Raw genomic sequence first — 53,932 nt, 5'->3', positions numbered from 1 at the left:
CATCTCCGCCGTGGAGCCCGGGCCCTGCCGGTCGTCGAAGTCCGGGGTGCGGCGGGTCCGGGGGCTGTCCGGCTCCTCGTGGCCGCGGGGGGCGTCCAGCGGGGCGCGCTCCACGGGCGGCTGCGCGTTCTCGTCGCTCCAGCTGGGCGTGCGGGGCTGCGGGTTGCCACCGGGCAGCTCGGCACGCGGGCCACCGCGCGGCGGCAGCTGCGGACGACGGCCCTGTCCGGCGTCGCCGTTGTTGCCGCGCTTGCCGCGCTGCGGGGGCGCGGCGGGACCGCGGCCACCGCCGAAGACGTCCTGGCCCTGCGGGGCGTTGCCCTGCGGGGCGTTCAGGCCCGCGGCCTGCAGGCCCTGCGGGGCACCGGGCGCCTGACCGCCACCGGCCCCCGCACCGGCCGGGGCCGGGCGGTTCTGCTGGCCGGGACCGGCCGGGGCCTGGGGACCGCGCGGACCGCCGGGCGCGCCCGGGCGACCGTCCGTGTCCCGTCCGGGGAGCGCGGCCCGCGGACCCTGGGCGGCACCGAGCCGGCCGCCCGGGGCGCCGCCACCGCTACCACCGAGCGCGCCACCGCCGCCGAAGGCACCTCCGGCGAGTGCGCCGCCCTGGCCGCCGCGGCGGGCCGCGGCGACACCCGCGGCGGCCTGCGCGGCCGCCGGCCCGCCGTTGCCGGAGGCGGACTGCCCCGGCTTCGGCTGCGGCTTGCGGCCGCCCTGGGCGACGTCCACGGGCAGCATGACCAGCGCGGTCGTGCCACCGGAGTCGGACGGCCGCAGCTGGATGCGGATGCCGTGGCGCTGCGAGAGGCGGCCGACCACGAACAGACCCATGCGGCGGGAGACGGAGACGTCCACGGTGGGCGGCGAGGCGAGCCGCTCGTTGATCGCGGCGAGGTCCTCGGGGGAGAGGCCGATGCCGGTGTCGTGGATCTCGATCAGGACGCGGCCGTCGGGCAGCGCGTGACCGGTGACCTTGACCTTGGTCTGCGGCGAGGAGAACGAGGTCGCGTTCTCCAGCAGCTCGGCGAGCAGGTGCACGAGGTCGTTGACCACGCGGCCGGCGACCTCGGTGGTCGGCACGGAAGCCAGCTCGATGCGCTCGTACTGCTCCACCTCGGAGGCGGCGGCACGGAGCACGTCGACCAGCGGGACCGGCCGGGTCCAGCGGCGGCCGGGCTCCTCACCGGCGAGGACGAGGAGGTTCTCACCGTTACGGCGCATGCGCGTCGCGAGGTGGTCGAGCTTGAACAGCGAGGACAGCTGGTCCGGGTCGGCCTCGCGGGACTCCAGTTCGGAGATGAGCGAGAGCTGACGCTGGATGAGGCCCTGGGAGCGGCGCGAGAGGTTGGTGAACATCGCGTTGACGTTGCCCCGCAGCAGGGCCTGCTCGGCGGCGAGGCGGACCGCCTCGCGGTGCACGTCGTCGAAGGCCGCGGCCACTCGGCCGATCTCGTCCCGGGAGTGCACACCGACCGACTCCACCGAGGTGTCGACGTCCTGCGGGTCGGTCTCGGACAGCTGCTTGACCAGCTCGGGCAGGCGGTCCTGGGCGACCTTGGTCGCGGTGTCCTCCAGGCGGCGCAGCGAGCGGATCATGGACCGCGCCACGACGAAGGCGCCGACCAGCGAGACGCCGAGCACGAGCAGGATGAGGACACCGGAGATGATGGCCTCGCGCTCGGACTCGTTGCGCAGCTCGCGGGCCTGCTGCTCCATGTCCTCCAGCAGCTTCAGCTCGATGTTCTTCATCTGCTGGATCTTGGTGGAGCTGTCGTCCAGCCAGTCCTGGTACGACCGGGGCTTGAGTTCGCCCAGGCCGTTGACACCGCTGAGGGCGCGGCCGGCGTACTGGTCGGACGCCTCGATCACCGGGTTGCCCTCGGAGATCGGCTTGAGGAGTTCCTCGGCGCCGTCGCCGTAGATGCTGCTGAAGCTGCGGATCTCGGACGTCTGGCTCTGCAGTGCCGACTGGGCGTAGAGCCGGTCGTTCTCGGAGAGCTTGCCCTTGCTGGTGTTGTTCGCGGGGAGCGCCGCCGCCAGGACCGCGCGCTGGATGGACGCGTACTCCTTGGCCGAGGAGAAGGCCGACAGGGCGCGCGTGCGCTGAATCATGTCGGGGTTGCTGGTCGCCTCCGCCATGTCCTGCGAGAGGTCGAGCAGGTGGTTGATCAGGCGGTGGTAGGCCTCGACGGTCTGGGTCGAGTTCTGCTTGGCCTGGTAGGCCGTGCCGCGGATCTTGTTCAGGTCGTTCAGGTCGCTCGCGAGGCCGACGAGGCTGTCGCGGACACCGACGAGGTTGCCGTCCTTGCTGGCGGCGTCGATCTCCTCGGAGTTGTCGAGGAAGTTCTTCAGAGCCCGGTCGGTCTGCTCGCGGTCGCCCTTGACGGCGATGGCGCTGGAGGCGGAGCCGTGTGCCAGGGGGCCGGCGGACTGGTCGCGCTCCTCCTGGAGCGCGGCGGCCAGTTCGGTGGCCTGCTTGGTCATCTCGGTCAGCAGCTTCATGTTGTCGAGCTGCTGGATGTCGTCCATCGACTGGCTGATGCGCATCGCGCCCAGCGAGGTGGCCGCGACCACCGGGAGCGCGAGCAGCGAGACCAGACGGGTGGAGATACGCCAGTTGCGCAGGGCTATTCGCGGGCCGGGGCCGCTCGGCGCGCCCTTGGCCGGCTTGGCGGACGGCTGCTGGTCGGGGGCGGCCGAACCGGCCGTCTGACCGGCGCGCTCTCCATTGTCGCCGGACGCGGTCTGGCCCGGGTTCTGGGCGTGCTGGGGCGAGGAGCCGACGGCCTTGGGGCCGGTCCCGCCGTGCGGCTCCGGCTCCGCCGAAGCGCTGCCATCCCTCTTGAAACGTCCCTGCACTAGCGTCGCAACCTCTGGACCAGGCGCCCCTCCGCGTGAACGGCGGGGCACGGTGTCGGCGTCATGGGGGCGCCCTGAATACGCCCCCGTGGTGGTCGTGAGTGACCGGCGCTGGTTCCCCCTTCTCGCCGCCGCCCGGCGCTGCTTTGCGCCCCCTGCGCGCCGGCTCGATCCTGCGGCGGTCCGTGGAATTCCAGCACAGTGCCGGATCTCCAACAAGGCCCGTGGGGTACGCCGTGAGATACGTGACAGCACGTGAGGGCCGAGTCACCAGACGTAGAAGATGATCACCCGCAAAAGGGACGTATACCCGCGAGTCGTCGACGTGCACAGGGTGTCCCAGTCGCCATGATCAGGAGCGGAATGCGGGCTTCAACGGTGAAATGTCTCATTGGTCCCGGTGTCGCTGGAGTCGCAATTGACCGGTTTGACCCTTGATAAGTGAGCAAACTCACACGCAGATCGCGGGCCCTCCCCGAGTTGCCGGGGAATTGCATGTTTAGCCTGACGCTTTACAGAGAAGGCAAAACCGACAACCCGCGCCCTCGCAGGGGTCATCGCAGCCCCTCGGGCGCCCGGACACGACAGGGCCTCCCACAACCGTGAAGACGACGATGATGTTCCACCAGATCGCCAACCCGCGGCGCACGACGCTGGCGCACCTCGACGACGCCGACGACCTGCGCACGCAGGAGCAGCCGGAGCACGCCGTCGAGCTCCCCGCCCAGACCGCCAACCCCCGGCGCACCGTCCTCATGGAGGTCCCGGTCGGGGCCGCCGTCGCAGAGTAGTACGTCACCCCGGCGCCGCCCGTTCAGGCGGCCCCGAGAGCACCAAGCGCCCGTCCGGCGGATCATGCCGGACGGGCGCGCCGCGTTAGCCTGGGGCGTCAGACTCCAGCCAGCTCAGTCAAGGGGCCAAGCAACCCGTGCGCATCGCCAGGTTCTCCATCGACGGGAACGTCGCCTTCGGCGCGGTCGAGGGCGACCAGCCGGACCAGCTCGTCCTCGACATCATCAAGGGCATCCCGTTCGGGGACTACGAGCTCTCCGGCACCAAGGTGCCCCTGAGCAAGGTGCGGCTGCTGCCGCCGGTGCTCCCGAACAAGGTCGTCGCCTTCGGCCGCAACTACGCCGAACACGCCCGCGAACTCGGCAACGAGGTGCCCGACGCCCCGTTCGCCTTCTTCAAGCCGTCCACCTCGGTGATCGGTCCCGGCGACGCCATCCAGTACCCCTCCTTCTCCGAGGAACTGCACCACGAGGCCGAACTCGCCGTCGTCATCGGCCGCATGTGCCGCGAGGTCCCGCGCGACCGCGTGCAGGACGTGATCTTCGGCTACACCTGCGCCAACGACGTCACCGCCCGCGACGTGCAGCGCCGCGAGAAGCAGTGGGCCCGGGCGAAGGGCTTCGACTCCGCCTGCCCGCTGGGACCCTGGGTGGAGACGGACATCGGCCTCGCCGCCGCGGCCGACCTGACCATCCAGCTCACGGTCAACGGCGCCCAGCGGCAGCTCGGCCGCACCAGCGAGATGATCCACTCCATCGAGGACCTGATCGTCAACATCTCCGAGGCCATGACGCTGCTTCCCGGCGACGTGATCCTCACGGGGACCCCGGCCGGCGTCGGCCCCCTCAACGTCGGCGACGAGGTCGCCGTCACCATCGAAGGCATCGGCACTCTCACCAACAAGGTTGTCAAGCGTGGCTAGCGCACCCGGCTCACCCGTACGCGTACGTTTCTGTCCGTCCCCCACCGGCAACCCCCACGTGGGTCTGGTGCGCACCGCCCTGTTCAACTGGGCGTTCGCCCGGCACCACCAGGGCACGCTGGTCTTCCGCATCGAGGACACCGACGCGGCCCGCGACTCCGAGGAGTCGTACACCCAGCTGCTGGACGCGATGCGCTGGCTGGGCTTCGACTGGGACGAGGGCCCCGAGGTCGGCGGCCCGCACGCGCCGTACCGCCAGTCGCAGCGCATGGACATCTACAAGGACGTCGCCGACAAGCTGCTCGCCACCGGCCACGCCTACCGCTGCTACTGCTCCCAGGAGGAGCTGGACAGCCGCCGCGAGGCCGCCCGCGCGGCCGGCCGGCCCTCCGGGTACGACGGCCACTGCCGTGACCTGAGCGACGCCGAGGTCGAGGGGTACAAGGCCGAGGGCCGCGCGCCCATCGTCCGCTTCCGGATGCCCGACGAGGCGATCACCTTCACGGACCTGGTCCGCGGCGAGATCACCTACCTCCCCGAGAACGTCCCGGACTACGGCATCGTCCGCGCCAACGGCGCCCCCCTCTACACGCTGGTCAACCCGGTCGACGACGCCCTGATGGAGATCACCCACGTCCTGCGCGGCGAGGACCTGCTCTCCTCCACCCCGCGACAGATCGCCCTGTACAAGGCGCTGACCGAGCTGGGCATCGCCAAGGAGATCCCGGCCTTCGGCCACCTCCCGTACGTCATGGGCGAGGGCAACAAGAAGCTCTCCAAGCGCGACCCCCAGTCGAGCCTGAACCTCTACCGCGAGCGCGGCTTCCTCCCCGAGGGCCTGCTCAACTACCTCTCCCTGCTCGGCTGGTCGCTCTCCGCCGACCAGGACATCTTCACGATCGACGAGATGGTGGCGGCCTTCGACGTCTCCGACGTGCAGCCCAACCCGGCTCGCTTCGACCTGAAGAAGTGCGAGGCGATCAACGGCGACCACATCCGGCTGCTGCCGGTGAAGGACTTCACCGAGCGCTGCCGCCCGTGGCTGAAGGCCCCGGCCGCCCCCTGGGCGCCCGAGGACTTCGACGAGGCCAAGTGGCAGGCCGTCGCGCCGCACGCGCAGACCCGCCTCAAGGTCCTCTCCGAGATCACGGACAACGTCGACTTCCTGTTCCTGCCGGAGCCGGTCCTCGACGAGGCGAGCTGGGCGAAGGCGATGAAGGAGGGCTCGGACGCCCTGCTCACCACCGCCCGCGAGAAGCTGGACGCGGCCGACTGGACGTCCCCCGAGTCCCTCAAGGAGGCCGTCCTGGCCGCCGGCGAGGCGCACGGCCTCAAGCTCGGCAAGGCCCAGGCCCCGGTCCGCGTCGCCGTCACCGGCCGCACCGTCGGCCTGCCCCTCTTCGAGTCCCTGGAGGTTCTGGGCAAGGAGAAGACGCTGGCCAGGATCGACACGGCGCTGGCCCGGCTCGCGGCCGCGTAACGCACGAGAGCGCAAGGGGCGGCACCCGCGCGGGTGCCGCCCCTTGCCTTGCCCCGGCCGGGTCGGCCGGCTGTCCGAGGCCAGGGCTCCGTCCGGCCCGCGGCTGCTCACCCCCGCGCCGCTCATCGAGATCGAGGGCCTCGCCGTCCAGTAACCGGTGCTGAAACGGCCCGGCCCACCGCTCTCGGTGTCTACGCTGGGTCCCATGCCGATCAAAGCCGTCGTATGGGACGTCGACGACACCCTCTTCGACTACACCACCGCCGACCGCGAGGGCATGCGGGCCCACCTGGTGGCCGAAGGCCTCCTCGCCGGGTACGGGTCGGCCGAGGAGGCCCTCGTGCGCTGGCGGCAGATCACCGACCGGCAGTGGGCGCGCTTCTCGGCCGGTGAGGTGGACTTCGTCACACAGCGCCGCGACCGCATCCGCGAGTTCCTGGGCCGGCCGGAGCTGACCGAGGCCGAGGCCGACGCCTGGTTCCAGCGCTACGTCACGCACTACGAGGCCGCCTGGTCCCTCTTCCCGGACGTGCTGCCCGTCCTCGACGCCCTCGCCGGCAGCCACCGGCACGCGGTGCTCTCCAACTCCAGCCTCACCGTCCAGGACCGCAAGCTGCGGGTCCTCGGTGTGCACGACCGCTTCGAGACCATCCTGTGCGCCGCCGAGCTGGGCGTCTCCAAGCCCGAGCCCGCCGCCTTCCTCGCGGCCTGCGACGCCCTGGCGCTCACCCCGTCCGAGGTCGCCTACGTCGGCGACCACCCGGAGATCGACGGACGCGGCGCCGCCGACGCCGGGCTGCTCTCCGTGTGGATCGACCGGGGCGGCGTCTACGCGACGGTGGACCCGCCGGAGGGGCCACGCCGTATCGCCTCGCTCTCCGAACTCCCCGCGCTGCTCGGCGCCGATACCCGTTTTGGAGCCCCGTCCACCTTCAGGTAATGTTCTTCCTGCGCCGCCGAGGAGCGGGCCGAAAGGGCCGGGAACCGGAAGCGCGAAGCTAGAGCGAAACCCCAGCAGGGGCTTGCGTTCCAGTGGCCTATGGTGTAATTGGCAGCACGAGTGATTCTGGTTCACTTAGTCTTGGTTCGAGTCCAGGTAGGCCAGCTCGCAGAGCTTATCTGCAATGCCCCCGTTGTGTAGCGGCCTAGCACGCCGCCCTCTCAAGGCGGTAGCGCCGGTTCGAATCCGGTCGGGGGTACGGTGATCTCTCACGAGGTGATCGCTAGGGCCCCCGTTGTGTAGCGGCCTAGCACGCCGCCCTCTCAAGGCGGTAGCGCCGGTTCGAATCCGGTCGGGGGTACGAACTGGTCTAAACCACATTGGTCTATGGTGTAATTGGCAGCACGACTGATTCTGGTTCAGTTAGTCTAGGTTCGAGTCCTGGTAGACCAGCTCGGATCTGCGGCGATGAAGCATGAAACGCCTGCAAGATCCACGCCCCCGTTGTGTAGCGGCCTAGCACGCCGCCCTCTCAAGGCGGTAGCGCCGGTTCGAATCCGGTCGGGGGTACAAGATCAGAAGGCCCTCCGCTTCGGCGGGGGGCCTTCTGGCGTTCCCAAGTCCCCGTACGTCCGCCCCGGTTCGGCGCCCCGGACGCGGTCGCGGGTCCTGACCGGGGGAGGGCCCGCCGCGGCGTTGAGGCGGGCCCGTCTCCGGTAGGTCGCGCAGGGGAAGGTGCCGGTCAGCCCGTGCGGCGCAGCGCCTCCGAGAGGCGGCCGGCGGCGTCGATGATCGCCTGGGCGTGCATCCGGCCCGGGTGGCGCGTCAGGCGCTCGATGGGGCCGGAGACGGACACGGCCGCCACCACGCGGTTGGAGGGGCCGCGCACCGGCGCCGAGACGGACGCGACGCCCGGCTCCCGCTCGCCGATGGACTGGGCCCAGCCGCGCCGCCGCACGCCGGACAGCGCCGTCGCCGTGAAGCGGGCGCCCTGGAGGCCGCGGTGCAGGCGCTCGGGCTCCTCCCAGGCCATCAGGATCTGCGCCGAGGAGCCGGCCTTCATGGTGAGCGTGGAGCCGACCGGGACCGTGTCCCTCAGGCCCGACAGACGCTCGGCCGCGGCCACGCAGATGCGCATGTCGCCCTGGCGGCGGTAGAGCTGAGCGCTCTCGCCCGTGACGTCGCGGAGGTGGGTGAGCACCGGGCCCGCGGTGGCCAGCAGCCGGTCCTCGCCGGCCGCCGCGGCCAGCTCGGCCAGGCGCGGGCCGAGAATGAAACGGCCCTGCATGTCGCGCGCCACCATGCGGTGGTGTTCCAGTGCCACGGCCAGGCGGTGGGCCGTGGGTCGTGCCAGTCCGGTCGCAGCGACCAATCCCGCGAGGGTGGCCGGGCCGGACTCCAGAGCGCTCAGGACGAGGGCCGCCTTGTCCAGAACGCCGACGCCGCTACTGTTGTCCATGAAACGATACTCCCGTCTCACTCTGTGAAACGCAAGTTCAATTTTCCATGGAACGCGCCACCCTGGATGGCACGAAGTCACAACGGCCCGTGACGTAAGGGCCTGGTGGCGGTTGCCCGGAAACACAGGGGTGCGGGCGCCGCTTCCCCAAAGATCTCTAGTTGGGCCGACGCTTCGTCGCCGGCCGGAGGGAAAGCGATGGGTAGGACACTCGCGGAGAAGGTCTGGGACGACCACGTCGTCCGGCGCGCCGAGGGCGAGCCCGACCTCCTCTTCATCGATCTGCACCTGCTGCACGAGGTGACCAGCCCGCAGGCCTTCGACGGCCTCCGCAAGAGCGGCCGCCCGGTGCGGCGGCTCGACCTGACCATCGCCACCGAGGACCACAACACCCCGACACTCGACATCGACAAGCCCATCGCGGACCCGGTCTCCCGGGCCCAGCTGGAGACGCTGCGCAAGAACTGCGCGGAATTCGGCGTCCGGCTGCACCCGCTGGGCGACGTCGAGCAGGGCGTCGTGCACGTGGTCGGCCCGCAGCTGGGCCTGACCCAGCCCGGCACCACCGTGGTCTGCGGCGACTCGCACACCTCGACGCACGGCGCCTTCGGCGCGCTGGCCTTCGGCATCGGCACCTCCCAGGTAGAGCACGTGCTGGCCACCCAGACGCTGCCCCTGGCCCGTCCGAAGACCATGGCCATCACGGTCAACGGCGAACTGCCCGACGGCGTCACCGCCAAGGACCTGATCCTCGCGATCATCGCGAAGATCGGCACCGGCGGCGGCCAGGGCTACGTCCTGGAGTACCGGGGCGAGGCCATCGAGAAGCTCTCGATGGAGGCCCGCATGACCATCTGCAACATGTCGATCGAGGCCGGCGCCCGCGCGGGCATGATCGCCCCCGACGCCACCACCTTCGACTACCTCCAGGGCCGCCCGCACGCCCCCGAGGGCGCGGACTGGGACGCCGCGGTCGAGTACTGGAAGACGCTGCGCACGGACGACGACGCCGAGTTCGACGCCGAGGTCGTCATCGAGGCCGCCGAGCTGTCCCCGTTCGTCACCTGGGGCACCAACCCGGGGCAGGGCGCGCCGCTTTCCGCCGCCGTTCCCGACCCGGCTTCGTACGAAGACGCTTCGGAGCGGTTCGCCGCCGAAAAGGCCCTGGAGTACATGGGGTTGGAGGCCGGTCAGCCGCTGCGTTCCATCAGCGTGGACACCGTCTTCGTAGGTTCCTGCACCAACGGCCGCATCGAGGACCTCCGCGCCGCCGCCGAGATCGTCAAGGACCGCAAAGTCGCCGACGGCGTACGGATGCTGGTCGTCCCGGGCTCCGCGCGGGTGGGCCTGCAGGCCGTCTCCGAGGGCCTGGACGTGGTCTTCAAGGAGGCCGGCGCCGAATGGCGGCACGCGGGCTGCTCGATGTGCCTGGGCATGAACCCGGACCAGCTGGCCCCCGGTGAGCGCTCCGCCTCCACCTCCAACCGCAACTTCGAGGGGCGCCAGGGCAAGGGCGGCCGTACCCACCTGGTGTCCCCGCAGGTCGCGGCTGCGACGGCGGTCCTGGGTCACCTGGCCTCCCCGGCCGACCTGTCCGCCGCCGACGTCCCCACGCCCGCTGGAGTCTGAGAGTCATGGAAGCATTCACCACGCACACCGGCCGGGCCGTCCCGCTGCGCCGCAGCAACGTCGACACCGACCAGATCATCCCCGCCCACTGGCTCAAGAAGGTGACCCGGGACGGGTTCGAGGACGGGCTGTTCGAGGCCTGGCGCAAGGACGGGTCCTTCGTCCTCAACCAGCCCGAGCGCCAGGGCGCCACGGTTCTGGTGGCCGGCCCCGACTTCGGCACCGGCTCCTCCCGTGAGCACGCCGTCTGGGCGCTGCAGAACTACGGCTTCAAGGCCGTGATCTCCTCCCGCTTCGCCGACATCTTCCGGGGCAACTCGCTGAAGAACGGCCTGCTCACCGTGGTCCTCGACCAGAAGATCGTGGACGCGCTGTGGGCGCTCACGGAGCAGGACCCGCAGGCGGAGATCACCGTCGACCTGGAGGCCCGCGAGGTCCGGGCGGAGGGTGTCACGGCCCCCTTCGAGCTGGACGAGAACTCCCGCTGGCGGCTGCTGAACGGGCTGGACGACATCTCGATCACCCTCCAGAACGAGGCGGACATCGCCGCGTACGAGGCGAAGCGCCCTTCGCACAAGCCGCAGACCATCCAGGTCTGACCCCGGAGCCCGCAGAGGCGCCGGCAAGGTCGAGTTTCGGCCACCCAACACCCCCGCCGTACCCCCGATCAGCCCGATCGGGGGTACGGCCGTTTTCGGGTCGGGCGGCGGGCGCCCGTCAGCGGTGAGGCACACAACTTCCCACGTTAAAGGCATGGTTGCCGGGGTACAGAAGTTCTGGAGGCGCGGGTTGCGGGAGTGCCCGGATGGCCGTTCGGGGCGGCAGTTGCCCCCTGCGCAGGCGACAACTCGCCCCAGATGGCACAATCTGTGCATGGACCACGACGGCCAACTCGAGCTCTATGCGGCGGTCGCGGTCCGGCTCAAGGAAGCGCACACAAGAGTGCGTGCACTGCAAGTCCCGGAGGGCGTACGGATGGCGCTGACCCGGAAGCTGCTGGTCATTACGGCCGCGGCCAAACACGATCTCGCCGGTGCGGCAAGGCGCCTGGATCGGTTCACCGCCGACCTCGACGAGGGTCGATTCCCCGAAGAGGACGGCTGAACAGGCCGGGGCGGCCCGAGTCCGTTGCGGCACAAGGGTGATTAGCCCGTTTCGTGTTTGATTTGCGGTATATATCTGCCTAACGTGCGAAAAAGCTTGAACACATTCGTTCTGGCGATGTCTCCGAAGGGGAAGACGTGAACAAGGCGCAGCTCGTAGAAGCGATTGCCGACAAGGTGGGCGGCAGGCAGCAGGCCGCCGACGCCGTCGACGCGGTCCTGGACGCCCTCGTCCGTGCCGTGGTCTCGGGCGACCGGGTCTCGGTCACCGGCTTCGGTTCCTTCGAGAAGGTCGACCGTCCCGCCCGCTACGCCCGCAACCCCCAGACGGGCGAGCGGGTTCGGGTCAAGAAGACCTCGGTGCCGCGCTTCCGCGCGGGTCAGGGCTTCAAGGACCTGGTGAGCGGCTCGAAGAAGCTCCCGAAGAACGACATCGCGGTCAAGAAGGCCCCCAAGGGCAGCCTGTCCGGCCCGTCGGCCACGATCTCCAAGGCCGCGGGCAAGAAGGCCGCCGCCAAGAAGACCGCGGCGAAGAAGGCCACGGGTGCGGCGAAGAAGACCACCGCGGCGAAGAAGACCGCGGCGAAGAAGGCCACGGGTGCGGCGAAGAAGACCACCGCGGCGAAGAAGACCACCGCCAAGAAGTCCGCCGCCAAGACCACCGCGACGGCGAAGAAGACCGCGGCGAAGAAGGCTCCCGCCAAGAAGGCGACCGCCAAGAAGGCTCCGGCCAAGAAGTCGACCGCACGCAAGACCACCGCCAAGAAGGCCACCGCTCGCAAGAAGTAGCAGCCGGCGGTAGCGGCGGCAGCAGGCGGACAGGGCTCTCACGCGCCGGGCCGGACTCCCTCTCGGAGTCCGGCCCGCGGCGTTTTCCCAGGCCGTTCAGAGGGTCTGGAGCGTCACCAGCGTGATCCGGCGGTCCTCGCCCGCCCCCTCCGTCTCGATCCGCACCCGCTGCCCGGGCCGCAGCAGCCGCAGGCCCCCCGCGTCGAACGCCGCCGCGTCGAAGGGCACGGGCGTGCCGTCGTCGAGCAGTACCTGCCCGCTGCGGCTCTCGGGGTCGTACGTGTACGCGGTCGCCTGCATGGCGGCAGCCTACTGCCCGGCGATCAGCAGCCGCGCCGCCACCGCCGCCGTCCGGGGCCCCACCCCCAGCGCCAGGGCGGAGCGCAGATCACCGCCGGTGTCGACGTCCTGCCGTACGGAATCCACCGCGCCGAGGGACAGTTCCACCGCGCCGGACGCACGGTGGCGGACCCGGGAATCCGGACCGAATGCCGGGGACAATTCGACGCCCGGTGCCGCGGTCAGCAAGGTCGTGCCGATTCCGGCCGCGTCGGGGAGAAAAGCACGCGGGAATTGCCCGGCCGCCGCCAGGACCCGCGCCAATTCCGCCGGCCGCAGCGCGGGGAGATCTGCGTTGAGTGCCGCCACCGGAGTTCCGGGACATGCCGCGCGGACCGCACCGGCGCCGTGCGCGAGCGCCGCGTTCAGGCCGCCCCGGGGCTCGTCCGTGACGAGGGCCGCGCCGAGCGCCGCCAGTTCCCGCCCGGCCCGTGCGTCGTCCGTGACGACTGCCACATCCGCGACCGCCGGGCAGGCCAGCGCGGCTGCCACGGCGTCCTGGGCGAACGCCAGCGCGAGATCCGGCCGGACCCCGGCGTCCGCGGTGTCCGACAGCCTGCTCTTGGCCCGGGCGAGGGGCTTCACGGGTACGACCAAGGTCCACTGCACGAGCGTTCCGTCCTTCTCTCGTCGCCGTCATTGTCACCTGGGAGATCTGGCGGTTCACTCGCCGGGGCGTACGGTGTTCTCGACAGACGGGCGGCCCGGGGCGACACTTGTCCGGCCCCAGGCCCTGGAGGAAAGGTGTCAGCGTGCCCCGCCGCAGAATCGGCTTCTGGTACCGCCTGGCCGCGGTGATCTGCAAACCGCCGCTCATGGTTCTGATCAAGCGGGACTGGCGGGGAATGGAGAACATTCCGGCCGACGGCGGATTTATCACCGCCGTGAACCACAATTCGCACGTGGACCCCTTCGCGTACGCGCACTACCAGTACAACACCGGGCGCGTCCCCCGATTCCTGGCGAAGAGCGGCCTTTTCAAGAAGGGCTTCGTCGGCGCCGCGATGCGGGGCACCGGGCAGATCCCCGTCTACCGCGAGAGCACGGACGCCCTCAGCGCCTTCCGGGCCGCGATCGAGGCCGTGGAGCGCGGCGAGTGCGTCGCCTTCTACCCCGAGGGCACCCTCACCCGCGACCCGGACGGCTGGCCGATGACCGCCAAGACCGGTGCCGCGCGCGTGGCCCTGCAGACCAAGTGCCCGGTGATCCCGGTCGCCCAGTGGGGTTGCAACGAACTGCTGCCGCCCTACGCCAAGAAGCCGAACCTCCTCCCGCGCAAGACCCACCGCGTACTGGCGGGGCCGCCGGTCGACCTCTCGCGGTTCTACGACCGGGAGATGACCGCGGAGCTGCTGAAGGAGGCCACCGAGGTCATCATGGCCGCCGTCACCGGCCACCTGGAGGAGATCCGGGGCGAGAAGGCCCCCCGGACCCCCTACGACCCGCGCCGCGAGCGGATCGAGCAGCGGCGCCGTACGCAGTCGCAGACACCGTCGCAGTCGCAGTCGCAGCCGGCGCCGGCACGGACGCGGGGAACGCAGGCAGAAGGGCAGAGCACGTGAGCAAGCCGGTCAAGGCGGCCGTCTTCGGCACCGGATCCTGGGGCACCGCCTTCGGCACGGTCCTCGCCGACGCGGGGTGCGACGTCACCCTGTGGGGACGCCGCGCCGACCTCGCCGACGCCGTCAACTCCACCCGGACCAACCCGGACTACCTGCCCGGCGTGGAACTCCCCGCCGGCCTGCGGGCCACCACCGACGCCGCCGAGGCCGCGCGCGACGCCGACTTCACGGTTCTCGCCGTCCCGTCCCAGACGCTGCGCGCCAACCTCGCCGACTGGACGCCGCTGCTGGCGCCCGGCACGGTCCTGGTGTCGCTGATGAAGGGCGTCGAACTCGGCTCCGCGATGCGGATGAGCGAAGTCATCGAGGACGTCGCCAAGGTCGGCGCCGAGCGCATCGCCGTGGTCACCGGGCCCAACCTGGCCCGCGAGATCGCCGCCCGCATGCCGGCCGCCGCCGTGGTCGCCTGCCCCGACGAATCCGTCGCCCAGCGCCTCCAGACCGCCTGCCACACGCCGTACTTCCGCCCGTACACCAACACCGACGTCGTCGGCTGCGAACTGGGCGGCGCCGTGAAGAACGTGATCGGGCTGGCCGTCGGCATCGCGGACGGCATGGGACTGGGCGACAACGCCAAGGGCTCCCTGATCACCCGCGGCCTGGCCGAGACCACCCGCCTCGGGGTCGCCCTCGGCGCCGACCCGCTGACCTTCTCCGGACTGGCCGGGCTCGGCGACCTGGTGGCGACCTGCTCGTCCCCGCTGTCCCGCAACCACACCTTCGGCACCAACCTGGGCAAGGGCATGACCCTCCAGGAGACCATCGCGGTCACCAGGCAGACCGCCGAGGGCGTCAAGTCCTGCGAGTCGGTGCTGGATCTGGCGCGCAGGCACGGCGTCGACATGCCGATCACCGAGACCGTGGTCGCCATCGTGCACGAGGGCAAGCCCCCGGTCGTCGCGGTCAAGGAGCTGATGTCGCGCAGCGCGAAGCCCGAGCGACGCTGAGCGACACCGCAGACCGCACCCCGGGCGCCACCCGCGCCACGCGGCCCCGCCTGCGCTGTCTCGGGGCTCTACGGGCGGGTACTCTCAACGCGATATGAGCACCGAGAACCTCCCCCAGAGCCCCGAGCAGCCGCCTCGCAAGCCGCGTGTGGCCGTCGTGTTCGGCGGGCGAAGCTCCGAACACGGGATCTCCGTGGTCACCGCCGGCGCCGTCCTCGCGGCCATCGACCGGACCAAGTACGACGTCCTGCCGATCGGCATCACCAGGGACGGCCGCTGGGCCCTCACCGCCGACGAACCGGAACGCATGGCGATCACCGAGCGCCGTACGCCCGACGTCGAGGAACTGGCCGAGTCGACCGAGGGCGCCGTGGTGCTGCCCGTCGACCCCGCCAACCGCGAAGTCGTCTACAGCGAACCCGGTGCGGTGCCCAAGGCGCTGGGCGAGGTCGACGTCGTCTTCCCCGTGCTGCACGGCCCGTACGGCGAGGACGGCACCCTCCAGGGGCTCCTGGACCTGTCCGGTGTGCCCTACGTCGGCGCGGGCGTGCTCGCCTCGGCCATCGGCCAGGACAAGGAGTACATGAAGGCGGTGTTCGCCTCCTACGGGCTCAAGGTCGGCCCGTACGTGGTGATCCGGCCCCGCGAGTGGGGGCAGAACCGGGCCGGCGCCCGCGAGAAGATCGTCGACTTCGCCGGCGAGCACGGCTGGCCGCTGTTCGTGAAGCCCGCGCGCGCGGGTTCCTCGATCGGCATCACCAAGGTCGACGATGTCGCCGGACTCGACGAGGCGATCGAGGAGGCCCGGCGCCACGACCCGAAGATCCTGGTCGAGGCGACCCTGCGCGGCCGGGAGATCGAGTGCGGGGTGCTGGAGTACGAGGACGGCCCCCGGGCCTCCGTCCCCGCCGAGATCCCGCCGCCCTCGGAGCACGCGTACTACGACTTCGAGGCCAAGTACATCGACTCCACCCCCGGCATCGTGCCCGCCCCGCTGACGCCCGAGGAGACCGCCGAGGTCCAGCGCCTGGCCGTCGCGGCGTTCGACGCGGCCTCCTGCGAGGGGCTGGTGCGCGCGGACTTCTTCCTCACCGAGGACGGCGAGTTCGTGATCAACGAGATCAACACCATGCCCGGATTCACACCGATCTCCATGTACCCGCAGATGTGGCAGGCGAGCGGGGTCGCCTACCCCGAGCTGGTGGACCGGCTGGTCCAGGCGGCACTGCGGCGCCCGACGGGGTTGCGCTGACGTCCGCCGCCCCGCGCACGGCCAGAAGGCGACCCCCTCGGGGGTCGCCTTCTCGCAGTATGATCAGCGGGTTTCCCCGGCCCGCAGGCGGCAGCGTGTTGTCCGGGTTCCGCCACAGCTTCGTGACCGGGGCCCGGGCCGGGAACCGCCGCCACCCCGCTGTCGTCTGCTGAGGAGCAGCCGGCGGCGGCGATCAACAGTACGAGAGCGAGCGGGCGGAAGGGGGTCAGAGATGAACCACGGGGCAGGTCAGTGTGCGTGTGATGCCGTCCACCTGCTGGACCTTGGCGACCACCATGCGACCGAGTTCGTCGACGGTGTCGGACTGGGCGCGCACGATGACGTCGTAGGGTCCTGTGACGTCCTCGGCCGTGATCACCCCGGGGATCTTGCTGATCGTCTCGGCGACGGTCGACGCCTTGCCGACCTCCGTCTGGATCAGGATGTACGCCTGTACCACGGAACCTCCAGAGCGGCCACGAGGATCATGTGGGGAAAAGGAACGCCACGGTATCGCGTAGCCGCTCTCCGCGGGGAGACCCGTGGGCCGCGGTCCCCGCGCGCCGGGGTGCCGGAATGACACGAGTTGACGATCACGCCGACCGTGGCGACGGTCATGTCGACCGTAACGAGGACAGAGATGACGCGCGACCGGGCACGGACAGGGACAGAAGGGGAGCCAAGGCGATGAAGGGCACTGTTGGTGAGCTGGGGGAGTTCGGGCTCATCAGGGAGCTCACCTCCCGTCTCACCACCACCCCGGCGGTCCGGGTGGGACCCGGCGACGACGCCGCGGTGGTGGCCGCGCCCGACCGCCGGGTGGTGGCCAGCACCGACATTCTCGTCGAGGGCCGGCACTTCCGCCGGGACTGGTCCACCGCGTACGACGTGGGCCGCAAGGCGGCGGCGCAGAACCTGGCGGACATCGCCGCCATGGGCGCCGTGCCGACCGCGCTGCTGCTCGGCCTGGTCGTCCCCGCCGAGCTGCCGGTGACCTGGCCGACCGAGCTGATGGACGGCCTGCGCGACGAGTGCCAGGTGGCCGGCGCCTCCGTGGTCGGCGGCGACGTGGTGCGCGGCGACACCATCACCGTCTCCATCACCGCGCTGGGCGACCTGCGCAACCAGGAGCCCGTCACCCGGGGCGGCGCCCAGCCCGGCGACCTCGTCGCGGTGACCGGCTGGCTGGGCTGGTCCGCCGCCGGTTTCGCCGTGCTGTCCCGCGGCTTCCGCTCGCCGCGCGCCTTCGTCGAGGCACACCGGCGCCCCGAGCCCCCGTACCACGCGGGCCCGGCCGCGGCCGGGCTCGGCGCCACCGCCATGTGCGACGTGAGTGACGGGCTCATCGCCGACCTGGGTCACATCGCCGAGGCCAGCAAGGTCAGGATCGACGTCCGCTCCGGCCAGATCGACATCCCGTCCCAGATGAACGACATCGGGCAGGCCGTCGGCGTCGACCCCATGCAGTGGGTGCTCACCGGGGGAGAGGACCACGCGATCGTGGCGACCTTCCCGCCGGACGTGAAGCTGCCCGCCCGCTGGAAGGTCATCGGCGAGGTCCTCAACCCCTCCGCGCTGCCCCAGGTGACCGTCGACGGGGCGCCCTGGACCAGCAAGGGCGGCTGGGACCACTTCGGCGGGGAGGTCGAGGCATGAGGCCGCCCCTGGTACTCACCGTGGCCGGCTCCGACTCCGGCGGCGGCGCCGGCATCCAGGCAGACCTGAAGACCATGCTGGCCCTCGGCACGCACGGCATGAGCGTGCTCACCGCGGTCACCGCGCAGAACTCCCTCGGCGTGCAGGGCGCCTGGGAGCTGCCCGTGGACGCGGTACGGGCCCAGTACCGCAGCGTCGTCGACGACATCGGCGTCCAGGCGGTCAAGACCGGGATGCTCGCCTCAGCGGAACTGGTGGAGACGGTCGCCGAACTGCTGGGCGGCACGGACGCCCCGGCCGTCGTCGACCCGGTCGGCGTCTCCAAGCACGGGGACGCGCTGCTCGCCGCCTCGGCCCTGGACTCGGTCCGCACCAAGCTGCTGCCGGTGGCCACCGTCGCCACACCGAACCTCGACGAGGTCGCGCAACTGACCGGCGTACGCGTCGAGTCCGAGGGCGACCTGCGCCGGGCGGCCGCCGCCCTGCTGGAGTACGGGCCGCGCTGGGCGCTGATCAAGGGCGGCCATCTGCGCGGCGAGGCCGTGGATCTGCTCACCGACGGCTCCGAGGAGCACTGGCTGCGCGCCCCGCGCCTCGACAACCGGCACACGCACGGCACGGGCTGCACCCTCGCGTCGGCCATCGCGTGCGGCCTCGCGAAGGGGCGGTCGGTGCCGGAGGCGGTGACCGAGGCGAAGGAGTACGTCACCGGCGCGATCGGGGCCGGCTTCGCGCTCGGCGACGGGATCGGGCCGGTCGATCACGGGTGGGCGCTCGGGCGGGACACCGCCTGAGCCGCGCGTGACCCACGAGCGTGACCGCGAAGACGGCCTACCACCGGCTTGTGAGCACGGCAAAAAGCCGGTCCACCCGAGGTGGACCGGCTCCCTACAGCGGACCAGGCAGTGGCCGCGCGCTCAGCTGACGCGTCAGCGCGAGACCTTGCCGGCCTTGATGCACGAGGTGCAAGCGTTCACGCGCTTCGGCGTCCCGCCCTCCACGGTACGCACACGCTGGATGTTGGGGTTCCAGCGACGGGGCGTACGGCGGTGGGAGTGCGAGATGTTGTTGCCGAAGCCCGGCCCCTTGCCGCAGACGTCGCAGTTGGCAGCCACGGGTCACTCCAAAGACTTCAGATGCACTTACGGTTGATCCCGGCATGCCGGGATCAAGTTCTCGGACTCGACGGTCCGGGATCTGAGTGGCGGTGCCAGGGGGATGGCCCGATCGGGATCGGGCAACCGGAGCAGCATACAACGGCTGCTCCCGTACAACGAAACTACCACGGCAGCTCAGGGGACCGCCCCGGCCCTCTTCCGCCGGGCACCCGCCCAAGGTCTACGCTGCCAGCCACGGCCGGCAGCTCAGGGAGGCACAGGTGGCGCAGGTGCCGCAGAGGTTCTTCGACGCTCTGGCGGTGCGTACCTGGTGCGGTCTGTCGCTGCGCGCGCTGGGACGGGCGCGCGAGGAGATCGACGCGATCAACGTCTATCCCGTCGCGGACGGGGACACCGGCACGAACCTCTACCTGACCGTCGAATCGGCCGTCGCCGCCGTGGAGGCCGTGTTCGCGGCGCACGAGCTGGACGACGGGGCGCCGCAGGCCGCCGAAGGCCCCTCGCTGGCGGAGGCCGTCGGCGCGATGGCGCACGGTGCGCTGATCGGCGCGCGGGGCAACTCCGGGACGATCCTCGCGCAGCTGCTGCGCGGCATGGCCCAGGTGCTGACCGCGCGGAGTGAGTCCGCGCACACCGAGGGCCCCGGCCTGCGGCTGGCCCTGCGGAACGCGGCCGAGTCCGCCCGCCAGGCCGTGGCCCATCCGGTCGAGGGCACCGTCCTGACCGTCGCCTCCGCCGCCGCCGACGCGGCCGACGACGCGGAGGGCGACTGCGCGGAGGTGGCCCGCGCGGCCTACGAGGGCGCCCGCGCCGCGCTCGCCGCCACCCCGGCCCAGCTGCGGGTCCTGGAGCGCGCCGGAGTGGTCGACGCCGGCGGACACGGGCTCGTGACGGTCCTCGGGGCCCTGGTGGAGACGTTCACCGGGCAGGCGCCCGGCCCGGGAGCGGCCACCGTCGTGCACGCGCGCGTGGAGCCGCACGGGGACGTTGCGCCGGAAGCGTCTCCGGCGCCGGGCGACGAGGACCTCGCGGGCGAGTGCGCGGTGACCGAGGCCGACCGCCACGACGAACCCGCGTTCGAGGTGATCTACCTCCTGGAGGCCGAGGACGCGGCCGTCACGCGGCTGCGGCGGCGGCTCGACGCGCTCGGGGACTCGCTCGTCGTGGTCGGCGGCGACGGACTGTGGAACGTCCACGTGCACGTCGACGACGCGGGCGCCGCCGTCGAAGCGGGCGTCGAGGCCGGGCGGCCCCACCGGATCCGCATCACCCACTTCGGACACGGCGACGCCCACACCACCGGGACCGGCCGCCCGCCCCGGGAACGGAGCCGCCGCGCCGTGGTGGCCGTCGTACCGGGGGAGGGGCTGGCCGGGCTGTACGCGGAGGCCGGCGCGACCACCCTGCTCGCCCGCCCCGGGGAACCGCCCGCCAGCGGGGAACTGGTCCAGGCCGTACGGCGGGCGCACGCGCACGAGGTCGTCCTGCTGCCCAACGACGCCGAACTGCGCCACACCGCCGCCGCGGCGGCCGAGCAGGCCCGTGCCGAAGGCGTCAGGGTCGCCCTCATCCCCACCCGCTCCGCGGTCCAGGGCATCGCCGCGCTGGCCGTGCACGAGCCCGAGCGGCGCTTCGACGAGGACGTGGTGGCGATGACCTCCGCGGCCGGCGCCACCCGCTATGCCGAGGTCACCGTCGCCGAACACCGGTCCTGGACCACGGCGGGCATCTGCCAGGCCGGTGACGTGCTCGGCCTCATCGACGGCGACGTGGCGGTCATCGGCGCGGACGTCACGGAGGTCGCGGCGACCGTCCTGGACCGGATGCTCTCGGCCGGCGGCGAGCTGGTCACCCTCGTCCTCGGCGACGAGGCGCCCGGAACCGTCACCGAACACCTGGAGGCCCGGGTCCGAGAGGCGTACCTCGCGGTCGACACCGTGGTCCACCGGGGCGGCCGGCAGGGGGCGCTGCTGCTGGTCGGCGTGGAGTAGTACGGCGCTCCCCGCGACCGTTGTCAGTGGCGTGGTGTGCAATGGATCTCGTGCCCGCACTGCGAGAACCCCTGAAGAAGGTCCTCGGCCCCGCCACCGCGAAGGTGATGGCCGAGCACCTCGGCCTGCACACCGTCGGCGACCTCCTCCACCACTACCCCCGCAGATACGAGGAGCGCGGCCAGCTCACCCACCTCGCCGACCTGCCCATGGACGAACACGTCACGGTGGTCGCGCAGGTCGCCGACGCCCGGCTGCACTCCTTCGCCTCGTCCAGGGCACCGCGCGGCAAGGGCCAGCGCCTCGAAGTGACCATCACGGACGGCAGCGGCCGCCTCCAACTGGTCTTCTTCGGCAACGGCGTCCACAAACCCCACAAGGAACTCCTGCCGGGCACCCGCGCGATGTTCGCGGGCAAGGTCTCCGTCTTCAACCGCCGCCTGCAACTGGCCCATCCGGCGTACGAGTTGCTGCGCGCCGGCGATGACGACGAAGCGAGCGAGAGCGTCGAGTCCTGGGCCGGCGCCCTCATCCCCCTCTACCCGGCCACCGCCAAACTGGAGTCCTGGAAGATCGGCAAGGCGATCCAGACGGTGCTGCCGAGCGCCCAGGAGGCCGTCGACCCCCTCCCCGGCTCCCTGCGCGAGGGCCGGGGCCTGGTCTCCCTGCCCGAGGCCCTCCTCAAGATCCACCGCCCGCACACCAAGGCCGACATCGAGGACGCCCGCGCCCGCCTGAAGTGGGACGAGGCCTTCGTCCTCCAGGTCGCCCTGGCCCGCCGCCGGCACGCCGAGACCCAACTCCCCGCCGTCCCCCGCAAACCCGCCCCGGACGGCCTGCTCACCGCCTTCGACGACCGCCTCCCCTTCACCCTCACCGACGGCCAGCAGAAGGTCTCCCGCGAGATCTTCGACGACCTCGCCACCGACCACCCGATGCATCGGCTGCTCCAGGGCGAGGTGGGGTCGGGGAAGGCTCAGCCTCTGGACTCCCTGGTCCTGACACCGTCGGGATTTCGCCGGATGGGGGACCTGCGGACCGGTGACGAGGTGGTGGTGCCGGACGGGGAGATCGCTTCGATCGACGGCGTCTTCCCCCAGGGAGAGCGCGATGTCTGGCGCCTCGTGCTGTCGGACGGAAGCTCCGTCGAGTGTGACGACGAGCACCTGTGGATCGTCGGCACGAGTTGCGGCTGGCACCGCGGTCAGGCACCCAAGGTCATGACGACCCGGGAGATTCGTCTGGACACCTACAACGCCGACGGATCCTCGAAGTGGTACCTCCCTGCCGCGACCCCGGTGGACCTCGGCGGCGACCATTCGCTGCCCCTGGACCCGTACCTCTTCGGCCTCCTCCTGGGAGACGGCTCCTTCCGGCACACCCTGCGCCTGTCCACCATCGACGACGAAATCCGGGACGCCGTTGCGCTTTCCGTGGCGCCCGGATGCCTGCTGACGCCGGTGAAGGGATCCCGCTGCGACTACACGATCCAGCTCGCCCAGCGTGCGGGAGGCGTCCGAAATCCTGTGATCCAGGCCCTGCGGGACTTGGGTCTGTGGGGCGAGACGTCGCACGGGAAGTTCGTTCCCGACGTGTTCAAGAACACGTCGGTCAAGGACCGCCTCGCTCTGCTGCAAGGGCTCCTGGACACGGACGGCACCATCCACGCGGACGGCATGAGCATGTCGCTCTGCTCCGCTTCCCGGCGACTGGCAGACGATGTCGCCTGGCTCGTGCGTTCTCTGGGCGGTCGCGCGCGAGTACTGCCGAAGAAGGACGCCTTCAACGTGTCGGTGGCGTTGCCCGAGGAGTACGTCCCGTTCAGGCTGACCCGCAAGGCGGAGCGCGTGCGTACCCGGCCGACGTACAACACCTTCCGGCGGGGGATCCGCGCAGTCGAGTACGTGGGGCGCAAGCCCGTCCAGTGCATCAGCGTGGCCCACCCGAGTCACGCGTACGTGACCGATAATTTCACGGTCACCCACAACACCATGGTGGCCCTGCGCGCCATGCTCGCCGTCGTCGACGCGGGCGGACAGGCCGTGATGCTCGCGCCGACCGAGGTGCTCGCGCAGCAGCATCACCGGTCGGTCGTCGAGATGATGGGGGAGCTGGCCGAGGGGGGAATGCTGGGCGGTGCCGAGCACGCCACCAAGGTGGTGCTGCTCACCGGGTCCATGGGCGCCGCCGCCCGTCGGCACGCCCTGCTCGACCTGGCCACCGGCGAGGCCGGCATCGTCATCGGCACACACGCGCTGATCGAGGACAAGGTGCGCTTCCACGACCTCGGCCTGGTCGTCGTCGACGAACAGCACCGTTTCGGCGTCGAGCAGCGCGACGCCCTGCGCGGCAAGGGGAAACAGCCCCCGCACCTGCTCGTCATGACCGCCACCCCGATCCCGCGCACCGTCGCCATGACCGTCTTCGGCGACCTGGAGACCTCGGTCCTCGACCAGCTCCCGGCCGGCCGGTCCCCGATCGCCAGCCACGTCGTCCCGGCCGCCGACAAGCCCCACTTCCTCTCCCGGGCCTGGGAAAGGGTCCGGGAGGAGGTGGCCAACGGCCACCAGGCGTACGTCGTCTGCCCGCGCATCGGCGACGAGGAGGACGACCCCGGCAAGAAGGGCGCCTCGCGGAAGTCGCCGGAGGACGACGCCGAGAAGCGGCCCCCGCTGGCCGTCCTCGACATCGCCGAGCAGCTGGCGAAGGGCGCCCTGCAGGGCCTCAAGGTCGAGATCCTGCACGGCCGCATGCAGCCCGACGACAAGGACGCGGTCATGCGCCGCTTCGCCGCCGGGGAGACCGACGTGCTGGTCGCCACCACCGTCATCGAGGTCGGGGTCAACGTCCCCAACGCCACCGCCATGGTGATCATGGACGCGGACCGCTTCGGCGTCTCCCAGCTGCACCAGCTCCGCGGCCGGGTCGGTCGCGGCTCCGCCGCCGGACTGTGCCTGCTGGTCACCGAGATGCCCGAGGCGAGCGCGGCCCGCCAGCGGCTGAACGCGGTCGCCGGCACCCTCGACGGCTTCGAGCTCTCCCGGATCGACCTCGAACAGCGCAGGGAGGGCGATGTCCTCGGCCAGGCCCAGTCCGGTGCCCGCACCTCCCTGCGGGTCCTCGCCGTCATCGAGGACGAGGAGATCATCGCTCAGGCGCGACAGGAGGCCGCGGCCCTGGTGGCCACCGACCCGGAGCTGACCGGCCAGCCCGGACTGAAGACGGCCCTGGAGGCACTCTTGGACGAGCAGAGGGAGCAGTACCTGGAAAAGGGCTGAGCACCACCCACCCGGGGTCGGCGCGGGGCTGTGCCGATGTGCGGCTCCCGCCGCGTGGGCGCGACCAGCCACACTGGACGTAGAGTCGCTCACAACCAAGGACCTCAGATGACCCGAGTGATCGCCGGCAAGGCCGGCGGACGCCGCCTGGCCGTCCCGCAGGGAACCGGCACCCGCCCCACCTCCGACCGCGCGCGCGAGGGGCTCTTCTCCACGTGGCAGTCCCTGCTCGGCGGCCCGCTGGACGGCGAGCGCGTCCTCGACCTGTACGCCGGTTCCGGCGCCGTCGGCCTGGAGGCGCTGTCCCGGGGCGCGGGACACGTCCTGCTCGTCGAGGCCGACGCCCGCGCCGTCCGCACCGTCCGGGAGAACGTCAAGGCGCTCGGCCTGCCCGGCGCCGAGGTCCGGGCGGGCAAGGCGGAGCAGACCATCCGCACCCCCGCCCCCGGGGAGCCGTACGACATCGTCTTCCTGGACCCGCCGTACGCCGTCTCGGACGACGATCTTCGGGAGATCCTGCTCACACTCCGTACGGAAGGCTGGCTCGCCGGGGAAGCGCTCGTCACCGTGGAGCGCAGCACCAGAGGCGGGGAATTCGGCTGGCCGGACGGCTTCGAGGCGATCCGTGCCCGCCGCTACGGCGAGGGAACGTTTTGGTACGGTCGCGCCGCCTCTACGTGCGAAGACGCACGATGACCGGACCGGAGAGCGAGGGAATTCAAGTGCGCCGTGCCGTCTGTCCCGGGTCGTTCGACCCGATCACCAACGGACACCTCGACATCATCGGCCGGGCCTCCAGCCTCTACGACGAGGTCTACGTCGCCGTGATGATCAACCAGGCGAAGAAGGGCCTGTTCGAGATCGAGGAGCGGATCGACCTCATCCGCCAGGTCACCGCCGAGTACGGCAACGTGCGCGTGGAGTCCTTCCACGGCCTCCTCGTCGACTTCTGCAAGCAGCGCGACATCCCGGCCATCGTCAAGGGCCTGCGCGCGGTCAGCGACTTCGACTACGAACTGCAGATGGCCCAGATGAACAACGGCCTCTCGGGCGTGGAGACCCTCTTCATCCCCACCAACCCCACCTACAGCTTCCTGTCGTCCTCCCTGGTCAAGGAGGTCGCGACCTGGGGCGGCGACGTGTCCCACCTGGTGCCGCCGCTGGTCCTCGACGTCCTCTCCGAGCGCCTGAAGAAGCACTGAACCGCCCGCCGTACCGCCTCCGGAGACTGACAATCCGTCACCCGGTGTCCCCGGGACACCCCAGGGTCGTACAGTCGTCCCGTCCGTCTCCAACACAGCTGTAGAGAGTGGCGAGCACACGGTGGACGTCCAGAAGAAGCTCGACGAGATCACCGCGATGGTCTCCGGGGCCCGCGCCATGCCCATGTCGGCCTCGTGCGTGGTCAACCGCGCGGAACTGCTCGCCACACTGGAGGAGCTGCGCGCCGAGCTGCCCGGCTCGCTCGCCCAGGCCCAGGAACTGCTCGGCGGCCGGGAGCAGATGGTCGCGCAGGCCCGCCAGGAGGCCGACCGGATCATCGAGACCGCGCACGCCGAGCGGGGCTCCCTGATCGCCGACACCGAGGTCGCCCGCCGCTCCCAGGCGGAGGCCGACCGGATCCTCGCCGAGGCCCGCCAGGAGGCCGAGGAGGTCCGCGCCGAGGCCGACGACTACGTCGACTCCAAGCTCGCCAACTTCGAGGTCGTCCTCACCAAGACCCTCGGCTCGGTGGGCCGCGGCCGCGAGAAGCTGCTCGGCACCGGCCCCGGCCTCGACGAGAACGGCTACGAGGACGAGGACGCCCCCGAGCGCAGCCACGACCCGGAGACCCTGCGCCGCGACGCCGACGCCTACGTCGACACCAAGCTCGGCGCCTTCGAGGCGGTGCTGGCCAAGACCCTGGAGGCGGTCGGCCGGGGCCGCCAGAAGCTGCACGGCCGGATCGCCACCGACGACCTCGGCGCCCTCGCCGACGACTCCACCACCGTCCAGCACTCCAGCGACGCCGACTACCTGGCCGGACTCGCGGCCCTGTCGGACGCCCCCGCCGAGCAGCCCCGGCAGCCCGAGTACGGCGAGCCGCAGCCGGCCGCGGCACAGATCCCGGCCCAGGCCGTGCCGGACATGCCCACGCAGGAGCCGGCCTACGGCTACGCGCAGCAGCAGCCCGATCCGTACGCCGCCTACCAGCAGGCCTACGGCTCCGGTCAGGACCCGTACGGCTACCAGCCGCAGCCCGGCGACCCGTATGCCTACCAGGGCTACGACGCCCAGCAGCAGCCCTACGACCCCCAGCACGGCTACGCCCAGCCCCAGCAACCGCAGCAGCCCCCGCAGGTCCAGCCGCAGGCGCTGGACGAGACCAGCCTCTTCGACACCAGCATGATCAGCGCCGAACAGCTGCGGGCCTACGAGCAGGGCCGCGGAGTCTAGGGCCGTCCCACGGGTCCCGCAGGTCCGGATTGGGCCATGAGCGAATGGTCCAGTATCCTGGCTCTTCGGTCGTGCGTACGTCCGCGATCGCCGCTGCCCTCGAACATGACAGGGCGGCATCCTCGAGCTACGAAGACCGAAAGCAGGAATGGTTCTGAACGCGCGCCTCGACCACCGCGACCCTCTCGTGTTCGACACACACGAGCTGGGACGGCGGCCCGGTGCGCTCCAGCGCCTGACCCGCACGGTCGACGCTCCCAAGGACTTCGGTGTCCAGGGAGTCATCGGAGTGCCGGAAGGCGCGTCGGTGGAACTCGATCTCCGACTCGAGTCGGTCATGGAAGGGGTGCTCGTCACAGGCACCGCCCGTGCCACGGCCGAGGGGGAGTGCGTAAGGTGTCTGGAGCCGCTTGAGCAGCAGCTCGTAGCGGACTTCCAGGAGTTGTTCTCGTACCCTGACGCCGACGACCGGGGCCGCCCTGCGGCGGAACCGGGCGACGACGCCGAGGACGACGAGGACAGGTTCTTCGTCGAGGACGGCCTGATCGGCCTCGAACCCGTGCTGCGCGACGCGGTGGTGCTCGCACTGCCGATGCAGCCGGTGTGCCGGGAGGACTGCCCGGGTCTGTGTTCCGAGTGCGGAGCACGCCTGGCGGACGACCCGGACCACCACCACGACGCCGTCGACATTCGTTGGGCGGCTTTGCAGGGACTCGCCGGTTCACTCGGAGACGGCGAGAAGGACGAGATGAGCGGCGACGGGCCAGATTCCGCGGACGCCGCCGAGAAGCAGGAGAAGTAGCCGTGGCTGTTCCGAAGCGGAAGATGTCGCGCAGCAACACGCGCCACCGCCGGTCGCAGTGGAAGGCTGCGGTCCCCACCCTGGTTGCGTGCGAGCGCTGCCACGAGCCCAAGCAGCAGCACATCGCGTGCCCGTCTTGCGGCACTTACAACAAGCGCCAGGTCCTCGAGGTCTGAGCGGCTGGTGAGAGGCACTGTGTCAGTCCCCAAGAAGGCGGAAGACGCCAAGGCGGACCCACCCGCCAAGAAGAAGGCGGACACCCAGGCCTCGTCCCACACGCTTCTGGAAGGGCGGCTCGGCTACCGGCTCGAGTCCGCCCTTCTGGTGCGTGCACTGACCCACCGTTCCTACGCGTACGAGAACGGCGGTCTGCCGACGAACGAGCGGCTGGAGTTCCTCGGTGACTCCGTCCTCGGCCTCGTCGTCACGGACACGCTGTACCGCACCCACCCCGACCTGCCCGAAGGCCAGCTGGCCAAGCTGCGGGCCGCGGTGGTCAACTCGCGTGCGCTGGCGGAAGTGGGCCGCGGGCTCGAACTGGGCTCCTTCATCCGGCTCGGCCGAGGTGAAGAGGGCACGGGCGGCCGGGACAAGGCGTCCATCCTCGCCGACACCCTCGAAGCGGTGATCGGCGCGGTCTATCTCGACCAGGGCCTCGACGCGGCCTCCGAACTGGTGCACCGCCTGTTCGACCCGCTGATCGAGAAGTCCTCCAACCTCGGTGCCGGCCTGGACTGGAAGACCAGCCTCCAGGAACTCACCGCGACCGAAGGACTCGGTGTCCCCGAGTACCTGGTCACGGAGACCGGCCCCGACCACGAGAAGACCTTCACTGCTGCCGCCCGCGTCGGAGGCGTCTCGTACGGCACCGGCACCGGCCGCAGCAAGAAGGAGGCGGAGCAGCAGGCCGCGGAATCCGCGTGGCGGTCCATCCGGGCCGCGGCGGACGAGCGTGCCAAGGCGACGGCGAACGCCGTCGACGTGGACCCCGACGAGGCGTCCGCCTCCGCCTGACCATCACCGCACGGCCCGAACGCCCGCCCCACCTCCGGGGCGGGCGTTCGGCTCGTCGTCCGACCACCGGCCCGGCCCGCCGGGCCGCCCGAGGGGATCCCATGCCCGAGTTGCCCGAGGTGGAGGTCGTCCGGCGCGGCCTGGAGCGCTGGGTCGCCCACCGCACCGTCGCCGACGCCGAGGTACTGCACCCGCGCGCCGTACGCCGGCACATCGCCGGCCCCGACGACTTCGCCCACCGGCTGAAGGGGCACCGCTTCGGTACCGCCGCCCGGCGCGGCAAGTACCTGTGGCTGCCGCTGGCGGACACCGGCCAGGCGGTCCTGGCCCACCTCGGCATGAGCGGCCAGCTGCTGGTCCAGCCGCACGAGGCACCGGCCGAGAAGCACCTGCGCATCCGCGTCCGCTTCGCCGACGACCTCTCCACCGAACTCCGCTTCGTCGACCAGCGCACCTTCGGCGGCCTGTCGCTGCACGACACGTCCCCCGACGGCCTGCCCGACGTCATCGCGCACATCGCCCGCGACCCGCTGGACCCCCTCTTCGACGACGAGGCCTTCCACCTCGCCCTGCGCCGCAAGCGCACCACGATCAAACGGGCCCTGCTCGACCAGTCCTTGATCAGCGGCGTCGGCAACATCTACGCCGACGAGGCGCTGTGGCGCTCCCGGCTGCACTACGAACGCCCCACGGCCACCTTCACCCGCCCCCGCACCGCGGAACTCCTCGGTCATGTCCGGGACGTGATGAACGCGGCCCTCGCGGTGGGCGGCACCAGCTTCGACAGCCTGTACGTCAACGTCAACGGCGAGTCCGGCTACTTCGACCGCTCGCTCGACGCGTACGGCCGCGAGGGCCTGCCCTGCCGCCGATGCGCCACACCCATGCGCCGCCGGCCCTGGATGAACCGCTCCAGCTACTTCTGCCCGAAGTGCCAGCGACCGCCCAGGGTCACGCCGTAGGCATCCGCTGCGTGTCGTAGCGCTCGCGCGACGCCAGGACCTCGTCCATCCGCCCCTCCAGGCACTGGATGAGCGCGATCAGCCGCTGCGCCACCTCGCGGCCCGAGGCCGTGAGTTCGTAGTCCACGCGGGGCGGGTTGGTGTGCTGCGCCTCGCGGTGCACCAGACCGTCGCGCTCCAGCGCGTGCAGGGTCTGGGCCAGCATCTTCTCGCTGACGCCGTCGACACGGCGGCGCAGCTCGTTGAACCGGAGAGAACCCTCGGACAGCGCGCCGAGCGTCAGCGCACCCCAGCGCCCGGTGACGTGCTCCAGCGTGCCGCGCGAGGGACAGCCCCGGGCGAACACGTCGTACGCCGGCTCCTGCTCAGCCGCGCGCTCCTGCGTGGTCGACATGCACCAAGCGTACGTGAGCACAGCGCTGTCCCGCAGAGTGCGCTGCGTGGGGCACAGCGGGGCTGGTGGCGGTCAGTAGCCGAAGTTCTGCGTCCACCACGGTCCGCCGGAGCCGAAGTGGACTCCGACGCCGAGGGTCTGGAAGTCGCAGTTCAGTATGTTGGCGCGGTGGCCGGGGCTGTCCATCCAGGCGTCCATCACGGCCTGGGCGTCGCTCTGGCCGCGGGCTATGTTCTCGCCGCCGAGGTTGCTGATGCCGGCCGCCGCCGCCCGGTCCCACGGGGTCGCGCCGCCGGGGTCGGTGTGGTCGAAGAAGCCCTCCGTGGCCATGGCCTTGCTGAAACCCTCGGCCAGTTCGCGCAGGGCGCTGTTCGCGGCCACCGGGCTGCAGCCCACCTTGGCCCGCTCGTCGTTGACCAGCTTGAGCACCTGGGCCTCGGCGACGGACTCCTCCGACACGGCGGCCGGCGCGCTGGGCGGCGCGGGCTCCTCGGCGGCCGGGCGCGAGGGCGCGGGCTCGGGCTCGGCGCTCGGCGTCGTCCTCGGCTTCTTCGTCTTCGACGGGGTCTCGGCCGGGGCCGCCGGCTTCGAGGCCGAGGGGGAGGTCGAGGACGGTGCGGGGGACGGGGTGTCCTTGGACGACGCGGACCCGGAGGGCGACGACGGCGACGAGGACCGGTCGGTGCCGCGGCTCGTGGAGCCGTCGCCGCCGCGGCCGGTGTCGGCGCTGCCGGAGGTGCCGCCCTGCTCGCTCGGGCTGTTCGTCGGGGTGTCCTGGGCCTGCACCCGGTCGCCCCCGCCGCTGCCGCCGCCGATCCGGTAGTTGTCGAGGCCGGGCACCGCGCCCGTGGCCACCGCCACGGTGCCTATGGCGACTGCGGCGGAGACACCGAGCAGCCCGGTGCGGACCGGGGTGGCGGCCTTCTTCCGGCGCCTGCGGTGGCCTCCCGCGGGCTGCGGGCCGCCCTCGGTGGCGTATCCGTCACTGGGGAAGGCGACCGTGCGGCCGGCCTGCGGGCCCTCGCCTTCGGGGTCGTCCGCGTACAGGTAGGCGTCGCTCCTGGCGCGGGCCTCGGCGTACGCCTCGGGGTTCAGGTAGGGCGCGATCCCCATGGTCGGGCGGTCGCCCGCGTCCGGCGTCCGCGCGTCGCGTCCCGCCGCACCGTCCGGCTGGTGGTCCCCCGTGGCGCGGCCCGTGGCGGCGCGGCCGGCGGCGGAGCGTCGGTGGCGTCCCATGTCCTGGCCTTCCTCGTCCTCGCCGTCTTGGGCGACGCGTCCTCACGATCAACACCGAACTCACACCTTCGAGTGAGTTTCAGGTGAGATTCATTGGACCGGGACGGTACCGCATGGCGCGAGGGGGTGAAGTGTCCGGCGGGACATTGACTGGTTAGGTTGCAGTCATGAGCGAGGATGTACGACTGGTCGCGTGGGTGCGCGGACAGGTCCAGGGCGTCGGTTTCCGCTGGTTCACGCGGGCCAGGGCGCTGGAACTCGGCGGCATGAGTGGTTTTGCTCTCAATCTGGCCGACGGCCGCGTCCAGGTCGTCGCCGAGGGCCCGCGGGAGCGCTGCGAAGGGCTCCTCGACTGGCTGCACGGCGACGACACGCCCGGACGCGTGGACGGCGTCACCGAGATCTGGGACACACCTCGCGGCGGCTACGACGGCTTCGCCATCCGCTGACACCGCGCCGTCCGAGATCTCCCCGATGCCCGCTCCGGCCCTCCCCGCAGGGGTGGCCGGAGCGAAAACGGGCAGGTGGTTGCCAAGGGACGGCCCGTCGTGGGAGGCTCCGCAACCAGAAAGATCGCCACGCCCCGAGGGGTCCGCAGGAGTCGCAGCGTCGCCGCTTCCCGGCCGCATGCCCCCGGACGCCCGTCGATACGGGGCGTGATCGTGTTGACCGTCAAACTTTTTGGTGAGACGCTGAAAGCCCCGCGCACCTTAGCTGTTTGGCATGGTTGAACGGCAGTAAAAACTCCAAAGTGCCAAGCACCGCGGGTGCGAATCCCTCACGACCCACACCGCTTCGGTCGGTCACTCATTGTGGAGGACCATCCATCATGGCAAAGGCGCTTCTCGGTTACGTCGGCGGCTCCGACCCTCGACTCCTCGCTGAGATGCGACGGCTCCAGCAGCGCGTCCAGGACCTGGAATCCGAGCTCGGACGAATCCAGGCGGAGAACGACATGCTGGCGGCTGCTGCTTCTCACGACAGGATCATGGAGAGCGTTGACGCACACCAGGCGGAGCCTGCGCTCACCTGATCACTGCATCGCTCCACGCACGGCACGCAGTGGTCGGGCCCGCCCGTACAACCGCTAGGTGTCAGAGTCTGCAAGGGACGCTTCGGCGTCCCTTCTTTCTTTCCCGCCCCCGTCTCAGCGCCCGCGTCCGACCGGACTTCCCTGCCCCGCGCATCCTTTCACCCTCTTCAACGTCTGATGTGCCCTGCACGTTCACCGGCGAAACCGCGGCGGTTCACCGGTTCATGGAGTGAGACACCCCCGAAAGGTAGAGTCCGGCGGCGTGCACCTGAAGGCCCTGACCCTGCGCGGGTTCAAATCGTTCGCCTCGGCGACCACGCTCCGGTTCGAGCCCGGCATCACCTGCGTCGTCGGACCGAACGGCTCGGGCAAGTCCAACGTCGTGGACGCGCTCAGCTGGGTCATGGGCGAACAGGGCGCCAAGTCGCTGCGCGGCGGCAAGATGGAGGACGTCATCTTCGCCGGCACCACCGGCCGCCCGCCGCTCGGCCGGGCCGAGGTGTCGCTGACCATCGACAACTCCGACGGGGCGCTGCCCATCGAGTACGCCGAGGTCACCATCACGCGGATCATGTTCCGCAACGGCGGCAGCGAGTACCAGATCAACGGCGACACCTGCCGCCTCCTGGACATCCAGGAACTCCTGTCCGACTCCGGCATCGGCCGGGAGATGCACGTCATCGTCGGTCAGGGCCAGCTCGACTCCGTCCTGCACGCCGACCCGATGGGCCGCCGCGCCTTCATCGAGGAGGCGGCGGGCGTCCTCAAGCACCGCAAGCGCAAGGAGAAGGCGCTCAGGAAGCTGGACGCGATGCAGGCCAACCTCGCGCGCGTGCAGGACCTCACCGACGAGCTGCGGCGCCAGCTCAAGCCGCTGGGCCGGCAGGCCGCGGTGGCGCGGCGGGCCGCCGTCATCCAGGCCGACCTGCGGGACGCGCGCCTCAGGCTCCTCGCCGACGACCTGGTACGGCTGCGCGAGGCGCTCCGGGCCGAGATCGCCGACGAGGCCGCGCTCAAGGAGCGCAAGGAGGCCGCCGAACGGGAACTGGGCAAGGCGCTGCGCCGCGAGGCCGACCTGGAGGACGAGGTCCGCCGGCTGACCCCGCGCCTCCAGCGTGCCCAGCAGACCTGGTACGAGCTGTCCCAGCTGGCCGAGCGGGTGCGCGGCACCGTCTCGCTGGCCGAGGCGCGGGTGAAGAGCGCCACCTCCGCGCCTCCCGAGGAGCGCCGCGGCCGCGACCCGGAGGAGCTGGAGCGCGAGGCCGCCCGCGTCCGCGAGCAGGAGGCGGAACTCGAAGCGGCCCTGGAGGCGGCCGAGCACGCCCTGGAGGACACCGTCGCCCACCGCGCGGACCTCGAACGCGAGCTGGCCCAGGAGGAGCGCCGCCTCAAGGACGCCGCACGGGCGATCGCCGACCGCCGTGAGGGGCTGGCCCGGCTCAGCGGCCAGGTCGGCGCCGCACGTTCGCGCGCCGCCTCGGCGCAGGCCGAGATCGAGCGGCTGGCCGAGGCCAGGGACGAGTCCCGGGAACGCGCCGCCGCCGCCCAGGAGGAGTACGAGACGCTCCAGGCCGAGGTCGACGGCCTCGACGCCGACGACCGGGAACTCGCCGAGCGCCACGATGCCGCCAAGCGCGGGCTGGCCGAGGCGGAGGCCGCGCTCGGTGCCGCCCGTGAGGCGGCCACGGTGGCGGAACGCGAGCGCGCGGCCACGCGGGCCCGCCACGAGGCTCTGGCCCTCGGACTGCGCCGCAAGGACGGCACCGGTGCGGTGCTCGCCGCCAAGGACCGGCTCACCGGGCTGCTGGGCCCGGCCGCCGGACTGCTCACTGTGACGCCCGGTCACGAGGTGGCCCTGGCCGCCGCCTTCGGCGCCGCCGCCGACGCCCTCGCGGTCACCTCCCCGGCGGCCGCCGCCGACGCCATCCGCCTGCTGCGCAAGCAGGACGCCGGCCGGGCCGCCCTGCTGCTCGCCGGCGGCCCCGACGACGTACCGGACGAAGCGCGCGCCGACGGGGCGCCGTACGCCGCCGACCTCGTCCGAGGGCCGTCGGACCTGATGCCCGCGGTGCGGCGGCTGCTGCGCGGGATCGTCGTCGTCGCCACCCTGGAGGACGCCGAGGACCTCGTCTACGCCCGCCCCGGGCTGACCGCCGTGACCGCCGACGGCGACCTGCTCGGCGCGCACTTCGCGCAGGGCGGGTCCGCCGGGGCGCCCAGCCTCCTGGAGGTGCAGGCGTCCGTCGACCGCGCCGCCGCCGAGCTGGAGGAGCTGGCCGTGCGCTGCGAGGAGCTGGCCGGGGCCCAGGAGGCGGCCGCCGCCCGGCGCCGGGAGTGCGCCGCGCTGGTCGAGGAGCTGGGGGAGCGGCGCCGCGCCGCCGACCGGGAGAAGTCGTCCGTCGCGCAGCAGCTGGGCCGGCTCGCGGGCCAGGCGCGGGGCGCCGCCGGTGAGGCGGAACGGTCCGCCGCGGCGGCGGCGCGGGCGCAGGAGGCCCTGGACAAGGCGCTGCTGGACGTGGAGGAACTGGCGGAACGGCTGGCCGTGGCCGAGGAGATGCCGGTCGAGGAGGAGCCCGACACCTCCGCGCGCGACCGGCTCGCCGCCGACGGCGCCAACGCCCGCCAGACCGAGATGGAGGCCCGCCTCCAGGTCCGTACCCACGAGGAGCGGGTCAAGGGCCTCGCCGGACGGGCCGACTCCCTGGACCGGGCCGCCCGCTCCGAACGCGAGGCACGCGCGCGTGCCGAACAGCGCCGGGCCAGGCTGCGGCACGAGGCGGCCGTCGCCGAGGCGGTCGCCGCCGGCGCCCGGCAACTGCTGGCCCACGTCGAGGTCTCGCTGACCCGCGCCGACGAGGAGCGCACCGTCGCCGAGGCGGCCAAGGCCCGGCGCGAGCAGGAACTGACCGCCGAGCGCACCGCGGGGCGCGACCTCAAGGCGGAGCTGGACAAGTTGACGGATTCGGTTCACCGCGGGGAGGTACTCGGCGCCGAGAAGCGGCTGCGCATCGAGCAGCTGGAGACCAAGGCGCTGGAGGAACTCGGTGTGGAACCGGCGGGGCTGGCGGCCGAGTACGGCCCCCATCAGCAGGTGCCGCCCTCGCCCCCCGCCGAGGGCGAGGAGCTGCCGGAGGACCCCGAGCATCCGCGCAACCGCCCGCGCCCCTTCGTCCGTGCCGAGCAGGAGAAGCGGCTGAAGGCCGCCGAGCGCGCCTACCAGCAGCTGGGCAAGGTCAATCCGCTGGCTCTGGAGGAGTTCGCGGCGCTGGAGGAGCGGCACCAGTTCCTCAGCGAGCAGCTGGAGGACCTGAAGAAGACCCGCGCCGACCTGCTCCAGGTCGTCAAGGAGGTCGACGAACGCGTCGAGCAGGTCTTCACCGAGGCGTTCCGGGACACGGCCCGGGAGTTCGAGGGCGTCTTCAGCAGGCTCTTCCCGGGCGGTGACGGGCGGTTGATCCTGACCGATCCCGACAACATGCTGACCACGGGCGTGGACGTCGAGGCACGGCCGCCGGGGAAGAAGGTCAAGCGGCTCTCGCTGCTCTCCGGCGGGGAGCGTTCGCTGACCGCGGTGGCGATGCTGGTGTCGATCTTCAAGGCGCGGCCCAGCCCGTTCTACGTCATGGACGAGGTCGAGGCGGCGCTCGACGACACCAACCTCCAGCGGCTGATCCGGATCATGCAGGAGCTGCAGGAGGCCTCGCAGCTGATCGTCATCACGCACCAGAAGCGGACGATGGAGGTCGCCGACGCGCTGTACGGCGTGTCCATGCAAGGCGACGGTGTGTCGAAGGTCATCAGTCAGCGGCTGCGCCAGTCCTGACCTCAATTGCTTCAACTCTTGAACACATAGCGCTCTGAGGCATCTGCAAACTCACAGCACTCGTCCTATTGACTTCGATACTTGAAGGCATAGTCTCTGCAACGTTGCTTTTACCTTCAGGTTCCTTTCAGGGGCCCGAAGGCGATCCACCCCGGCGGCGTTGCCGGTAGCCCGAGGAGTACACGTGTCCCGCACACCGCAGGCAGCCAGTTCAGGAGCCAGGACGGCTCATCCCGAGCATCTCGGGCACGTCGTCTTCATCGCGGCGGCGGCCGCGATGGGCGGTTTCCTCTTCGGCTACGACAGTTCCGTGATCAACGGTGCCGTCGAGGCCATCCGCGACCGTTACGACGTCGGCTCCGCGGTACTGGCCCAGGTCATCGCCGTCGCGCTGATCGGCTGTGCCATCGGCGCCGCCACCGCCGGCCGGATCGCGGACCGGATCGGCCGTATCCGCTGCATGCAGATCGCGGCGGTCCTCTTCACCGTCAGCGCCGTCGGCTCCGCGCTGCCCTTCGCGCTGTGGGACCTCGCCATGTGGCGGGTCATCGGCGGCTTCGCCATCGGCATGGCCTCCGTGATCGGCCCGGCCTACATCGCCGAGGTCTCCCCGCCCGCCTACCGCGGCCGGCTCGCCTCCTTCCAGCAGGCCGCGATCGTCTTCGGCATCGCGGTCTCGCAGCTGGTCAACTGGGGTCTGCTGAACGCCGCAGGCGGCGACCAGCGCGGTGAGCTGATGGGCCTGGAGGCCTGGCAGGTCATGCTCGGCATCATGGTCGTCCCGGCGATCGTCTACGGCCTGCTCTCCTTCGCCATCCCGGAGTCCCCGCGGTTCCTGGTCTCCGTCGGCAAGCACGAGCGCGCCAAGGAGATCCTCGAAGAGGTCGAGGGCAAGGACGTGGACTTCGACGCCCGCGTCGCCGAGATCGAGCAGGCCATGCACCGCGAGGAGAAGTCCTCCTTCAAGGACCTGCTCGGCGGCAGCTTCTTCTTCAAGCCGATCGTCTGGATCGGTATCGGCCTCTCGGTCTTCCAGCAGTTCGTCGGCATCAACGTCGCGTTCTACTACTCGTCGACGCTGTGGCAGTCGGTCGGTGTCGACCCCACGGACTCCTTCTTCTACTCGTTCACGACGTCGATCATCAACATCGTCGGCACCGTGATCGCCATGATCTTCGTGGACCGCATCGGCCGCAGGCCGCTCGCCCTCATCGGCTCGGTCGGCATGGTGATCGGTCTGGCGCTCGAGGCCTGGGCCTTCTCCTTCGACCTGGTCGACGGCAAGCTCCCGGCCACCCAGGGCTGGGTCGCCCTGATCGCCGCCCACGTGTTCGTGCTCTTCTTCGCCCTGTCCTGGGGTGTGGTCGTCTGGGTCTTCCTCGGCGAGATGTTCCCGAACCGCATCCGTGCCGCCGCGCTGGGCGTGGCCGCATCCGCGCAGTGGATCGCCAACTGGGCCATCACGGCGAGCTTCCCTTCGCTGGCCGAGTGGAACCTGTCCGGCACGTACGTGATCTACACGATCTTCGCCGCGCTCTCCATCCCGTTCGTCCTGAAGTTCGTGAAGGAGACGAAGGGCAAGGCCCTGGAGGAGATGGGCTGACCGCCCCGCCCCGAACCCGGGGAGAAGGGCCAAGTCCCCGCTGCCCCTCTCCCCGTACCGTCCGCCGCCCCCGGCCCGCGCATCAGCCCGGACCGGGGGCGGCGGTCTGTCGTGTCCCGTCGGCCGTCGGGAACGAGCGGGCTCCCGGGGCGGTACGGGGCCCGTCGGTGTCGGAGGCGTTCCACCCCGTACGGCCGGGGCGGAGGGGGCCGGCCAAGGGCTCCGCGGGTGGGTGGCTGTCGGAGGCGACGGGGGAGACGCCGTCGTCCGCCCCTACGCCATGCGAGCCCGGGCGTGGCTGAGAGCCGGCTCCCCCGTGCATGGCGTCGGTGGGCATGGGCGCGCAAACGCCGGCGCCCCCCGCACCGCACGGGGCAGGGGGCGTCCGGATTGGTCCGCGGGGAGGGGCGTCAGACGGCCACCGACTCCGCCTGCTCGGCGGCACGGCCGGCGGCCGTGGCCGGGACGACCACCGCAGGCTTCGGCAGTACGACGTACAGCAGGCCGGAGATGACGACCGTGGCGACCCAGCCCAGGCCGTACTCGCCGATGACGTTGTTCGCGGCGAGGGGGCCGGTGAACCAGTCGGAGGTGGTGAACATCAGGCCCGCGGCCAGGCCCACCGCCCACGCGGCGACGGCCGCGGGCGAGAAGCCACCGCGGTACCAGTAGGCGCTGGTCCGGCCGGTGTCGGCCAGAGCCTCGCCGTCGTACTCCTTGCGGCGCAGCATGTCCGCGCCGAAGACGCCGACCCATGCGGAGAAGGCGACCGCGAGCAGCGACAGGAAGGCGATGAAGGAACCCATGAAGCTGGTCGCCACCAGCATCAGCACACCGCCGAAGATCAGCGAGATCACCGCGTTGACCGAGACCGCCCAGTGCCGCGGGACGGTGAAGCCCAGGGTCTGGGCCGTGAAGCCGGCCGAGTACATGGACATCGAGTTGATCAGCAGCATGCCGATCAGCGCGATGATCAGGTACGGCACCGCGATCCAGGTCGGCAGGATCTCCCCGAGGAAGGAGACCGGGTCGGCGGCCGAGGCCAGGTCCGGCGTGGAGACGGCCATGATCATGCCCATCAGCACCATGGGCAGGACGACGATGCCGGCCCCGCCGATGGTCACGCCCACGATCCCCTTCGAGGACGCCGTGCGCGGCAGGTAGCGCGTGAAGTCGGGGGCGGACGGGATCCAGCTGACGCCCCCGGCCGCGATCAGACCGACACCGGTGATCATCGCGGCCACCGAACCGGCGGACCGGTCGAAGACCGCGGACCAGTCGGTGTCGACGACCAGGTAGCCGAGGACCAGCACCGAGAAGGCGCCGAAGAGGTACGTCGCGTACTTGTTGCACTTCTGGACCGCGTTGATCCCCAGCCCCGAGATCGCGAACGTCGCCACGACGAAGGCGAGCAGCGTCACCATGTCCAGCACGCTGTTGGCCCGCACGCCGAACACGATGTCCAGCACGGTGAGCACCGCGTACGCCCCGGTCACCGCGTTGATCGTCTCCCAGCCCCAGCGGGCGACCCAGATCAGCGAACCCGGCAGCAGATTGCCCCGCTGGCCGAACACGGCCCGCGACAGCGCCATGCCCGGAGCCCCGCCGCGCTTCCCGGCGATGCCGATCAGCCCGACCAGGCCGTACGACACGACCGGCGCCGCGGCCGCGACGACCAGCGCCTGCCAGAAGTTGAGCCGGTACGCCACGACGAGGCTCGCGCCCATCGTGAGCAGCAGCACGCTGATGTTGGCGCCGACCCAGGTCGGGAACAGCTCACGGGTCCGGGCGGTGCGCTCGTGGTCGGGCACCTGCTCGATGCCGCGGGTTTCCAGGGCGCCTTCGTTCTCGGCGGTCTTGCTCATGTGGGGGGTCCGTGCCTCGATCGTGGGAGAAGAGGGGCGGTCGGGACTCTACGCGCGTTGACGCAGCCTCCTCCATCGTACTTTGATCCGACTCCTGCCTTCCAGGGGCCTTTGTCCTTTGGAGGAAGCGACGAGGGGGGTGTCCTCGGGGTCCATGGCTGATACTGGACGCGTTATGGAAATCGTCATCCTTGCTGTAGTCATCGCCGTGGTCGTGATCGGCGCGCTCGGCGGGCTGCTCGTGGGCTCGCGTCGCAAGAAGCAGCTGCCTCCGCCGCCGCCCGCCACGCCCGACATCACCGCCCCTCCGGCCGAGCCGCACGTCGGCGACGAGGCCGAGACGCCGCGCGACGAAACGCGCCGGACGATAGAGGAGGTCGACCTCCCGGACGGCGGCACCGCCACCGTCGAGGAGCCGCCCGTCGTCGAAGAGCTCGAGATCCCGCAGATCGAGGTTCCCGAGCCCACCGCCGGCCGACTGGTCCGGCTCCGTGCCCGCCTCTCCCGCTCGCAGAACGCCCTCGGCAAGGGCCTGCTCACCCTGCTCTCGCGGGAGCACCTCGACGACGACACCTGGGAGGAGATCGAGGACACCCTGCTCACCGCCGACGTGGGCGTGCAGCCGACCCAGGAGCTGGTCGAGCGGCTGCGCGAGCGGGTGAAGGTGCTCGGCACCCGCACCCCCGGCGAGCTGCGCGCCCTGCTGCGCGAGGAGCTGATCAACCTCGTCGGCCCCGACATGGACCGCGAGGTCAAGACCGAGCCGCCCAACAGCAAGCCCGGCATCGTGATGGTCGTCGGCGTCAACGGCACCGGCAAGACCACCACCACCGGCAAGCTCGCCCGCGTCCTGGTCGCCGACGGCCGCACCGTCGTCCTCGGCGCCGCCGACACCTTCCGTGCCGCCGCCGCGGACCAGCTCCAGACCTGGGGCGAGCGGGTCGGCGCGCACACCGTGCGCGGCCCGGAGGCCGGCGACCCGGCCTCCGTCGCCTTCGACGCGGTCAAGGAGGGCAAGGAGATGGGCTCGGACGTCGTGCTCATCGACACCGCCGGCCGCCTGCACACCAAGACCGGCCTCATGGACGAGCTGGGCAAGGTCAAGCGCGTCGTGGAGAAGCACGCCCCGCTGGACGAGGTGCTGCTCGTGCTCGACGCCACCACCGGCCAGAACGGGCTGATCCAGGCCCGGGTCTTCGCCGAGGTCGTCGACATCACCGGCATCGTGCTCACCAAGCTGGACGGCACGGCCAAGGGCGGCATCGTGGTCGCCGTGCAGCGCGAGCTGGGCGTGCCCGTCAAGCTGATCGGGCTCGGCGAGGGCGCGGACGACCTGGCGCCGTTCGAGCCCGCGGCCTTCGTGGACGCCCTCATCGGAGAGTGACCTCCCGCGCGACGCGACGGACCACAGCGGACTGGGACGCACGTGAGCGCCCGCCCCTCGGGATCATTCCGGGGAGCGGGCGCTTCGTCGTACCGGGCGTGGGCTCGTCGCCGCAGGGCGCGCGCTCGCGCCTTCGTGGGCGGGCCGGGCACGCCGTGGCGGGCGGGCCGACCGCATCGCCGTACGGGCCTTCGTGCCGGGTCGCCCACGGGCCTCGTGCGGAGCCGCCTTGCGAGCCGTCGCGCAGGGGCGCCGTGCGGGCCATCGCCCAGGGCCGCCGTACGGCCCTCGCGCCGGACCGGAGGGCGGCCTACGCCCGCGAGCGGTGGGCCACGTACGCCAGTGTCCCCAGCAGCAGGCGGGCCGCCGGGGGCTTGGTGGCCGAGTCGAGGTCGGGGTGGCGGAGCCAGCGCACCGGGCCCCGGCCGCCGCGGTCGGAGGGCGGGGCCGTGATGTACGTACCGGAACCGAGGCCGCACAGGTCGAGGGCGGACGGGTCGTCCCAGCCCAGCCGGTAGAGCAGCCGCGGCAGTTCGGCTGCGGCGCCCGGGGCGACGAAGAAGTGGGCGCGGCCCTCGGGGGTCGCCGCGACCGGACCGAGCGGGAGGCCCATGCGCTCCAGCCGGGTCAGCGCCCGCAGCCCGGCGGCCTCGCCGACCTCGATCACGTCGAAGCTCCGCCCGACCGGCAGCATCACCGCGGCGCCCGGGAACCGGGCCCAGGCCTCACTCGCTCCGTCCAGGGTCGTCCCGGCCGGCACCCGGGGGGCGAAGTCCAGCGGATGGGCGCCCGGTGCCGGGCAGTCGGACCGTCCGCACGAGCAGGTACCCGCCGCGGTCCGGGCGCCCGGCACCACGTCCCAGCCCCAGAGCCCGGTGAACTCGGCCACGACGGTGCACTCTGTGGCGCGGCCCCGGCGGCGCGCGCCTGACCGGGTCTCGCGCATGCCCCGACTGCTGCCGATGCCGATCGTGAAGTCCATGCCCCCTCCAACGGGTCCGACGCAGCGGCGGTTACGCAGCGGACGTGAAACGTGACTCTCTGCTTCCAACTCCCCAGTGCGACGCGGTTCAGGCAGCGTCCGGAAGCACTCCGGGGTGGTGTGCCCGACGGCGCACGCCCCGGTGTGCACCCTTGCACCTACTCTCGGTTGGCCTATGTCAAGTGAATCGCGTCCCGGCCGGGGGGAGTTCATTCGAAGGGGTGGCGAATGGTGGCGATTTCGCAATCGCCATGGCTGGGCGAGTGATCGCGGGACTACTTTGTGTGCATGGAGCCGTGGGGCACATGCACTTGTGGGTATGCCGGAGGCAACTCGGCTTTCCGTTCGAAGGGTGGCAACCGCCGGACGGAGGGCCCCAACCACCGGCATTCTGATAGGGCTTGGCGCACTCGGCGACAGGTGGTCTCAGGGATGGGGGCGTTCCAGTGAGCGGCAACGGCGGAAGCGGTACGAGCGCGGTAGGCGCGTCGCACGCTGACAAGCGCCCGAACGAGCTGCTCACTTCGTGGTTCGCCCGCAGCGGCTGGTCCAAGGGCGAACTGGCCCGCCAGGTCAACCGCCGGGCCCGCCAGCTGGGCGCCGGCCACATCTCCACCGACACCTCCCGGGTGCGCCGCTGGCTGGACGGGGAGAATCCGCGCGAGCCGATCCCGCGGATCCTGTCCGAGCTGTTCTCCGAGCGCTTCGGTGTCGTCGTCTCCGTCGAGGACCTGGGCCTGCGCTCCACCCGTCCCACGCCCTCCGCGACCGGGGTCGACCTGCCCTGGACGGGCCCGCAGACCGTGGCCCTGCTCAGCGAGTTCTCGCGCAGCGACCTCATGCTGGCGCGGCGCGGCTTCCTCGGCAGCTCGCTGGCCCTCTCCGCGGGCCCGTCCCTCATCGAGCCCATGCAGCGCTGGCTCGTCCCCTCGCCCCCGGGCGGCCCCGCCGGCCGCGAGCCCGCTCCCGCCTCCCGCGCGCGCGGGAGGCTCTCCCGCCCGGAGCTGGAGCTGCTGGAGTCCACCGCCGTGATGTTCCGCCGCTGGGACGCCCAGTGCGGCGGCGGCCTGCGCCGCAAGGCGGTCGTCGGCCAGCTGCACGAGGTGACCGACCTGCTCCAGGAACCCCAGACCGAGACCACCCGCGCCAAACTGTTCAAGGTCGCCGCCGAGCTGGCCGAGCTGGCCGGCTGGATGTCGTACGACGTGGGCTTACAGCCCACCGCGCAGAAGTACTTCGTCCTCGCCCTGCACGCCGCCAAGGAGGCGGGGGACCGGCCGCTGGGCTCGTACATCCTCTCCAGCATGAGCCGCCAGATGATCCACCTCGGCCGGCCCGACGACGCCCTGGAGCTGGTCCACCTCGCGCAGTACGGCAGCCGGGACTGCGCCAGCCCCCGCACCCAGTCGATGCTGTACGCGATGGAGGCCCGCGCCTACGCCAACATGGGACAGCCCGGCCGCTGCAAGCGCGCGGTGCGCATGGCCGAGGACACCTTCGCCGAGGCCGCCGAGTGGGACGAGCCGGACCCCGACTGGATCCGCTTCTTCTCCGAGGCCGAGCTGTACGGCGAGAACAGCCACTCCTTCCGCGACCTCGCCTACGTGGCCGGCCGCAGCCCCGCCTACGCCTCCCTGGCCGATCCCCTGATGCGCCGGGCCGTGGAGCTGTTCGCCGAGGACGACGAGCACCAGCGCTCCTACGCGCTGAACCTGATCGGCATGGCCACCGTGCACCTGCTGCGCCGCGAGCCCGAGGAAAGCACCGGCGTGGCCGTCGAGGCCATGCGCATCGCCAAGAAGGTCCGCTCCGAACGCGTCAACACCCGCATCCGCAAAACCGTCGACACGGCCGTACGCGATTTCGGCGACCTCGGGGAGATCGTCGACCTCACCGAGCGGCTCGCCGTCGAGCTTCCGGAGACCGCCGAAGCGGTCTGACATCCACCGACCCCGGCCGCGGCCGGCCCTCCCGAACTGCCCGACTCGGCTCCCCCATGCCAGGTCATTCGGAGGCCGCCGCGGCCGGCTTACCCCCGGTGCGGGACGTTGCGCCACCATAACGATCGCTTGGACCCGCATCCGGCAGTTCACTCACGCGTAACACGCACGGCGCCTTCGTCACGGCGGCGAAACAACGAGGGGCACCGACCGAAACCGCGCTGCGCCAATGTCGTGGCGCATAACCGGCCCGCCCCCTCAGTCCCGCCCAGGCTTCGCCCGCACGGGGCCGTACCAACGACGAGGAGACGCCGATGGCTCCAGCCATCACGCTTGCCGCAGAGACGGAGCTCTCTGCCGCCAACACAGGCTTCATGCTCATCTGCTCCGCCCTGGTGATGCTGATGACGCCGGCCCTGGCCTTCTTCTACGGAGGCATGGTCCGCGTCAAGAGCACCCTGAACATGCTGATGATGAGCTTCATCAGCCTCGGCATCGTCACCGTCCTGTGGGTGCTGTACGGCTTCTCCATGGCGTTCGGCACCGACACCGGCTCCGTGGTCGGCTGGAACTCCGACTGGGTCGGCCTCAGCAACATCGGCCTGACCGAGCTGTGGGACGGCTACACCATCCCCGTCTTCGTCTTCCTGGTCTTCCAGCTGATGTTCGCGGTGCTCACACCCGCCCTGATCAGCGGCGCCCTCGCGGACCGGGTGAAGTTCACCGCCTGGGCGCTGTTCATCGCCCTGTGGGCCACGGTCGTCTACTTCCCGGTCGCGCACTGGGTCTGGGGTGCCGGCGGCTGGGCCTTCGAGCTGGGCGTGATCGACTTCGCCGGCGGTACGGCCGTGCACATCAACGCCGGCGCCGCGGCCCTCGGCGTGATCCTGGTGATCGGCAAGCGGGTCGGGTTCAAGAAGGACCCGATGCGCCCGCACAGCCTGCCGCTGGTCATGCTCGGCGCCGGCCTGCTGTGGTTCGGCTGGTTCGGCTTCAACGCCGGCTCCTGGCTCGGCAACGACGACGGCGTGGGCGCGCTGATGTTCGTCAACACGCAGGTCGCCACCGGTGCCGCGGTCCTCGGCTGGCTCGCCTACGAGAAGATCCGGCACGGTGCCTTCACCACTCTGGGCGCGGCCTCCGGTGCCGTCTCCGGTCTGGTCGCCATCACCCCGGCGGGCGGCGCGGTCTCCCCGCTCGGCGCGATCGCCATCGGCGTCATCGCCGGTGTGCTGTGCGCCATGGCGGTCGGCCTGAAGTACCGGTTCGGCTACGACGACTCGCTCGACGTGGTCGGCGTCCACCTCGTCGGCGGCATCCTCGGCTCCCTCCTCGTCGGCCTCTTCGCCTCCGGCAAGGGCCAGTCCGACGTCGAGGGCCTGTTCTACGGCGGCGGCCTGGACCAGTTCTGGAAGCAGTGCGCCGGTGTCTTCGGGGTGCTCGCCTACTCCCTGGTCGTCTCTGCCGTCCTCGCCCTGATCCTGCACAAGACCATCGGCATGCGGGTACCGGAGGACGACGAGGTGACCGGCATCGACCAGGCCGAGCACGCCGAGACCGCATACGACTTCAGCGGTGCCGGCGGCGGTGCCGCCCGGACGACCGCCGCCACGGCCGCCCCGACGGCCACGCAGACCGCGAGCAAGAAGGTGGACGCATGAAGCTCATCACCGCCGTCGTCAAGCCGCACCGGCTCGACGAGATCAAGGAGGCCCTCCAGGCCTTCGGGGTCCACGGCCTGACCGTCACCGAGGCCAGCGGCTACGGCCGCCAGCGCGGCCACACCGAGGTCTACCGGGGCGCGGAGTACACCGTCGACCTGGTGCCCAAGATCCGCATCGAGGTGCTGGTCGAGGACGGCGACGCCGATCAGCTGATCGAGGTCGTGGTCAAGGCGGCCCGCACCGGCAAGATCGGTGACGGCAAGGTGTGGTCGGTTCCGGTCGACACGGCCGTACGGGTGCGGACCGGCGAGCGGGGTCCGGACGCCCTCTGAGGCGGGAAACCAGAACAGGAGTCGCCGGGTGACGAGTACGGACGTGACGAAAGAAGCAGAGGACTCGGGACCCGGCGGCTACGCGGCGGCCCGGCTGCGCCTCCTCACCGAGGGGGCGCGGTCCGGGCCGCCGCGCCGTTCGGCCCTCGCCGGACTGACGGACGACTGGCTGTCGGGCCTCTTCGACGCGGGCACCGGCGGGTCGGGCAGAGGCGTCTCGCTCGTCGCCGTCGGCGGCTACGGGCGCGGCGAGCTGTCCCCGCGCAGTGACCTGGACCTGCTCCTGCTGCACGACGGGAGCGACGACGCGGCGGTCGCCGCCCTCGCCGACCGCCTCTGGTACCCCGTCTGGGACCTCGGCCTCGACCTCGACCACTCCGTGCGCACCCCGGCCGAGGCCCGGAAGACCGCCGGGGAGGATCTGAAAGTCCACCTCGGTCTCCTGGACGCCCGCCACCTCGCCGGAGACCTCGGCCTGACCGCGTCCCTGCGCACCACCGTCCTCGCCGACTGGCGCAACCAGGCCCCCAAGCGCCTCCCCGAACTCCGGGAGCTGTGCGCCGAGCGCGCCGAGCGCCAGGGCGAGCTGCAGTTCCTGCTGGAACCCGACCTCAAGGAGGCCCGGGGCGGCCTGCGCGACGCCACCGCCCTGCGCGCCGTCGCCGCGTCCTGGCTGGCCGACGCCCCGCGCGAGGGCCTCGCCGACGCCCGGCGCCGGCTGCTCGACGTACGCGACGCGCTCCACCTGACGACCGGGCGGGCGACCGACCGGCTGGCGCTGCAGGAGCAGGACCAGGTGGCGGCCGAGCTGGGCCTGCTGGACGCCGACACGCTGCTGCGGCAGGTCTACGAGACGGCGCGGGTCATCGCGTACGCCGGCGACGTCACCTGGCGCGAGGTGGGACGCGTGCTGCGTTCGCGTTCGGGGCGGCCGCGGCTGCGGGCCATGTTGGGCGCCGGGAAGCAGGTGCCCGAGCGCTCTCCGCTCGCCGAGGGCGTCGTCGAGCACGACGGTGAGGCGGTGCTCGCCCGCACCGCGCGCCCCGAACGCGATCCCGTACTGCCGCTGCGTGCCGCGGCCGCCGCCGCGCAGGCCGGGCTCCCGCTCTCCCGGCACGCCGTCCGGCGCCTGGCGGCCACCACCCGGCCGCTGCCCACGCCCTGGCCCGCCGAGGCCCGCGAGCAACTGGTGACCCTGCTGGGCTCGGGCAGGCCCACCGTGCAGGTCTGGGAGGCGCTGGAGGCCGAGGGCCTGGTCACCCGCCTGCTGCCCGACTGGGAGCGGGTACGCTGCCGCCCGCAGCGCAACGCGGTGCACCTGTGGACCGTCGACCGGCACCTGATCGAGACCGCCGTCCGCGCCGCCGGGTTCACCCGCCGCGTGCACCGTCCCGACCTGCTCCTGGTGGCCGCGCTGCTGCACGACATCGGCAAGGGCTGGCCCGGCGACCATTCCGTGGCCGGTGAGACCATCGCCCGGGACGTGGCCGCCCGTATCGGCTTCGACCGCGCGGACACGGCCGTCCTGGCCACCCTCGTACGGCACCACCTGCTGCTCGTCGAGACCGCCACCCGGCGCGACCTCGACGACCCGGCCACCGTGCGCGCGGTCGCCGACGCGGTCGGCTCGGAGCACACCCTGGAGCTGCTGCACGCGCTGACCGAGGCGGACGCGCTGGCCACCGGCCCCGCCGCCTGGTCGTCCTGGCGCGGCTCCCTCGTCGCCGACCTGGTGAAACGGGTCTCGGGCGTGCTGGCCGGGGACCCGCTGGAAGAGCCCGAGGCCGCCGCGCCCACCGCCGAGCAGGAGCGGCTCGCCGTCGAGGCGTTCCGCACGCGCGGGCCGGTGCTGGCGCTGCGGGCCCAGACCGAGGCGCCCGCCGACCCGGAGCCGGCCGATCCGGCGGCGGCCGCCGGTCCCGAGCCGCTCGGCGTGGAGCTGCTGATCGCCGTGCCGGACCAGGAGGGCGTGCTCCCGGCCGTCGCCGGGGTCCTGGCCATGCACCGGCTCACCGTCCGCACCGCCGAGCTGCGGTCCCTGCCGCTGCCGGACGGTGTCGAGGGCTCCGTGCTGCTCCTGGACTGGCGGGTCGCCGCCGAGTACGGCTCGCTGCCCCAGGCCGCGCGGCTCCGGGCCGACCTGGTCAGGGCCCTGGACGGCACCCTGGACATCGCCGCCCGGCTCGCCGAGCGGGACGCCGCCCATCCGCGGCGCCGGGGTGTGGAGCCGCCGCCGCCCCGGGTGACCGTCGCCCCGGCCGCGTCCCGGCTGGCCACGGTGATCGAGGTCCGCGCCCAGGACGCGCCGGGCCTGCTGTTCCGGCTCGGGCGGGCGCTGGAGGCGGCCGGCGTGCGGGTACGCAGCGCCCACGCCTCCACCCTGGGCTCGAACGCGGTGGACGCCTTCTACGTCACCGGCCCGGAGGGCGCGCGGCTGCCGGAGGAGGAGGCGGGGGACCTGGCACGGACCCTGGAGGAGGCGTTGCGGGGTCGTCCCTGACGGGGCGGCCCGCGGAATCCGCCGGGCGGGGACGAATGTCTTGCCAAGGCAGATACCCTGGAAGACGCTCAGACCGCCCCCGACTCCGAGGACCGACGCCACCGTGTTCGATACCCTCTCCGACCGCCTTAGCGCGACTTTCAAAAATCTCCGCGGCAAGGGCAGGTTGTCCGAGGCGGACATCGACGCCACGGCCCGCGAGATCCGCATCGCGCTCCTCGAGGCCGACGTGGCCCTGCCCGTGGTGCGCGCGTTCATCAAGAGCGTCAAGGAACGCTCCCTGGGCGCCGAGGTCTCCAAGGCGCTCAACCCCGCCCAGCAGGTCCTCAAGATCGTCAACGAGGAACTGGTCGGCATCCTCGGCGGGGAGACCCGCCGCCTGCGCTTCGCCAAGCAGCCGCCGACCGTGATCATGCTGGCGGGTCTGCAGGGTGCCGGTAAGACCACCCTCGCGGGCAAGCTGGGCCGCTGGCTCAAGGAGCAGGGCCACTCGCCGCTCCTGGTCGCCTGCGACCTCCAGCGCCCCAACGCCGTCAACCAGCTCAGCGTCGTCGCCGAGCGTGCCGGTGTCGCGGTCTACGCGCCCGAGCCGGGCAACGGGGTCGGCGACCCGGTCAAGGTCGCCAAGGACTCCATCGAGTTCGCCAAGTCCAAGGTCCACGACCTGGTCATCGTCGACACCGCCGGCCGCCTGGGCATCGACCAGGAGCTGATGCAGCAGGCCGCGGACATCCGCGACGCGGTCTCGCCGGACGAGATCCTCTTCATCGTCGACGCGATGATCGGCCAGGACGCCGTCAACACCGCCGAGGCCTTCCGCGACGGCGTCGGCTTCGACGGCGTGGTGCTCTCCAAGCTCGACGGCGACGCCCGTGGCGGTGCGGCCCTGTCGATCGCCTCGGTGACCGGCAAGCCGATCATGTTCGCGTCGAACGGCGAGAAGCTCGAGGACTTCGACGCCTTCCACCCGGACCGGATGGCCTCCCGCATCCTCGACATGGGTGACCTGCTCACCCTGATCGAGCAGGCGGAGAAGACGTTCAGCCAGGAAGAGGCCGAGAAAATGGCCTCCAAGCTGGCGTCCAAGAAGGGCCAGGACTTCACCCTGGACGACTTCCTGGCCCAGATGGAGCAGGTCCGGAAGATGGGCTCCATCTCCAAGCTGCTCGGCATGCTGCCGGGCATGGGCCAGATGAAGGACCAGATCAACAACCTCGACGAGCGTGACGTCGACCGCACGGCCGCCATCATCAAGTCGATGACCCCGGCCGAGCGCCAGGAGCCGACGATCATCAACGGCTCGCGCCGCGCCCGTATCGCCAAGGGCTCCGGCGTCGACGTCAGCGCGGTCAAGGGCCTGGTCGAGCGGTTCTTCGAGGCCCGCAAGATGATGTCCCGGATGGCCCAGGGCGGCGGCATGCCCGGGATGCCGGGCATGCCGGGCATGGGCGGCGGACCCGGTCGGCAGAAGAAGCAGCAGAAGAAGGCCAAGGGCAAGCAGCGCTCCGGCAACCCCATGAAGCGCAAGCAGCAGGAGCAGGAGGAGGCCGCCCGCCGCGCGGCCGCCGCGCAGAGCGGGGGCGCCCTCGGACTGCCCCAGCAGGGCGGCCAGGACTTCGAGCTGCCCGACGAGTTCAAGAAGTTCATGGGCTGACCTCGGGCCGACGGCCCGATCGGTGTGCACGGCGCTGGGGCGCCCTCCTTCGAAGGAGGGCGCCCCAGCGCCGTACATGCACATGCCCAGGCGGCTTTCCTGTCGTAACGTCCGGATATGACCAACCCGTCCCCGCCGCGCAAGGCGTCCGAGCGGCCCTGGCGCACCGAGGGCACGCCCGACGAGCCTCCGAAGCCGCCGCCCGGTGGCAGGAGGCTGCGCGGCGGCTGGTGGAACCTGGTCCTGGCCGCGCTGGTCGTCTACCTGATCGCCAACCTCGTGCTCTCGTTCTTCAACGAGGGCGACGAGCCGACCATCTCCTACACGGAGTTCAGCAAGCAGGTCGACGAGGGCAACGTCAGCAAGATCTACGCCAAGGGCGACGCGATCCAGGGCCAGCTCAAGAAGGGCCGCGACAAACCCGACGGCGACGGCACGTACACCAAGTTCACGACCGAGCGGCCCACCTTCGCGGACGACCAGCTCTGGGACGACCTGACGAAGAACAACGTCACGGTCACGGCCGAACCGGTGGTCCAGCACCGCAGCTTCCTGTCCAACCTGCTGATCGCGCTGGCCCCGATGCTGCTCCTCGTGGTGCTGTGGGTCTTCATCGCGCGGCGCATGAGGGGCGCCCTGGGCGGCGGCGCGGGCGGCATGCTCGGCCGCAAGGCGCCGCCCAAGCCGGTCGAGCTGGAGGCGGGCGAGCCGCGGACCACGTTCGCGGACGTGGCCGGGATCGACGAGGTGGAGGGCGAACTCAGTGACGTCGTCGACTTCCTGAAGAACCCGGACGCCTACCGCCGCATGGGGGCGAAGATGCCCCGGGGTGTCCTCCTGACCGGTCCGCCCGGCACCGGGAAGACGCTCCTCGCGCGCGCGGTCGCCGGCGAGGCGGGGGTGCCGTTCTTCTCCGCGTCCGCGTCCGAGTTCATCGAGATGATCGTGGGTGTGGGCGCCTCCCGGGTGCGGGAGCTGTTCGCCGAGGCCCGCAAGGTCGCGCCGTCGATCATCTTCATCGACGAGATCGACACCATCGGCCGCGCGCGCGGCGGCGGCTCCGGCATGGGCGGCCACGACGAGCGCGAGCAGACGCTGAACCAGATCCTCACCGAGATGGACGGCTTCTCGGGCTCCGAGGGCGTCGTCGTCATCGCCGCCACCAACCGCGCGGACATCCTGGACCCGGCCCTGACCCGCCCCGGCCGCTTCGACCGGGTGGTCAGCGTCTCGCCCCCGGACCGCGGTGGCCGCGAGGCCATCCTGGACATCCACACGCGCGAGATCCCGCTCGCCCCGGACGTCGACCTGGCCCAGGTCGCCCGCACGACCCCGGGCATGACCGGCGCCGAACTGGCGAACCTCGCCAACGAGGCGGCCCTGCTCGCGGTCAAGCGGAAGCAGGACCGGGTGACGCAGGCCAACCTCTCCGAGGCTCTGGAGAAGGTCCAGCTGGGCGCCGAACGGCCCCTGGTGATGCCCGAGGAGGAGCGCCGGCGCACCGCGTACCACGAGAGCGGACACGCCCTGCTGGGCATGTTGCAGCCGGGCGCCGACCCCGTCCGCAAGATCACCATCGTGCCGCGCGGGAGGGCGCTCGGGGTGACGCTGTCGACGCCGGACGCGGACAAGTACGCCTACACCGAGGAGTACCTGCGCGGCCGGATCATCGGCGCGCTCGGCGGCATGGCGGCCGAGCACGTGGTGTACGACGTGATCACCACCGGTTCCGAGAGCGACCTCGAACAGGTCACCAACATCGCTCGCGGCATGGTCGCCCGCTGGGGCATGAGCGAGCGGGTCGGCCGGCTCTCCGCCCTCCCCGGCGACGCGCAGCAGGCGTACGGCCTCGCCGCCGCACCCCAGACGCTGGACGCCATCGACGGGGAGATGCGGCGGGTCGTCGACTCCTGCTACGAGGAGGCCGTCCGCAAGCTGCGCGACCACCGCGAGCGGCTCGACGCGCTGGCCGAGGCCCTGCTGGCCAACGAGACGCTGGACGAGGCGGAGGCGTACCGCATCGCCGGGATCACCCGGCTCACGAAGGACGACCCGGAGGCGTGAGCGCCGGGCGGTCCTACTTCTGCGGGAACTTCCAGACGTAGGGCTCGCCGTCCTCCTCCGACCAGTGCGCCTCCACACTCTTCGCGCCGGCCGGGATCACGTACGTCTCGCAGAAGACGTGGCTCTCGCCCTGCTTCCAGCTCTCGACGTCGTACGGGTCCTCGCAGCCCGCCGCGTCCTCGGAGGCGCCGACGAGGACGCTGCCGCGCTGCCCGTCGGCGAAGACCGTGGCGCCGTCGTGCACGTCGGAGCCCTCGGTCAGGGCGGGTCCGCTCTTGTGCGTGTACTTGAGGTACGCGGTGGCCAGCACCTTGCCCTTGACGTCCGCGGCGTCCGCCACCGCCTTCGCGGCCTCGGCCTCGGTGCCCACCTCGACCTTCTCCGCCACGACGTCGTACGTGACCTCGCCCGGGTCCTCGGCGACCTTCCCCGTCGCGCTCTCGCCCGTCGCCAGGTCGCCGCCCGAGGCCGCCTCGGAGGGCGAGGGCGACGCCTCGGTGGTGGCCGGGCTCTTCGCGTCGGCGTCCGAGTCCTCGTCGCCGCCCCCGCACGCGGTGAGGGCAAGAGCGAGGACGGCGACGGGCGCGGCGAGGCGCAGTGCGGTCTTACGGTGCGGCACTACAGGCTCCTGTATGCAGATGTGTGTTTTCCCCCGAACGGTGGATCAGAGTAGAGGTCCATGATCCACCTGGGGAAACCACAGGAGCCCTCAACCGGCTTCTTCACGGCATTCACACCTGCACCGGGAAAAGTCGGCCGGACAACGCACACGATCGGTCGGAATCGATCTTTAAGGGACTCGTGCGATCAAGTAGCGGAAGACATTCGGCATCCAGACGGTCCCGTCCGCGCGCCGGTGCGGGTGCAGGGCCTCCGCCAGCTCCTTGTCGACCTGTTCCTTGTCGGTGGCCGCGATCGCCGCGTCGAACAGCCCGGTCGACAGCAACCCCCGGGCCGCGCTCGCGGCGTCCGCGTACCCGAACGGGCACGCCACCCGTCCCGAACCGTCCGGCCTGAGCCCGGCCCGCTGGGCGACCTCCTCCAGGTCGTCGCGCAGGGCGGGGCGCCAGCTGCCCGCGCTGCGCAGCGGGTCCGCGAGTTTGGTGGCCACCCGCAGCACCGAGGCCGTGGCGCACCGCTCCGGCGGGCCCCAGCCCGCCAGCACCACCACGGCCCCGCGCCCGGCGAGCGGCGTCGCCTCGGCGAGCAGCCCGCCCAGCCCCTCCGAGTCGCCCGCGAGGCACCCGATGGGCTCGAAGGCGGTCACCAGCGTGAACGCCGGCGCCGACGGATCCGCCGCGGCACCGGGTGGTCCCTCCACGACCCGTGCCGCGTCCGCGCGCGCCGGGGCGGGCCGGGCGCCGGGAGGTTCCGGCACCTCGGGTGCCCCGGGCAGCAGACGCCGCCGTGCCAGCTCCAGGAGTTCCGGAGAGCGGGTGTCGACACCGGTCACCGAGGCGCCGCGCGAGGCGCCCATCAGCAGGGCGAGCCCGGAACCGCAGTTCAGGCCCAGCATCCTGGTGCCGCCGCCCACGTCCAGCCGCTCGAAGACGGCCTCGTAGAGCGGTACGAGCATCCTCTCCTGTATCTCGGACCAGTCACGCGCACGTGCACGCAGGTCCACGGGAGACATCGTCCCCGTGTGAGATGAGTGCTGCCGTACGAGCGTAGGTGTCATAGGAAAGCGCCCCAATCGCCGAGTGTTGCCGCTGTGCCCGATTCCATGGCCCCCGTGCAGTGCGCTCGAACTCCCCCCGTATGCCAGGAAACTCCGGGCTCGCCGCGGCGTCCAGTGGTAGAGAGGGCCGGTTTGCCCGATCCCCGTCCCCCTGGCGAGATTTCACTTCCCGGCAATGTGGGCCGGCCGCGAGGTACCCGCGGTAGCCCCCCGGCGACACCTGGACCGGATGGCCGGATCGCGCCGGTGGGCGATGACAGCGGGTGGCCGGGGTGCGGAGGGGGCGGGGGCTGAGGTGGACGGCGGTCGCGCCGCGTGCGACGGCCTGGCGTACCCCGGCGGCGTCCAGCACACCCGGCTCGGTGAGCAGGACGCGGCCGCCCGTGGCGA

At 71.6% G+C, this 53,932-nt stretch carries 45 protein-coding genes and 5 tRNA genes; 38 read left to right on the top strand and 12 right to left on the bottom strand.

The window, feature by feature from the left end:
* Positions 1 to 2,859 (bottom strand): nitrate- and nitrite sensing domain-containing protein (locus DMH12_RS12895; RefSeq protein WP_125491707.1); only part of this gene is annotated, 2,859 nt, incomplete at its 3' end.
* A gap of 602 nt (positions 2,860 to 3,461) precedes the next feature.
* On the opposite strand from DMH12_RS12895, the gene DMH12_RS12890 reads away from it, so the two are divergent.
* The 9 genes from DMH12_RS12890 (at position 3,462) to DMH12_RS12850 (ending at position 7,563) form a co-directional block, all read left to right on the top strand.
* The gene (locus tag DMH12_RS12890) at positions 3,462 to 3,650 is read left to right on the top strand and encodes a hypothetical protein (protein WP_064730001.1); all 189 of its coding nucleotides are present in this window, start codon (positions 3,462 to 3,464) and stop codon (positions 3,648 to 3,650) included.
* Between the two features lie 137 nt (positions 3,651 to 3,787).
* Positions 3,788 to 4,573, top strand: a complete 786-nt coding sequence (locus tag DMH12_RS12885) for a fumarylacetoacetate hydrolase family protein (protein ID WP_125491706.1) — start codon at positions 3,788 to 3,790, stop codon at positions 4,571 to 4,573.
* A complete protein-coding gene (gltX, locus tag DMH12_RS12880; protein WP_125491705.1) occupies positions 4,566 to 6,053 on the top strand; it encodes a glutamate--tRNA ligase in 1,488 nt (495 codons plus the stop codon). The genes DMH12_RS12885 and gltX overlap by 8 nt, the downstream gene beginning before the upstream one ends.
* 205 nt (positions 6,054 to 6,258) lie before the next feature.
* Positions 6,259 to 6,993, top strand: coding sequence for an HAD family hydrolase (locus DMH12_RS12875; protein WP_125491704.1), 735 nt, complete (start codon positions 6,259 to 6,261; stop codon positions 6,991 to 6,993).
* A 93-nt stretch (positions 6,994 to 7,086) separates the two neighbouring features.
* Positions 7,087 to 7,158: transfer RNA gene (locus DMH12_RS12870), tRNA-Gln, on the top strand.
* Positions 7,159 to 7,179: 21 nt separating this feature from the next.
* A tRNA-Glu gene (locus DMH12_RS12865) sits at positions 7,180 to 7,252 on the top strand.
* Between the two features lie 29 nt (positions 7,253 to 7,281).
* Positions 7,282 to 7,354 (top strand) — tRNA-Glu (locus DMH12_RS12860).
* A 20-nt stretch (positions 7,355 to 7,374) separates the two neighbouring features.
* Positions 7,375 to 7,446 (top strand) — tRNA-Gln (locus tag DMH12_RS12855).
* 44 nt (positions 7,447 to 7,490) lie between these two features.
* A tRNA-Glu gene (locus DMH12_RS12850) sits at positions 7,491 to 7,563 on the top strand.
* Between the two features lie 172 nt (positions 7,564 to 7,735).
* Here the strand turns inward: DMH12_RS12850 and ndgR are convergent.
* Positions 7,736 to 8,452 (bottom strand): IclR family transcriptional regulator NdgR, encoded by a 717-nt coding sequence (gene ndgR / locus DMH12_RS12845; protein WP_053137572.1) that lies wholly within the window; start codon positions 8,450 to 8,452, stop codon positions 7,736 to 7,738.
* Between the two features lie 198 nt (positions 8,453 to 8,650).
* On the opposite strand from ndgR, the gene leuC reads away from it, so the two are divergent.
* From leuC to DMH12_RS12825, 4 genes are all read left to right on the top strand, one after another.
* Complete coding sequence (gene leuC / locus DMH12_RS12840) at positions 8,651 to 10,081, top strand: 3-isopropylmalate dehydratase large subunit (RefSeq protein ID WP_125491703.1); 1,431 nt, start codon at positions 8,651 to 8,653, stop codon at positions 10,079 to 10,081.
* A gap of 5 nt (positions 10,082 to 10,086) precedes the next feature.
* Positions 10,087 to 10,680 (top strand): 3-isopropylmalate dehydratase small subunit, encoded by a 594-nt coding sequence (gene leuD, locus DMH12_RS12835; RefSeq protein ID WP_125491702.1) that lies wholly within the window; start codon positions 10,087 to 10,089, stop codon positions 10,678 to 10,680.
* A 274-nt stretch (positions 10,681 to 10,954) separates the two neighbouring features.
* Entirely contained in the window at positions 10,955 to 11,185 is a 231-nt protein-coding gene (locus DMH12_RS12830) for a hypothetical protein (protein ID WP_122617654.1), read from the top strand.
* 137 nt (positions 11,186 to 11,322) lie between these two features.
* Positions 11,323 to 11,973, top strand: coding sequence for an HU family DNA-binding protein (locus tag DMH12_RS12825; protein ID WP_125491701.1), 651 nt, complete (start codon positions 11,323 to 11,325; stop codon positions 11,971 to 11,973).
* Positions 11,974 to 12,069: 96 nt separating this feature from the next.
* On the opposite strand, the gene DMH12_RS12820 is transcribed toward DMH12_RS12825, so the two are convergent.
* Entirely contained in the window at positions 12,070 to 12,273 is a 204-nt protein-coding gene (locus DMH12_RS12820) for a hypothetical protein (RefSeq protein ID WP_122617656.1), read from the bottom strand.
* A gap of 9 nt (positions 12,274 to 12,282) precedes the next feature.
* Positions 12,283 to 12,921 carry a 2-phospho-L-lactate guanylyltransferase gene (cofC, locus tag DMH12_RS12815; RefSeq protein ID WP_125491700.1) on the bottom strand — a complete coding sequence of 213 codons (639 nt, stop codon included), beginning with the start codon at positions 12,919 to 12,921 and terminating at the stop codon, positions 12,283 to 12,285.
* 143 nt (positions 12,922 to 13,064) lie between these two features.
* Here cofC and DMH12_RS12810 point away from each other — a divergent pair, with 143 nt between their 5' ends.
* From DMH12_RS12810 to DMH12_RS12800, 3 genes are all read left to right on the top strand, one after another.
* Positions 13,065 to 13,874, top strand: a complete 810-nt coding sequence (locus tag DMH12_RS12810; protein WP_125491699.1) for a 1-acyl-sn-glycerol-3-phosphate acyltransferase — start codon at positions 13,065 to 13,067, stop codon at positions 13,872 to 13,874.
* Entirely contained in the window at positions 13,871 to 14,881 is a 1,011-nt protein-coding gene (locus tag DMH12_RS12805; RefSeq protein WP_125491698.1) for an NAD(P)H-dependent glycerol-3-phosphate dehydrogenase, read from the top strand. Before DMH12_RS12810 ends, DMH12_RS12805 begins: the two co-directional genes overlap by 4 nt.
* 94 nt (positions 14,882 to 14,975) lie before the next feature.
* Positions 14,976 to 16,133 carry a D-alanine--D-alanine ligase family protein gene (locus tag DMH12_RS12800; RefSeq protein WP_125491697.1) on the top strand — a complete coding sequence of 386 codons (1,158 nt, stop codon included), beginning with the start codon at positions 14,976 to 14,978 and terminating at the stop codon, positions 16,131 to 16,133.
* Positions 16,134 to 16,359: 226 nt separating this feature from the next.
* Here DMH12_RS12800 and DMH12_RS12790 read toward each other — a convergent pair whose 3' ends face one another.
* Positions 16,360 to 16,593, bottom strand: coding sequence for an Lrp/AsnC ligand binding domain-containing protein (locus tag DMH12_RS12790; RefSeq protein ID WP_122617661.1), 234 nt, complete (start codon positions 16,591 to 16,593; stop codon positions 16,360 to 16,362).
* A gap of 227 nt (positions 16,594 to 16,820) precedes the next feature.
* Between DMH12_RS12790 and DMH12_RS12785 the strand changes: the two genes are divergently transcribed.
* Positions 16,821 to 17,789 carry a thiamine-phosphate kinase gene (locus DMH12_RS12785; protein ID WP_064730013.1) on the top strand — a complete coding sequence of 323 codons (969 nt, stop codon included), beginning with the start codon at positions 16,821 to 16,823 and terminating at the stop codon, positions 17,787 to 17,789.
* Positions 17,786 to 18,583, top strand: a complete 798-nt coding sequence (thiD, locus tag DMH12_RS12780) for a bifunctional hydroxymethylpyrimidine kinase/phosphomethylpyrimidine kinase (RefSeq protein ID WP_125491696.1) — start codon at positions 17,786 to 17,788, stop codon at positions 18,581 to 18,583. The genes DMH12_RS12785 and thiD overlap by 4 nt, the downstream gene beginning before the upstream one ends.
* A 135-nt stretch (positions 18,584 to 18,718) precedes the next feature.
* Here the strand turns inward: thiD and rpmB are convergent, their stop codons facing one another.
* Positions 18,719 to 18,904, bottom strand: a complete 186-nt coding sequence (gene rpmB, locus DMH12_RS12775; RefSeq protein ID WP_079163674.1) for a 50S ribosomal protein L28 — start codon at positions 18,902 to 18,904, stop codon at positions 18,719 to 18,721.
* Between the two features lie 263 nt (positions 18,905 to 19,167).
* On the opposite strand from rpmB, the gene DMH12_RS12770 reads away from it, so the two are divergent.
* The 9 genes from DMH12_RS12770 (at position 19,168) to mutM (ending at position 29,390) form a co-directional block, all read left to right on the top strand.
* Positions 19,168 to 20,898: a DAK2 domain-containing protein gene (locus DMH12_RS12770; RefSeq protein ID WP_125491695.1), complete on the top strand. Its 1,731-nt coding sequence runs from the start codon at positions 19,168 to 19,170 to the stop codon at positions 20,896 to 20,898.
* Between the two features lie 41 nt (positions 20,899 to 20,939).
* Entirely contained in the window at positions 20,940 to 24,176 is a 3,237-nt protein-coding gene (locus DMH12_RS12765) for a helicase-related protein (RefSeq protein WP_125491694.1), read from the top strand.
* A 108-nt stretch (positions 24,177 to 24,284) separates the two neighbouring features.
* On the top strand, positions 24,285 to 24,872 hold the full coding sequence (rsmD, locus tag DMH12_RS12760; RefSeq protein ID WP_125491693.1) for a 16S rRNA (guanine(966)-N(2))-methyltransferase RsmD: 588 nt from the start codon (positions 24,285 to 24,287) through the stop codon (positions 24,870 to 24,872).
* Between the two features lie 26 nt (positions 24,873 to 24,898).
* Positions 24,899 to 25,378, top strand: a complete 480-nt coding sequence (coaD, locus tag DMH12_RS12755; protein WP_125491692.1) for a pantetheine-phosphate adenylyltransferase — start codon at positions 24,899 to 24,901, stop codon at positions 25,376 to 25,378.
* 121 nt (positions 25,379 to 25,499) lie between these two features.
* Positions 25,500 to 26,612, top strand: a complete 1,113-nt coding sequence (locus DMH12_RS12750) for a cell division initiation protein (RefSeq protein WP_125491691.1) — start codon at positions 25,500 to 25,502, stop codon at positions 26,610 to 26,612.
* Positions 26,613 to 26,760: 148 nt separating this feature from the next.
* Entirely contained in the window at positions 26,761 to 27,414 is a 654-nt protein-coding gene (locus DMH12_RS12745; protein ID WP_125491690.1) for a DUF177 domain-containing protein, read from the top strand.
* 2 nt (positions 27,415 to 27,416) lie between these two features.
* Positions 27,417 to 27,590 carry a 50S ribosomal protein L32 gene (gene rpmF, locus DMH12_RS12740; protein WP_003951102.1) on the top strand — a complete coding sequence of 58 codons (174 nt, stop codon included), beginning with the start codon at positions 27,417 to 27,419 and terminating at the stop codon, positions 27,588 to 27,590.
* Between the two features lie 7 nt (positions 27,591 to 27,597).
* A complete protein-coding gene (rnc, locus tag DMH12_RS12735) occupies positions 27,598 to 28,428 on the top strand; it encodes a ribonuclease III (RefSeq protein WP_185832288.1) in 831 nt (276 codons plus the stop codon).
* Between the two features lie 101 nt (positions 28,429 to 28,529).
* Positions 28,530 to 29,390, top strand: a complete 861-nt coding sequence (mutM, locus tag DMH12_RS12730; RefSeq protein WP_122617669.1) for a bifunctional DNA-formamidopyrimidine glycosylase/DNA-(apurinic or apyrimidinic site) lyase — start codon at positions 28,530 to 28,532, stop codon at positions 29,388 to 29,390.
* On the opposite strand, the gene DMH12_RS12725 is transcribed toward mutM, so the two are convergent.
* Together DMH12_RS12725 and DMH12_RS12720 are read right to left on the bottom strand one after the other, a co-directional pair.
* Positions 29,380 to 29,784 carry a helix-turn-helix domain-containing protein gene (locus DMH12_RS12725; RefSeq protein WP_185832287.1) on the bottom strand — a complete coding sequence of 135 codons (405 nt, stop codon included), beginning with the start codon at positions 29,782 to 29,784 and terminating at the stop codon, positions 29,380 to 29,382. The two genes, mutM and DMH12_RS12725, sit on opposite strands and share 11 nt — an antisense overlap.
* 72 nt (positions 29,785 to 29,856) lie before the next feature.
* Positions 29,857 to 31,020, bottom strand: coding sequence for a CAP domain-containing protein (locus DMH12_RS12720; protein WP_125491687.1), 1,164 nt, complete (start codon positions 31,018 to 31,020; stop codon positions 29,857 to 29,859).
* Between the two features lie 167 nt (positions 31,021 to 31,187).
* Here DMH12_RS12720 and DMH12_RS12715 point away from each other — a divergent pair, with 167 nt between their 5' ends.
* The 4 genes from DMH12_RS12715 (at position 31,188) to DMH12_RS12695 (ending at position 37,479) form a co-directional block, all read left to right on the top strand.
* Complete coding sequence (locus DMH12_RS12715; RefSeq protein ID WP_125491686.1) at positions 31,188 to 31,469, top strand: acylphosphatase; 282 nt, start codon at positions 31,188 to 31,190, stop codon at positions 31,467 to 31,469.
* A 380-nt stretch (positions 31,470 to 31,849) separates the two neighbouring features.
* Entirely contained in the window at positions 31,850 to 32,053 is a 204-nt protein-coding gene (locus DMH12_RS12705) for a hypothetical protein (protein WP_125491684.1), read from the top strand.
* A 262-nt stretch (positions 32,054 to 32,315) separates the two neighbouring features.
* The gene (gene smc / locus DMH12_RS12700; RefSeq protein ID WP_125491683.1) at positions 32,316 to 35,876 is read left to right on the top strand and encodes a chromosome segregation protein SMC; all 3,561 of its coding nucleotides are present in this window, start codon (positions 32,316 to 32,318) and stop codon (positions 35,874 to 35,876) included.
* A 184-nt stretch (positions 35,877 to 36,060) separates the two neighbouring features.
* Positions 36,061 to 37,479, top strand: coding sequence for a sugar porter family MFS transporter (locus DMH12_RS12695; protein WP_125491682.1), 1,419 nt, complete (start codon positions 36,061 to 36,063; stop codon positions 37,477 to 37,479).
* Positions 37,480 to 37,889: 410 nt separating this feature from the next.
* Here the strand turns inward: DMH12_RS12695 and DMH12_RS12690 are convergent, their stop codons facing one another.
* Positions 37,890 to 39,344, bottom strand: coding sequence for a cytosine permease (locus DMH12_RS12690; protein ID WP_125491681.1), 1,455 nt, complete (start codon positions 39,342 to 39,344; stop codon positions 37,890 to 37,892).
* 175 nt (positions 39,345 to 39,519) lie between these two features.
* Here DMH12_RS12690 and ftsY point away from each other — a divergent pair, with 175 nt between their 5' ends.
* Positions 39,520 to 40,728 (top strand): signal recognition particle-docking protein FtsY, encoded by a 1,209-nt coding sequence (gene ftsY / locus DMH12_RS12685; protein ID WP_125491680.1) that lies wholly within the window; start codon positions 39,520 to 39,522, stop codon positions 40,726 to 40,728.
* A 310-nt stretch (positions 40,729 to 41,038) separates the two neighbouring features.
* On the opposite strand, the gene DMH12_RS12680 is transcribed toward ftsY, so the two are convergent.
* Positions 41,039 to 41,710 (bottom strand): bifunctional DNA primase/polymerase, encoded by a 672-nt coding sequence (locus tag DMH12_RS12680; RefSeq protein ID WP_125491679.1) that lies wholly within the window; start codon positions 41,708 to 41,710, stop codon positions 41,039 to 41,041.
* Positions 41,711 to 42,156: 446 nt separating this feature from the next.
* On the opposite strand from DMH12_RS12680, the gene DMH12_RS12675 reads away from it, so the two are divergent.
* The 6 genes from DMH12_RS12675 to ftsH all read left to right on the top strand — a co-directional run bounded on the left by DMH12_RS12675 (position 42,157) and on the right by ftsH (position 51,864).
* Entirely contained in the window at positions 42,157 to 43,650 is a 1,494-nt protein-coding gene (locus DMH12_RS12675) for a hypothetical protein (RefSeq protein WP_125491678.1), read from the top strand.
* A gap of 314 nt (positions 43,651 to 43,964) precedes the next feature.
* On the top strand, positions 43,965 to 45,311 hold the full coding sequence (locus DMH12_RS12670; protein ID WP_125491677.1) for an ammonium transporter: 1,347 nt from the start codon (positions 43,965 to 43,967) through the stop codon (positions 45,309 to 45,311).
* The gene (locus tag DMH12_RS12665) at positions 45,308 to 45,646 is read left to right on the top strand and encodes a P-II family nitrogen regulator (protein ID WP_122615177.1); all 339 of its coding nucleotides are present in this window, start codon (positions 45,308 to 45,310) and stop codon (positions 45,644 to 45,646) included. Before DMH12_RS12670 ends, DMH12_RS12665 begins: the two co-directional genes overlap by 4 nt.
* Positions 45,647 to 45,674: 28 nt before the next feature.
* Positions 45,675 to 48,146, top strand: coding sequence for a [protein-PII] uridylyltransferase (locus DMH12_RS12660; protein ID WP_185832286.1), 2,472 nt, complete (start codon positions 45,675 to 45,677; stop codon positions 48,144 to 48,146).
* Between the two features lie 103 nt (positions 48,147 to 48,249).
* Complete coding sequence (ffh, locus tag DMH12_RS12655; RefSeq protein WP_125491675.1) at positions 48,250 to 49,800, top strand: signal recognition particle protein; 1,551 nt, start codon at positions 48,250 to 48,252, stop codon at positions 49,798 to 49,800.
* A gap of 117 nt (positions 49,801 to 49,917) precedes the next feature.
* The gene (gene ftsH, locus DMH12_RS12650; RefSeq protein ID WP_125491674.1) at positions 49,918 to 51,864 is read left to right on the top strand and encodes an ATP-dependent zinc metalloprotease FtsH; all 1,947 of its coding nucleotides are present in this window, start codon (positions 49,918 to 49,920) and stop codon (positions 51,862 to 51,864) included.
* Between the two features lie 13 nt (positions 51,865 to 51,877).
* Here ftsH and DMH12_RS12645 read toward each other — a convergent pair whose 3' ends face one another.
* Both DMH12_RS12645 and DMH12_RS12640 read right to left on the bottom strand, forming a co-directional pair.
* Positions 51,878 to 52,483: a hypothetical protein gene (locus tag DMH12_RS12645; RefSeq protein ID WP_125491673.1), complete on the bottom strand. Its 606-nt coding sequence runs from the start codon at positions 52,481 to 52,483 to the stop codon at positions 51,878 to 51,880.
* Positions 52,484 to 52,654: 171 nt separating this feature from the next.
* Positions 52,655 to 53,542 carry an SAM-dependent methyltransferase gene (locus DMH12_RS12640; protein ID WP_125491672.1) on the bottom strand — a complete coding sequence of 296 codons (888 nt, stop codon included), beginning with the start codon at positions 53,540 to 53,542 and terminating at the stop codon, positions 52,655 to 52,657.
* Positions 53,543 to 53,932 lie beyond the last annotated feature (390 nt).

Origin of the sequence: Streptomyces sp. WAC 04229 (genome assembly GCF_003947455.1) — a bacterium.
GTDB lineage: Bacteria > Actinomycetota > Actinomycetes > Streptomycetales > Streptomycetaceae > Streptomyces.
This window is presented reverse-complemented; position numbering and strand designations above follow the sequence as displayed.

What these genes read in the sequence shown, in the direction of transcription:
- DMH12_RS12875 (WP_125491704.1), top strand. Translation starts at nt 6,259, where the DNA reads ATGCCGATCAAAGCCGTCGTATGGGACGTCGACGACACCCTCTTCGAC.
- ndgR (WP_053137572.1), bottom strand. Translation starts at nt 8,452, where the DNA reads ATGGACAACAGTAGCGGCGTCGGCGTTCTGGACAAGGCGGCCCTCGTC.
- leuC (WP_125491703.1), top strand. Translation starts at nt 8,651, where the DNA reads ATGGGTAGGACACTCGCGGAGAAGGTCTGGGACGACCACGTCGTCCGG.
- leuD (WP_125491702.1), top strand. Translation starts at nt 10,087, where the DNA reads ATGGAAGCATTCACCACGCACACCGGCCGGGCCGTCCCGCTGCGCCGC.
- DMH12_RS12830 (WP_122617654.1), top strand. Translation starts at nt 10,955, where the DNA reads ATGGACCACGACGGCCAACTCGAGCTCTATGCGGCGGTCGCGGTCCGG.
- DMH12_RS12820 (WP_122617656.1), bottom strand. Translation starts at nt 12,273, where the DNA reads ATGCAGGCGACCGCGTACACGTACGACCCCGAGAGCCGCAGCGGGCAG.
- DMH12_RS12800 (WP_125491697.1), top strand. Translation starts at nt 14,976, where the DNA reads ATGAGCACCGAGAACCTCCCCCAGAGCCCCGAGCAGCCGCCTCGCAAG.
- DMH12_RS12785 (WP_064730013.1), top strand. Translation starts at nt 16,821, where the DNA reads ATGAAGGGCACTGTTGGTGAGCTGGGGGAGTTCGGGCTCATCAGGGAG.
- thiD (WP_125491696.1), top strand. Translation starts at nt 17,786, where the DNA reads ATGAGGCCGCCCCTGGTACTCACCGTGGCCGGCTCCGACTCCGGCGGC.
- DMH12_RS12765 (WP_125491694.1), top strand. Translation starts at nt 20,940, where the DNA reads ATGGATCTCGTGCCCGCACTGCGAGAACCCCTGAAGAAGGTCCTCGGC.
- rsmD (WP_125491693.1), top strand. Translation starts at nt 24,285, where the DNA reads ATGACCCGAGTGATCGCCGGCAAGGCCGGCGGACGCCGCCTGGCCGTC.
- DMH12_RS12745 (WP_125491690.1), top strand. Translation starts at nt 26,761, where the DNA reads ATGGTTCTGAACGCGCGCCTCGACCACCGCGACCCTCTCGTGTTCGAC.
- mutM (WP_122617669.1), top strand. Translation starts at nt 28,530, where the DNA reads ATGCCCGAGTTGCCCGAGGTGGAGGTCGTCCGGCGCGGCCTGGAGCGC.
- DMH12_RS12725 (WP_185832287.1), bottom strand. Translation starts at nt 29,784, where the DNA reads ATGTCGACCACGCAGGAGCGCGCGGCTGAGCAGGAGCCGGCGTACGAC.
- DMH12_RS12720 (WP_125491687.1), bottom strand. Translation starts at nt 31,020, where the DNA reads ATGGGACGCCACCGACGCTCCGCCGCCGGCCGCGCCGCCACGGGCCGC.
- DMH12_RS12715 (WP_125491686.1), top strand. Translation starts at nt 31,188, where the DNA reads ATGAGCGAGGATGTACGACTGGTCGCGTGGGTGCGCGGACAGGTCCAG.
- DMH12_RS12705 (WP_125491684.1), top strand. Translation starts at nt 31,850, where the DNA reads ATGGCAAAGGCGCTTCTCGGTTACGTCGGCGGCTCCGACCCTCGACTC.
- DMH12_RS12690 (WP_125491681.1), bottom strand. Translation starts at nt 39,344, where the DNA reads ATGAGCAAGACCGCCGAGAACGAAGGCGCCCTGGAAACCCGCGGCATC.
- ftsY (WP_125491680.1), top strand. Translation starts at nt 39,520, where the DNA reads ATGGAAATCGTCATCCTTGCTGTAGTCATCGCCGTGGTCGTGATCGGC.
- DMH12_RS12680 (WP_125491679.1), bottom strand. Translation starts at nt 41,710, where the DNA reads ATGGACTTCACGATCGGCATCGGCAGCAGTCGGGGCATGCGCGAGACC.
- DMH12_RS12670 (WP_125491677.1), top strand. Translation starts at nt 43,965, where the DNA reads ATGGCTCCAGCCATCACGCTTGCCGCAGAGACGGAGCTCTCTGCCGCC.
- DMH12_RS12665 (WP_122615177.1), top strand. Translation starts at nt 45,308, where the DNA reads ATGAAGCTCATCACCGCCGTCGTCAAGCCGCACCGGCTCGACGAGATC.
- ftsH (WP_125491674.1), top strand. Translation starts at nt 49,918, where the DNA reads ATGACCAACCCGTCCCCGCCGCGCAAGGCGTCCGAGCGGCCCTGGCGC.
- DMH12_RS12640 (WP_125491672.1), bottom strand. Translation starts at nt 53,542, where the DNA reads ATGACACCTACGCTCGTACGGCAGCACTCATCTCACACGGGGACGATG.